43 protein-coding genes (2 of these 43 running past the window's edge) are annotated in these 57,671 nt (G+C 65.1%); 22 read left to right on the top strand and 21 right to left on the bottom strand.

Translation table 11 applies throughout. The features are described 5' to 3' along the window. From Spa11_RS01125 to Spa11_RS01115, 3 genes are all read right to left on the bottom strand, one after another. Positions 1-34: the 5' portion of a hypothetical protein gene (locus tag Spa11_RS01125; RefSeq protein WP_145105660.1), read on the bottom strand. The gene continues 335 nt to the left of window position 1, outside the view; only the first 34 of its 369 coding nucleotides appear in the window; its start codon is at positions 32-34; the stop codon falls past the left edge of the window. Positions 35-205: 171 nt separating this feature from the next. Then, positions 206-1,447 (bottom strand): DUF1501 domain-containing protein, encoded by a 1,242-nt coding sequence (locus tag Spa11_RS01120; protein WP_145116875.1) that lies wholly within the window; start codon positions 1,445-1,447, stop codon positions 206-208. Between the two features lie 134 nt (positions 1,448-1,581). Further along, positions 1,582-3,378, bottom strand: coding sequence for a DUF1549 domain-containing protein (locus Spa11_RS01115; protein WP_145105658.1), 1,797 nt, complete (start codon positions 3,376-3,378; stop codon positions 1,582-1,584). 840 nt (positions 3,379-4,218) lie between these two features. Here Spa11_RS01115 and Spa11_RS01110 point away from each other — a divergent pair. Beyond that, complete coding sequence (locus Spa11_RS01110; RefSeq protein WP_197529651.1) at positions 4,219-4,533, top strand: hypothetical protein; 315 nt, start codon at positions 4,219-4,221, stop codon at positions 4,531-4,533. Positions 4,534-4,613: 80 nt separating this feature from the next. Here Spa11_RS01110 and sdhB read toward each other — a convergent pair whose 3' ends face one another. Then, positions 4,614-5,465, bottom strand: coding sequence for a succinate dehydrogenase iron-sulfur subunit (gene sdhB / locus Spa11_RS01105; RefSeq protein ID WP_145105655.1), 852 nt, complete (start codon positions 5,463-5,465; stop codon positions 4,614-4,616). Positions 5,466-5,712: 247 nt separating this feature from the next. Between sdhB and Spa11_RS22690 the strand changes: the two genes are divergently transcribed. Together Spa11_RS22690 and Spa11_RS01095 are read left to right on the top strand one after the other, a co-directional pair. Then, positions 5,713-6,051, top strand: coding sequence for a winged helix-turn-helix domain-containing protein (locus Spa11_RS22690; RefSeq protein ID WP_197529650.1), 339 nt, complete (start codon positions 5,713-5,715; stop codon positions 6,049-6,051). A 603-nt stretch (positions 6,052-6,654) separates the two neighbouring features. Then, positions 6,655-6,891, top strand: coding sequence for a hypothetical protein (locus tag Spa11_RS01095; protein WP_145105652.1), 237 nt, complete (start codon positions 6,655-6,657; stop codon positions 6,889-6,891). 308 nt (positions 6,892-7,199) lie between these two features. Here the strand turns inward: Spa11_RS01095 and sdhA are convergent, their stop codons facing one another. The 5 genes from sdhA to Spa11_RS01070 form a co-directional block, all read right to left on the bottom strand. Beyond that, positions 7,200-9,185 carry a succinate dehydrogenase flavoprotein subunit gene (sdhA, locus tag Spa11_RS01090; protein WP_145105648.1) on the bottom strand — a complete coding sequence of 662 codons (1,986 nt, stop codon included), beginning with the start codon at positions 9,183-9,185 and terminating at the stop codon, positions 7,200-7,202. A 79-nt stretch (positions 9,186-9,264) separates the two neighbouring features. Beyond that, positions 9,265-10,110 (bottom strand): succinate dehydrogenase cytochrome b558 subunit, encoded by an 846-nt coding sequence (locus tag Spa11_RS01085; protein ID WP_145105645.1) that lies wholly within the window; start codon positions 10,108-10,110, stop codon positions 9,265-9,267. A 197-nt stretch (positions 10,111-10,307) separates the two neighbouring features. Next, complete coding sequence (locus Spa11_RS01080) at positions 10,308-11,909, bottom strand: tetratricopeptide repeat protein (protein WP_145105643.1); 1,602 nt, start codon at positions 11,907-11,909, stop codon at positions 10,308-10,310. Positions 11,910-12,153: 244 nt separating this feature from the next. Next, complete coding sequence (locus tag Spa11_RS01075; RefSeq protein ID WP_145105640.1) at positions 12,154-12,915, bottom strand: hypothetical protein; 762 nt, start codon at positions 12,913-12,915, stop codon at positions 12,154-12,156. A 621-nt stretch (positions 12,916-13,536) separates the two neighbouring features. Then, positions 13,537-15,306 carry a S41 family peptidase gene (locus Spa11_RS01070; RefSeq protein ID WP_145105637.1) on the bottom strand — a complete coding sequence of 590 codons (1,770 nt, stop codon included), beginning with the start codon at positions 15,304-15,306 and terminating at the stop codon, positions 13,537-13,539. Positions 15,307-16,112: 806 nt separating this feature from the next. Between Spa11_RS01070 and purH the strand changes: the two genes are divergently transcribed. Further along, positions 16,113-17,720 (top strand): bifunctional phosphoribosylaminoimidazolecarboxamide formyltransferase/IMP cyclohydrolase, encoded by a 1,608-nt coding sequence (gene purH, locus Spa11_RS01065; RefSeq protein WP_145105634.1) that lies wholly within the window; start codon positions 16,113-16,115, stop codon positions 17,718-17,720. A 177-nt stretch (positions 17,721-17,897) separates the two neighbouring features. Continuing rightward, entirely contained in the window at positions 17,898-18,593 is a 696-nt protein-coding gene (locus tag Spa11_RS01060) for an FHA domain-containing protein (RefSeq protein WP_145105630.1), read from the top strand. Between the two features lie 346 nt (positions 18,594-18,939). Here Spa11_RS01060 and Spa11_RS01055 read toward each other — a convergent pair whose 3' ends face one another. After that, a complete protein-coding gene (locus tag Spa11_RS01055; protein ID WP_145105627.1) occupies positions 18,940-19,968 on the bottom strand; it encodes a hypothetical protein in 1,029 nt (342 codons plus the stop codon). A gap of 131 nt (positions 19,969-20,099) precedes the next feature. On the opposite strand from Spa11_RS01055, the gene dnaE reads away from it, so the two are divergent. Together dnaE and Spa11_RS01045 are read left to right on the top strand one after the other, a co-directional pair. Next, the gene (gene dnaE / locus Spa11_RS01050; RefSeq protein ID WP_145105624.1) at positions 20,100-23,726 is read left to right on the top strand and encodes a DNA polymerase III subunit alpha; all 3,627 of its coding nucleotides are present in this window, start codon (positions 20,100-20,102) and stop codon (positions 23,724-23,726) included. An 18-nt stretch (positions 23,727-23,744) separates the two neighbouring features. Beyond that, the gene (locus Spa11_RS01045) at positions 23,745-24,080 is read left to right on the top strand and encodes a hypothetical protein (RefSeq protein ID WP_145105620.1); all 336 of its coding nucleotides are present in this window, start codon (positions 23,745-23,747) and stop codon (positions 24,078-24,080) included. Positions 24,081-24,459: 379 nt separating this feature from the next. On the opposite strand, the gene Spa11_RS01040 is transcribed toward Spa11_RS01045, so the two are convergent. Next, complete coding sequence (locus Spa11_RS01040) at positions 24,460-24,915, bottom strand: transposase (protein ID WP_145105617.1); 456 nt, start codon at positions 24,913-24,915, stop codon at positions 24,460-24,462. Between the two features lie 240 nt (positions 24,916-25,155). On the opposite strand from Spa11_RS01040, the gene lepA reads away from it, so the two are divergent. Next, positions 25,156-27,039, top strand: a complete 1,884-nt coding sequence (gene lepA, locus Spa11_RS01035) for a translation elongation factor 4 (protein WP_145105615.1) — start codon at positions 25,156-25,158, stop codon at positions 27,037-27,039. Between the two features lie 364 nt (positions 27,040-27,403). On the opposite strand, the gene Spa11_RS01030 is transcribed toward lepA, so the two are convergent. The 4 genes from Spa11_RS01030 to Spa11_RS01015 form a co-directional block, all read right to left on the bottom strand. Beyond that, entirely contained in the window at positions 27,404-27,961 is a 558-nt protein-coding gene (locus Spa11_RS01030) for a suppressor of fused domain protein (RefSeq protein ID WP_145105612.1), read from the bottom strand. 177 nt (positions 27,962-28,138) lie between these two features. Next, entirely contained in the window at positions 28,139-30,454 is a 2,316-nt protein-coding gene (locus Spa11_RS01025) for a sensor histidine kinase (protein ID WP_197529649.1), read from the bottom strand. Beyond that, positions 30,451-31,017: a hypothetical protein gene (locus Spa11_RS01020; protein ID WP_145105606.1), complete on the bottom strand. Its 567-nt coding sequence runs from the start codon at positions 31,015-31,017 to the stop codon at positions 30,451-30,453. The genes Spa11_RS01025 and Spa11_RS01020 overlap by 4 nt, the downstream gene beginning before the upstream one ends. 240 nt (positions 31,018-31,257) lie before the next feature. Beyond that, a complete protein-coding gene (locus Spa11_RS01015) occupies positions 31,258-31,728 on the bottom strand; it encodes a VanZ family protein (RefSeq protein ID WP_145105603.1) in 471 nt (156 codons plus the stop codon). Positions 31,729-31,919: 191 nt separating this feature from the next. Between Spa11_RS01015 and tadA the strand changes: the two genes are divergently transcribed. Continuing rightward, positions 31,920-32,384, top strand: coding sequence for a tRNA adenosine(34) deaminase TadA (gene tadA, locus Spa11_RS01010; protein ID WP_231933099.1), 465 nt, complete (start codon positions 31,920-31,922; stop codon positions 32,382-32,384). Between the two features lie 178 nt (positions 32,385-32,562). On the opposite strand, the gene Spa11_RS01005 is transcribed toward tadA, so the two are convergent. Then, positions 32,563-33,399 carry a sensor histidine kinase gene (locus Spa11_RS01005; protein WP_145105600.1) on the bottom strand — a complete coding sequence of 279 codons (837 nt, stop codon included), beginning with the start codon at positions 33,397-33,399 and terminating at the stop codon, positions 32,563-32,565. Positions 33,400-33,616: 217 nt separating this feature from the next. On the opposite strand from Spa11_RS01005, the gene Spa11_RS01000 reads away from it, so the two are divergent. Continuing rightward, positions 33,617-34,039, top strand: a complete 423-nt coding sequence (locus Spa11_RS01000) for a hypothetical protein (protein WP_145105597.1) — start codon at positions 33,617-33,619, stop codon at positions 34,037-34,039. 41 nt (positions 34,040-34,080) lie between these two features. Here the strand turns inward: Spa11_RS01000 and Spa11_RS00995 are convergent, their stop codons facing one another. The 4 genes from Spa11_RS00995 to Spa11_RS00980 form a co-directional block, all read right to left on the bottom strand. Then, positions 34,081-35,013, bottom strand: a complete 933-nt coding sequence (locus Spa11_RS00995; RefSeq protein ID WP_231933097.1) for a M48 family metalloprotease — start codon at positions 35,011-35,013, stop codon at positions 34,081-34,083. A 214-nt stretch (positions 35,014-35,227) separates the two neighbouring features. Further along, positions 35,228-36,340 carry a protein-arginine deiminase family protein gene (locus Spa11_RS00990; protein ID WP_145105594.1) on the bottom strand — a complete coding sequence of 371 codons (1,113 nt, stop codon included), beginning with the start codon at positions 36,338-36,340 and terminating at the stop codon, positions 35,228-35,230. A gap of 45 nt (positions 36,341-36,385) precedes the next feature. Further along, entirely contained in the window at positions 36,386-37,000 is a 615-nt protein-coding gene (locus Spa11_RS00985) for a non-canonical purine NTP pyrophosphatase (RefSeq protein ID WP_145105591.1), read from the bottom strand. Positions 37,001-37,322: 322 nt separating this feature from the next. Then, the gene (locus Spa11_RS00980) at positions 37,323-38,567 is read right to left on the bottom strand and encodes a hypothetical protein (protein ID WP_145105588.1); all 1,245 of its coding nucleotides are present in this window, start codon (positions 38,565-38,567) and stop codon (positions 37,323-37,325) included. Between the two features lie 347 nt (positions 38,568-38,914). Between Spa11_RS00980 and sppA the strand changes: the two genes are divergently transcribed. The 12 genes from sppA to Spa11_RS00915 all read left to right on the top strand — a co-directional run bounded on the left by sppA (position 38,915) and on the right by Spa11_RS00915 (position 56,898). Continuing rightward, positions 38,915-40,873: a signal peptide peptidase SppA gene (gene sppA, locus Spa11_RS00975; RefSeq protein ID WP_197529648.1), complete on the top strand. Its 1,959-nt coding sequence runs from the start codon at positions 38,915-38,917 to the stop codon at positions 40,871-40,873. Between the two features lie 614 nt (positions 40,874-41,487). Next, positions 41,488-42,804: an adenylosuccinate synthase gene (locus Spa11_RS00965; protein ID WP_197529647.1), complete on the top strand. Its 1,317-nt coding sequence runs from the start codon at positions 41,488-41,490 to the stop codon at positions 42,802-42,804. Between the two features lie 135 nt (positions 42,805-42,939). Further along, entirely contained in the window at positions 42,940-43,701 is a 762-nt protein-coding gene (locus Spa11_RS00960) for an isoprenyl transferase (RefSeq protein ID WP_145105579.1), read from the top strand. A gap of 67 nt (positions 43,702-43,768) precedes the next feature. After that, positions 43,769-44,698 (top strand): phosphatidate cytidylyltransferase, encoded by a 930-nt coding sequence (locus tag Spa11_RS00955; protein WP_145105576.1) that lies wholly within the window; start codon positions 43,769-43,771, stop codon positions 44,696-44,698. Between the two features lie 172 nt (positions 44,699-44,870). Next, a complete protein-coding gene (locus tag Spa11_RS00950) occupies positions 44,871-45,848 on the top strand; it encodes a PhoH family protein (RefSeq protein WP_231933095.1) in 978 nt (325 codons plus the stop codon). Between the two features lie 114 nt (positions 45,849-45,962). Further along, on the top strand, positions 45,963-48,182 hold the full coding sequence (locus tag Spa11_RS00945; RefSeq protein ID WP_197529646.1) for an HD family phosphohydrolase: 2,220 nt from the start codon (positions 45,963-45,965) through the stop codon (positions 48,180-48,182). 62 nt (positions 48,183-48,244) lie between these two features. Then, on the top strand, positions 48,245-48,718 hold the full coding sequence (gene ybeY / locus Spa11_RS00940; RefSeq protein ID WP_145105569.1) for an rRNA maturation RNase YbeY: 474 nt from the start codon (positions 48,245-48,247) through the stop codon (positions 48,716-48,718). Next, the gene (locus Spa11_RS00935; RefSeq protein WP_145105566.1) at positions 48,715-49,998 is read left to right on the top strand and encodes a hemolysin family protein; all 1,284 of its coding nucleotides are present in this window, start codon (positions 48,715-48,717) and stop codon (positions 49,996-49,998) included. The genes ybeY and Spa11_RS00935 overlap by 4 nt, the downstream gene beginning before the upstream one ends. A gap of 250 nt (positions 49,999-50,248) precedes the next feature. Then, positions 50,249-51,643, top strand: a complete 1,395-nt coding sequence (locus Spa11_RS00930) for a tetratricopeptide repeat protein (RefSeq protein ID WP_145105563.1) — start codon at positions 50,249-50,251, stop codon at positions 51,641-51,643. Positions 51,644-51,774: 131 nt separating this feature from the next. Further along, on the top strand, positions 51,775-52,326 hold the full coding sequence (lptE, locus tag Spa11_RS00925) for an LPS assembly lipoprotein LptE (RefSeq protein WP_197529645.1): 552 nt from the start codon (positions 51,775-51,777) through the stop codon (positions 52,324-52,326). 304 nt (positions 52,327-52,630) lie between these two features. Beyond that, positions 52,631-54,589 carry a redoxin domain-containing protein gene (locus tag Spa11_RS00920; protein WP_145105557.1) on the top strand — a complete coding sequence of 653 codons (1,959 nt, stop codon included), beginning with the start codon at positions 52,631-52,633 and terminating at the stop codon, positions 54,587-54,589. Between the two features lie 59 nt (positions 54,590-54,648). Continuing rightward, a complete protein-coding gene (locus tag Spa11_RS00915) occupies positions 54,649-56,898 on the top strand; it encodes an efflux RND transporter permease subunit (RefSeq protein ID WP_145105554.1) in 2,250 nt (749 codons plus the stop codon). Between the two features lie 260 nt (positions 56,899-57,158). Here the strand turns inward: Spa11_RS00915 and Spa11_RS00910 are convergent, their stop codons facing one another. Further along, positions 57,159-57,671, bottom strand: partial view of a prolyl oligopeptidase family serine peptidase gene (locus tag Spa11_RS00910; RefSeq protein ID WP_197529644.1) — the 3' end only. The gene runs 1,623 nt beyond the window's last position; 513 of the gene's 2,136 nt are visible here — the last part of the coding sequence; its start codon lies off the right edge, out of view; its stop codon occupies positions 57,159-57,161.

Below are 57,671 nucleotides of genomic sequence, written 5' to 3'. Positions count from 1 at the left end.
CCGTTAGCTTCACCGTCTTGTGGGGATCGCTCATACGCGGGGTCTCGAATACCAAAGCTGGAGTGGTTTAGTGATTCCTCCGGGGACTAACGTCTCCCGGCTCGCAGGCGGATCAAACGGCTAAACGATCCGGCTCCCGCTTCATCCGAGACAAGAAGTAAATCCACCGTTCTTCCTTCCCTCAGCCCCTATAGCCCCTAATCCCTCACCCAACCAACTCACTGATCGGCGCCCCACCCCCCGCGATCTTCATCGGCCGCCCGTTCGTGCTCGTGAAGTTCGTCTGCAGCGACAGCCCCAGCGCCTGGCACACCGTCGCCATCAGGTCCTCGGCCGAGTGCGGCTTCGACTCGACCATCGTGCCGTCACTGGAGGTCTCGCCGATCGCGAGGCCGCCCTTGAGGCCGCCGCCGCCCACCACGGCGCTCCAGGCCCGGGCGTAGTGGTCGCGGCCCGCGTCGCCGTTGATCCGCGGTGTGCGGCCGAACTCGCCCATCCAGAGGATCACCGTCTGGTCCAAGAGGCCACGCTCTTCGAGGTCCGACACGAGGGCGCTCATCCCCTGGTCGAGTTGCGGCAGCTTCTCGTCGAGCCGCGTGAAGCAGTCGTCGTGCAGGTCCCAGCCGCCGAAATCGACCTCGACAAACGGCACGCCTGCCTCGACAAGCCGCCGTGCTAAGAGGCAGCTGCGTCCGAAGCCCGAGTCGCCGTAACGCTCGCGCGACTTTGTCGGCTCGCTGCCGACATCGAAGGCCTTCATCTGATCGCTCCGCATCAGCGACACCGTGCGCTCGAGCACCTTGGCGTGCTCGCCGGCGGCGGGGCCGCGACGCTGCTTCGCGAAGCGGTTCTCGATCTCGGCGAGCAGCGCGAGCCGTTCGTTCATCCGCTCCTTCTCGACCAGCGGCTGCACGTCGCGCACGCGGCCGCTCGGATCGACTTGCAAAGGCGCGTAGGCCATGCCTAGGAAGCCAGGGCCCTCGCTCGGCCCGCCGATCGACACGAAGGACGGGAGCTCGAGCCCCGCCAGCTTCGGCGCCATCTCGTGCGCGACCACCGAGCCGTAGCTCGGGTGGATGACGTTGGGATTGGGTACGAAGCCGGTCCGCAGGTAGTAGGCGCCGCGCGTGTGGTCCGCTTCGCGCGTGCTCATCGAGCGCACGACGGATAGGTGCTTCATCTGCTCGGCGACCCGGGGCATCAGCGAGCTGATCTGCACGTCGCCGGTGGTGCTGATCGGCTGCGAGGGCCCGCCCGTCGCGGCGCCCGGCTTGAGGTCCCAGATGTCGATCGTCGGCGGCCCGCCGCTCATCCACAACAGGATGCACGACTTGTGCTCGCGCGCGAGCTTCGAAGCCGCCGCCTCGACGGTGCGCCCGAGCGCAAACGAAGCCGCCCCAAACGCCGCAGCGCCGGCCAGGTGATCCAGAAAATGCCGCCGGGTCATGGACATGCTTGGTTCCTCGTCTCTTGATTACCTACGCTGACTATGTGAACCACAAAGGAACGAAGGAACAAAGGACGTTTCTAAACTAACCGCTTCCTTCGTTCCTTCGTTCCTTTGTGGTTCACATAATTTATTTAGTGCTGGAGGATGAACTCGTTGCTGTTGAGCAGGGCCCACCAGATGTCCCGGAGGGCTTCGGCGGCGTCGCCCTTGCGGGCGGCGAGTAGCTGGTTGCAGACTGCGAGTTCGTTGCGGTCGGGGCGGCGTGCGAGGGCAGCGAGGTACAGCCGGTTGACGCGCTCCTCGTTCGACAGCGACGGGTCCGCCGCCACCGACGAGAGGAAACCCGCCGGCCGCTTGTCAGCGTAGTCGCCCGGAGCAGCGGACTTCTTCTTTGTTTCAATCCAACTGAGCTCGGTCGCCCGGCGCACCAACTCGCTGTTCATCATCGCCAGCGATTGCGGGATCGAGCCGTTGAACGACGTCGCCTCACCGTTCTCGTCGTTGCCGAACGCCGTCGAGAACTGCCGGGTCCAACGCCGGCGGGCCTCGTCGCGCTGCTCGACCGACAAAGATTCGTCGGCCCGCGTCGCGGCGATCAGCGACTCATAGATCTGTTCCGCGGTGAGTTGCCGCAGGTAGAACCTCGTGAACAACGGCGGCCTGCCGAGCGAGGGCTCGTCGTCCTCGTTCGAGCCGCGGGCGAGGCTGTCGAGGCCGTAGGCGTCGCTGAGCACGATCCAGCGGTCGAGCCGCTGCAGGTCGTAGCCCGAATCGCGGAACGCCGCGGCGAGCTCTTCCATCAGCTGCGGGTGCGACGGCGGGTTGTGCGCGCCCATGTCCTCGACCGGCCGAGTGAAGCCGTAACCGAAGAAGCGGCCCCACTCACGGTTCACCGCCGAGAGAGCGAAGTCGGGCGACGCGGCGATCAAGTCCGCCAGCTCCTCACGGCGTTTCACGAGCTCGACGCGTCCGCTATCGCCGTAGTCGTGCCCCCGCTGGAGGAACACGTCGTGCAGCGAAGTGCCGTCGATGAACACGGGGTAGGCGACTTGCAGCTTGCCGTTGCGAAGCTCGTAGTAAGTCTCTGCCGCCTCGGGAACACCCGGCGGGATCGCGAGCGCTTGCTCGCGGCTGCGGCCCTCGCCGTAGAAGTTGCGATCGACGATTCGCGCCTTCGCCGGGTCGTCCTCGTCATCGCGGACGCGTTCGGCGCGGGTTTGGCGGAAGAAGGCGGCGAGCTCCCAGAACTGGTTCTGCCGCCCCTCGTTGAACGGGTGGTTGTGGCACTGCGTGCATTGCACCGACACGCCGAGAAACACCTGGGCCGTCCGCGCCGTGGCCTGGACGCCGTTCTCGTCCATCTTGTCGGCGAGGTAGTTGGCGGCCGGGTTGAAGTCGTCGTCGTTGGGACGGACGCTCCCCGTGGCGGTCACGAGCTCGCGCATCAACTCATCGAGCGGCTTGTTCTCAGCGAACGCCTCGCGCAGGTACTGCACGAACGGCTCGCGCACGGCGAGCGAGTTGTTGTTCCTGCCGCCGGTGCGTCCGATGAGCAGAATGGCCCACTCGGTAGCCCGCCAGCGCGAACGCTCGTCGCGGTACTCGTCGCCTAGCAGTCGATCGACCAGCCACTCACGGCGTGATGAGGCCGGTTGCTTGGCGAACGCTTCGAGCTCGTCGATCTTGGGAATACGCCCGAGCAGATCGAGATAGACGCGGCGGGCCCAAGGGCCGTCCGGCGCAGGCTTCGAGGGGATGACCCCGGCGTCGCGCCAGCTCGCGCGGAGAGCCTCGTTGATCGACGCGACAACCTGGCCGTCATCGACCGTAGCGGCCGACGACGTGCCGGCGATCGAAAAGCCGAGTAGCACGAAACAGAGAATGAGCGTCCGCCACTGTGACCCGAAAGACTTGGACGCGTCATTCATCGACAGTGGTCCCTTGAGTGCAGAGATCTCGTTCGAACAGGGCGGCGCGAAGGCCACACCCCCAATTCTAACTGCAGCAACTCACTCATTCCTAAGCCATTGCCAACAATCGAGGACCTACTCGACCGTACAGCTGGCAATCAGCAAATAATTCTTCGCTGTCAGCCCAAGGATCGATTCCCTGCGAAGCGCCAATCGCCCCTTTGCTTGGTCCCCATACTTCAAAGTCATCCCGTTATCTCCTTTTCATGGAGCTGACTGACGGGAGGGGGGGTGTTCGAAAATGAAACAGATTTGACGAATGTAGCGAAATGATGCGTATCAAAACGCAACAGGCGGGCTGGGGTCGCCTGTTCCAACGACCCCAAGCCCGCCCGGGTTGAACAGAATCAATCGACAACAATCGCAGGGTACGGCGGCCCGCTTTCGTGTCGTAACCTCTTCTCCGTCAAGGGATTCCGTTAACCGTTGCGTTAAGCCTCTTCGTCCGCCGGCCCCCTGAGCGCCTCTTCTCATTCCGGCCCATGACTAACGGTAGGGGTCCGGTGGGTTGCCTGCTGACAACACCTTATATGCACGTCACGTGCCAAATGTTCGGAGGTGTGGAGGGAACGGAGATGTTTTTGTGACATCCCGTTGAAGTCGAAATAACAGCTTGGCGGGGCATTCTGGAGACTGCCAGCGAGACAAGAGACACCGTAAGTTTCGTGTAGGCAATCGTTTACGGCTCCCGGAGCGCTCCGGCACGAGGCCTGCTTACAGCCTTACCGACTCACGAACCGGCCGTTCCGGGGGTGAAACCACGACCCGCGCCCCGTGGCGCTTTCCAGGAGAACTTCGATGTTGCATTCCCCTTCGCGTTGGCTCAAGCGTTCTCTGCTCGCAGCCGCTGTCATGGCCGTTGGCGTTCTCACCTTGGGTGGGGCGGCCGAAGCCCAAGCTCGCCACGGCTGTGGGTATGGCGGATACGGCCCCGGGTACGGTTATGGCCACGGTCACGGCCGCCACGCCAGCTACTATCGCGGGCACGGCGGCTGGGGCGGATACGGCTACGCTCCGCGTCCCGTGGTCGTCGCCCCCGCCTATGGCTACGGAGTCGGCTACGGCGGCGGCTTCTACGGCGGCCGTGGCGTCTCGATCGGCTTCGGGTTTTGACGAAGAGCGTATGGACGATAGGGCTTTGGCGACAGCGCCAGCCCTATCGGCCTACCCGCCTACCGGCCTACCCACCTCATCTACCGATCGAACAGCTTTTTGATCGAGTAGACCGTCACCTGACGCCCGGCACGGGCGATCGAGCGGGTGAGCGGGATCTCCTTCGGGCAAACAGCGACGCAGTTCTGGGCGTTGCCGCACGCCGCCACGCCGCCGGGGCCCATCAGGGCCTCCAGACGCTCGTCGGCGATCATCTTGCCCGTGCCGTGGTCGTTGAACAGGACCGCTTGGCTGATCGCCTGGGCGCCGAGGAAGGCCGTGTCGTGGGCGGCCTGCTTGCGGGCCTCGAAGGCGTCGTCCGACTCACCCGGCTTGCGGGTCAGTTCGACCTTGGTGTACTGCGGGCACGCCTCAAGGCAGCAGCCGCACGTCATGCACTCCGACAGCGGGTAGCGGACCTCTTGGGCGTCCTGCGACTCCTTCGGGCCGGCGCCGCGGTCGAGGTAATCGTCCACTGGCACCCACGCCTCGACCCGCTCCAGGGCCCGGAACATCCGCTGGCGATCGACCACGAGGTCACGCAGCACCGGGAACTTGGCCATCGGCCGCAGCTCGATCTCGCCCGGCTGCTCTTGGAGGAGCTTGTCCACCAGCGCCGAGCAGCTCTGCCGGACGCGGCCGTTAATGACCATGGTGCAGGCGCCGCAGACCTCTTCCAGGCAGTTGCAGTCCCAGGCGACGGGGCTCGTCTTTTCGCCGGCGGCCGTCTTCGCCATCCGGGCGATCTTTTGCAAGACGCTGATGACGTTGAGGTTCGGCTCGTAGGGGATGCGGAATCGCTCCCAGCGCGTCCCCTTGCCCGGCGCGTCCTGGCGGAGCACACGGACGTCGAACGTGGACGGTTTGGCGAAGTCTTTGTTCGGGGCGATCATGCTGGGCCGGTGCGTTCGCGGTCAGTACTAGCAGAGAGCGGCGGCGATGTTGGCGACGCCGTCTTTCCTGCAATTTAGAGGCTCGCCGGGCTATCCGCCAGACGACCCCAAGAGGACTAACCGCTCTTGGGCGAATGATTTAACGCCATAGAAAACGTGGCCTTCGACGCCGTGAGAGGGTACGATCCGCCCGGCGAAGCGCTGCTTCGCCCTCCGCCCGCCGCGCCGCCCACCTGGAGCCCACCTCATGGCGAAGAAGACCGCAAAGAAGGCCACGCCCAAGCCCGCCCCCGCCAAGTCCGCCGCTTCGGAAGCCGCCAAACCCGCCAAGACCAACTCGGCCCCCAAGGTTGCTCCTAAAGCCAACCCGCCCGCCACGCCAAGCGTCACCAGTGAGGCCATCGGTTACGCCGCCGGCGACGTGTGGGGCGCGCTGCACGGCAAGGGCTGGCAAACCCTCGCCGCGGTTAAGAAGGCGTCCGGCGCGCCGAGCGACCTGACACTGATGGCGATCGGCTGGCTCGCCCGCGAAGGCAAGCTCGACTTCACCGCCATCGGTAAGACGGTGAAGGTGACGCTGAAGTAGCGGTCGCCGCTGCCAGGTTTCGACGCGGGGAAGATTCACGCCAAGCCGCCAAGGCGCGAAGGGTGAGTAAGAAGAACCACGACGGACACGAAGTTCGTGGCCACGATGGTCGCCGCGGAAGGTGCAACCTATCGATTGACTCACGACTCAAGCGATTGTCACTCGTTGCGGAGTAACACGAGGCAATTGGTAGTTGGCATGGAAAGTGAATGCCTGGTTGTTACAGGGCGAAGCGCCTTGCCACCGAGATGTGTGCGCACCGATGTCGATGTCTCTGACAAGGACTATCGAACGCAGAGATTGCCCTACATTCCGATTTGGATGCTCCCGGCGATGCTGGTCCTCAGCCGGGTGCCTTGCCCACACGCGCAGCGGATGGGCACGTGAACCAAGATCGACAGTCTACTCCAAATCGCATGCTCATCCCCTATCGGTTGTGAGCATGGCGCCCGGCTCGCCTCTAACAGGGTCCTACCACGACAACAACCTCACGACTCAGACTTAAGCGACACCAACGAGGAATCCCGGACGTTACTGGTCGGGGTCACCCGCGGATAACTTATTGCCGTCCCTTGTGAGTCAACAGAATGCATGGAGGATCAGTTGTTCTTCAAGAAGGTAGGTTTCACGCGTCGCTATTACGTACCGCTAGTGATATCCGGCGCTTTGTCGATTGTGCCGATCATCGTGCTTGAATTGATCGCGGCATGGAGTCGGCCGGATCCAATGCTTGCTTGGCAAGCTATTGGTAATCTTCCTTTGATGGCGATAGCTTGGCTGTCGTTTCTTGGGATATCTGCTTACGGTGTTGCAATTAAAGTGTCGTTTGATTCGAAGTGATGGCGATCAAGTGCCGTTGTGACACATGGAATCACACACTTTCGACAGCAACATCTGTCTCGCTAAAACCAGTTTCAGAACATCGATTTGCTAGCCGAATCGAGTTGATTGGTTAGTCGCAGGAGTCTCTGAAAGGAGACCCGCGATGACAGATCGATCCCGCGTTGACGCGAGGCGGGTGGCATGCTCACACCCGGAGGGGATGAGCATGCGAATACGGGAAGGGCATCAACCCTACTGCCGCATGCCCATCCGCTGCGCGTTTGGGCATTGCACCCAGCATGGCGCTCAACCACACCGCCGCCGGGTCACACCGCCGCCGGCTGCCGCTGCGCAGCGGCGTCTTTCGCCGCCTGGCGCTCTTTCCAGACCTCTTCGATGATCTCGGCGCCCACCAGGCCGTAGAGTCTCGGGCGGGGCGGGATCAGCGACGTGTCGACCTCTTCGTAGCTGATAGTCGGCTCGCCGTTCTCGAACGTGGCGATCGTAGTCTTCAGCCACTTGTTGTTCTTCTCTTCGAACGCGTCGCACCACTTTTCAGCCTGCTGGCGGCGTTCGGCCGGGTCGTCCGAGGTGAGGCCCGGCATTGTGAAGTCGGGCTTGAAGTGGGCGCCGCGGGACTCGTCCCGCTGTAGCGCGCCCTTCAGGATCGCCTTGGCGAGCGGGAACATGTCACGCAACGCCTTGGTGAAGACGACATTCTGGTTCGTCCAGGCGCCGGTGTCGGAGAGGCTGCAGCGCTGCGCGCGTTCGCACAACTCGTTGACCTTGGTGATCGCGGCTTCGATCTGATCGTTGCGACGCACCACCGTTGCGGCCTTGGTCATCTCCTCACCGAGTTGGTGGTGGATCTCGTAAGGATTCTCGTCGCCATCGCCCGACTGCTTGAGCAGGGCGTCGTGCTCGGCTTGCTTGGCGGCGACAGCGCCGGTGTGGAGTGAGTCGAACTTCGCGTCGCTCGCGCTCGCCTTGAGCGAGCTGAGCAACTTCTCGATGCCCGGCGCTGCGAAGAGGCCGGTGAAGATACATGAGAGCAGCGAGTTGGCCCCCAGGCGGTTGGCGCCGTGGTAGTGGTAGTCGCACTCGCCCATCGCATACAGGCCGGGGATGTCGGTCTGCTGATTGCGGGGGTTCTCGGGCTCGAGGCCGCCGTCGGAGCCGCGGACGTAGTCGGCCCACAGGCCGCCCATGATGTAGTGGACGGCCGGGAAGATCTTCATCGGGACGTCGCGCGGGTTGTCCCCCTGGAACTTCTCGTAGATGTTGAGGATGCCGCCGAGCTTGCGGTCGAGCTCTTCGCGCGGGATGTGCGTGAGGTCGAGGTAGACGCACTGCTTGTCCCCTTCGACCGACAGCCCGCCGTTGACGCAGACATCGAAGATTTCGCGCGTCGCGATGTCGCGTGGGACGAGGTTGCCGTACTCGGGATAACGCTCTTCGAGGAAGTAGTAACGCTCGCCCTCGGGGATGTCGCGCGGCGAACGCGGGTCTTGGGGCTTGCGTGGCACCCAGACGCGGCCGCCCTCGCCGCGGGCCGATTCGCTCATCAGACGCAGCTTGTCGGCGCCGGGGATCGCGGTCGGGTGGACCTGGATGAACTCGGGGTTCGCGTAACGCGCGCCGGCCTGCACACAGCGGCTGGCGGCCGAACCGTTGCACGCCATCGACATGGTGCTGCGGCCGTAGATGAGCCCGCTGCCGCCCGAGGCGACGACGACGGCGTCGGCTTTGAACGCGCGGATCTGCATCGTCACGAGGTTCTGCGCGATCGCTCCGCGGCAGCGGCCCTCGTCATCGACGATCGGGCCGAGGAAGTCCCAGCCTTCGTACATCGCGACCAGGCCGCTGGTCTTGTGGCGGCGGACCTGCTCGTCGAGGGCATACAGCAGCTGCTGACCCGTCGTGGCGCCGGCGAAGCTGGTGCGCTTGAACAGTGTGCCGCCGAAGCGCCGCTGGTCGCGAAAGCCTTCCTGCGTGCGGTTGAAGGGCACGCCGAGACGGTCCATCAGGTCGATGATCTTCGGCGCCCAGTAGGCCATCTCCTTGACGGGCGGCTGGTGCTGCAGAAAGTCGCCGCCGTAGACGGTGTCGTCGAGGTGCAGCCATTCGTTGTCGCCCTGCTGGCGGGTGAGGTCGTTGACGCTGTTGATGCCGCCTTGCGCGCAGGCGCTGTGCGAGCGTTTGACCGGCACGAGGCTCATCAGGTCGACGCCGACGCCGAGCTCGGCGAGCTTCATCGTGCAAGCCAGACCGGCGAGGCCGCCGCCGACAACCAGGACGCGTTGCTTAGCCATGACGGATTGAGCTGCTCTCTAACGGTGAAACGGGCTGCGGGGGCGGCTGCCAAATCAGCAGCACGGCGAGGACGGGGGGCTATTCGGCTTCGCCTTCGCCGGGGGGCTCCTCGTGAGCCTTCTTGTGCGAGTTGGGATCGACGAGGCCTTGTTCGACCTTCGACTCGAACATCTTGTCCTCGACCTGGCGGGCGTTCTCAAAGCCCTCGCCCGAGCCGACCGCGACCATGCCGCCGAGGGCCGAGAGGCCGACCACCAACAACGCCGCGCCAAACACGCCGCAGACGTAGAGGGCGTTCCGCTGGGCCTTGGGGCTGGTCCAGGCGCCCCAGGTGATGCCCATCGTCCAGATGCCGTTGGCGAGGTGGAACACACTAGCGGTGACGCCCAGGGCGTAGAACGCGATGATGATCGGGTTTTGCAGCGAGGCTCCCGCCGTCGACGGCGCATTGTAGGGACGGAACTGATGGCCGCCGAATTGCTCGATCAGGTCAAGCCACCACTGCATGTGGAGCCAACCGTGCTGGTGGTAAACGTGGTAGAGGATGAACACCAAGGCGATCATCCCCGTCGCCCGCTGAAGCGTGTAGCGGATGTTGGCGCCGTAGGCGTAGTGCGACGTATTCGGCTTGCCCGTTGTGATGATCCACACGCCCACCGCCGCGTGGAACAACAACGGCAGGAAGATGAAGACCCACTCGACCAGCGGCAAGATCTTGCCCAGGGCGTGGATGCTGTAGACGTTCTCTTGGAACGTCTCCGGGCCGTTGAGGACGCTGGCGTTCACCGTCAGGTGGACGACCATGAACGCGCCGACGGGGATCAGCCCCGACAACGAGTGCAGGCGTCGGATCAAGAACTCGTGCCGTTCAAAGAACGACAGGCCGGAAGCCCCGGACGAATCAACTGACGAAGCGACAGACACCGACGACCCTCGGGTTCAACTGGCATCGCGGGGAGAAACCGCCCGCTAGCTCGTCAACCGAATCGCCGGGCCGGGGCTTAACCGGCCCCGAGTATACGGCTCTCCCCCGGCGCAAAGAAACGGGGGGCGTCCAAAGGACGCCCCCCGTGTGCTCCAGGATTTAGCTCCCGGTCATTAACCGGGGGCCAATTGCGTCTTCAAAGCCCAAGCTCGGCCGCTTTCGAGCGGTACTGGTTCGCCAAGACGGTTTCGCCGCTGGCTTCGAGCTCCGTGGTCAGTTGCTCGTAGGCGGGCGCCAGCTTCTCGTTGAACTCGATGGCGTTCATGTACGACTGGATCGCTTTCTCCCGATCTCCGGCAGCCGCCTGGGCCCTGCCGCGTCGGTAGTAGTGCAGCGACTCCGTCGGCTGCAGTCGGATCGCCTCGTTCAGGTCGTCAATCGCCTTGCGGTAGTCGCCCTGCGCCAAGTGGGCTAGGCCGCGATTGACAAAAGCGGGGACGTAGCGGTCGCTGACGGCGATCGACTCGCCGTAGGCCCGGATCGCCTCGTTCATGTCGCCGAGCTTGGCCCACGACATGCCTTTCCAGAGATTCGAACGCGGGCTGTCGAAGTTGATCGACGCCGCCTGCTCGAAATCGCGGATCGCCAGACGCTCTTCGCCCAGGAAGTGGAAGCAGATTCCCCGGCGGAAGTAGGCTTCGCCTTGATTGGGATCGAGTTGCAGGAGTTTGCTGAACGACTTCACGGCCTTCGCCAGCTCGCCTTGCAGACGCTCGGCCACGCCGAGGCGATAGAGCGCGGCGACCTTAACGCCGCCAACCCGTTGGTCCTTCTCGGGCAGCAGGTCGAGAAGCTTTTCACAAGTCGCGGCGCTCAGGGCGTACTGCTGGGCGGCCGCTTCGTCGTCCCCTTCGCGGCCCAGCGCCTTGCCCTGCTCTTCGTAGGCCGACGCCAGCGTCAGGTAACCCTGCACGAACGGCAGCGTGTCTTCTTCGTCCTTCGGCACATACTTGGCGATCGCCTGCTCGAGATTGGCGGTGGCGTCCGCATAATTCTCATTGACCAGCGCGATCTGCGCGCGGGTGAAGTAGGGCTCGTAGTTGTCCGGCTCGATCTCCAGCGAAGCGGCGAGATCGGCCTCGGCCTCCTCGAACTTCCGCATCGCCCCATAAGCCTGGCCGCGGAGACGCAGGGCCTCGGCCTTCTGCGCGTCCTCACCTTCGGGGACTTCTTCCATCGAAGCCAAGATATCCAGGTACTTCGTCAGGGCTTTTTCACCCTGCTCGGCGCCGCCGAGCTTCACCATCGCCTTGCCGTAGTCGAACTGGTACTGCGGGTTCATACGGTTGGCTTGAACGGCGGCTTGCAGATCGGGCAGCGCCGCGTCGTACGCGTCAACCTTCATGTAGACCTCGCCACGAGTGCTCTGGATCTCGGGGAGGATCTGTGGCTGGGATTGCGAGTACTGGGTCGCCTTCTTGAGGTCCTCCAGCGCCGCTTCGTACTCCTCTAGCTGGGCGTAAGCCTTGGCCCGCAACACCAGCGGACCCGGAGCGAATGCCCCGGCGCGCTCGTAGGCGTTGACGATGGTCGTGAAGGAACCGACAGCCGCGTCGAAATCCCCTTCCTGAAACTGCTTCTGGCCTTGCTCAAGCACGGCCTTGACCTGCTCTTCCGGAGTGAGCTCGCCCGACGCGATCGGGTCGACCAAGTCGGCGTCATCCTGGGCGAGAGCCGGGACAGCCGAGAGACCACACGCCAGTAGGGCTGCGGCGAAAGAACGGGCGAAGGTTTTCATGTCGCGACGCGCCTTGGCAGGAGATTCGCAGGAGTCGGTGATGCTCCAAACCAGGCCCCCCGCTCGATGGGGATGCAGGCCTGGTTCGGACTCCCGAGTCTACAACCGTTGAACGCGTCTGGCGCCGGAACGGTTCCCAGGCAGCGGCGATTTCCAAGCGCGGTGGCGCGGATTGCTCCGCCAACGACGGTCGCAACAATTGCCGCGCGCCGCGGGAAACGCCTGAGCCGTGGGAGGAACCCCGTTACGCGATCTCTTTCGCCGGCTGGGTGTCCTTCTTCCCCGCCAGCGCCTTGCGGCTGTATTGCTTGGCGGTGCGGTTGTACTCCGTCGCGAACGCCTCGGCGGACTCGGGAGTAAACTCGCGGTCGATGGTCCGCTTGAAGCGGCCCAGCTCGTAGACATGAACGACGTAGTTCGCCTGCGGCTCGGGACGGCCGTACTCGTCGGTCTTCTCTTCGGGAGTCTCCTCGGCCTTCTCGGCGACGGCCGGCTCTTCGTGAGCGGGCTCGGCTTTCTTGGGCTCGGCCTTGGCGGGATTGGCCTTCTTGGGCTCGGCTTTTTTGGGCTCGGCGGCGATCTCCTCCGGCGCGGGGGCGGCCTGGGATACGTCCTCGTCCTCGGCGTCATCGAACAGCCCGGCGCCGAACCTCGCCGTTTTCGCGGGACCGGAGGGCTTAGCGGGAGACTTCTTCTTGACCGGAACGGGCTTGTCGATGACCAGCTTCGCCGGCTTCTTCTTGGCCTTCTTACGCGGGGCCGGCGCTTCGACTTCTACGTCTTCGTCGTCTTCTTCGGCGACCTCTTCTTCGACGCGGGCCCGCTTGACCTTCTTCTTTGTCGCCTTCTTCTTCGTGGTCGTCTTCTTGGGCGCAGCGGTCTTCTTCTTGGCGACCTTCTTCTTGGCCGTCTTCTTTTTGGGCTTTTCCGTCTCGGAATCGTCGTCGAAATCGACGTCCGCTTCGCGGTGGAACAGGTCGTCGTCTTCTTCGCGCGGCATCGGCATGGCTAGATAGCCCGTGAGTGGAACTGCTGAAAGCGGCTGCTGGAAGTCGGCAGGGGGGAGAGCCTTTTTTGGAATCTCCCCCGCGATCACCGCTTCGGAACCGGGCGCCGACTCTCACGGTGGGCAGCCCACCGTAAGGAATCCGAGCCTGGCGTGGATCGGGAGACAAACCGCCGGCGGGAGACGCTCGCCGGCGTGGAGCTAGCCCGGCTGCCCCCACCCGTGGGTGGCGGACCTGGGCCATGCGGACGACGCCGCACTGCAATGCCTAGTATCCCGGTCGCCCTCCCACGCTGTCAATCCTGGGGGATTTGTTTGACGCCCCACGGAGGCCGGTGGACGACCCAGCCCCCCCTTTCAGCCCCCTTCCAGGCGGTCGCAAAACCACCCCTTGGAGGGGTTTTGGGGCGGTGCTCCGAACATCAACCACCAGCCTCTGCCGTGAACATGCGATCAGATCCGCATAGAGGGCCCGTAGACGCGTCCGTGGGGTCTTCTAAGGGTTTACCAAGGCCCCCTGCGCCCGATGGCTTAAACGGGCTCCTGGGGCCTCACCGAAGAACGCCGGGGAACACCCAAATGGGGGGGTGCGACTCCCCAATCTCGATCACGGCGTTGTGGCTACTGCCGCATCGCCATTTGCTGCCGGGCGACCTCGACGGCACGCGCTAGGGCCGCGTCGTTCTCCGACGCCTTGGCTTCGGGGGCGCCGCGGAATCCTGCCACGTGCTTCGCCGCCTCGGCGCCTTGGGCGAGCGTCCGGACCGGCACGTCGGGGCTTACGCCCACGTCGCTGATCGCCTTGCCCAGCGGCGAGTAGAACTTGGCGGTCGTCAGGCGGATGCCGGCCCCCGAGTGGGCCATCGGGAAAATGCCCTGGACCGAACCCTTGCCGAACGAGCGGGCGCCGACGATCGACCCGCGACGGCTGTCGCGGATCGCGGCGGCGAAGATCTCGCTCGCCGACGCCGAGTCGCCGTCGATCAGCACCACCAGCGGAACCCGCCAGGTGCCGGCTTGATGGGCGCGGTAGTCGAAATCCTCGCCGTCGCTTCGACCACGGGTCGAGACGATGTTGCCCTGAGTGACGAACTTATCAACCAGCTCGACCGCCGAAGTGAGCAGGCCGCCGGGGTTGCCACGGAGGTCGATCACCAGCGACCGCATGTTCTGACGGTGGAGGTCCCAGAGGGCCGTCTCCACGTCGCGGCTGGTGGACTTCTGGAAGACCGGGATCCGCATGTAGGCGACGCCGTAGTCCGCGTCACAGATCCGCGCGTCCTCGATGCTCGGCACCTCGACGTGTTCACGACGAACCCGGAGCGTCCTGGCTTGCCCGCCAGCAGCCGCTTGCGGCTTAGCGGCCAGATAAGCCAGGTCGTCGGTCTCACCCGCCGTGGCGTCCTTTGTTACGACGGTGACGAACGCAAAACTCCCCTCTTCACCGGTGAGCAGCGAAGCGGCCTCGTCGGTGCTCAGCGACGCGGTCTGCTGGCCATCGACGGCGGTGATGCGGTCGCCGGCCTTCATGCCCGCGCGTTCGGCCGGGCTGCCGGGGATGACGCGGACGATCAGCAGGGCGCCGTTGTCGGCCTTGAGCTCGACGCCGAGGCCGACGAAGTTGCCTTCGATCTGTGAGTAAACGTCACGCAGCTGGCCGGGCGTCAGGAACGCCGAGTAGGTGTCCAGACCGCCGGCGGCCGCCGAGACGAACTCCATCGTCCAAGCCGATGCGGGGGCGCCGATGCGGGTCTCGCCGAGCGACGACAAGTCGGCCGCGATCCGCAGGGCCTCACGGGCGTTCCGCACCTCGCCGATCGACAGCAGGCGGTCGTTAAGCTCTTGGCGGAGCGCTTCGATCTGCGCGTCGGTGGGGCGGACGCCGTGCTGCCTTTGGAACAGCGGATCGCGGGCCGCGACCAGCATCGCATGCGCGCCGCGGCGCGAGAGCTTCGTCCACGGCGGATCGACGACGTAGTGCGACTCGATCTTCGACAGCAGCTCGGCGTGCAGGTCGAGCGACGAGCGGGCGTCGATCGTCCGCAGCGTCTCGACGAAGCTGGCGTCGGCGTAGCGACGCTCGAGGCAGCTATGCAAACGGGCGACATCGAACCGCCACTCGAGGCGGCGATCGCCCGGGTTGTCGCGGAGAGCTTGCTCGTAGTGAGCGACCGCGTCGGCCCAGCGGCCGAGCGATTCGAGCTCGAGGCCTTTCTCGACGGCGACGTCGGAAGTCGGGGGAAGAGCGGCCGCCGGGATGGCGACCGACTCGGTCGCCGACGGGGCAGGCGGCGTACCAACCGCCTGACCGAACGCCGCAAGCGGCGCCGACGACAGGGTGACTAGCAGCAGGACGCGGCGACTGAGCGACGCGGCAAACTTAAGGGACATAAGGGCTCGTTCCGTCTCGCTGGGACAGGGCGCCCTGCGGAGCGTCGATGCGAGACCTCTCGCAATCAGACCTTCGCGGGGCGGCTCGCTCGCAACCGACGCCGAGACGGGTCGCACCGCTTGAGCCGGCTCAAGAGCAGCCGGGCAGAAGAAGTGGGACGCTGTCGCGGTGGGGAGGGCAGTCGCGATCGAATCAGCCGCGTTGTCGGAGCGCGTCCCAGCTCGTGTGCCCGAGGAGCGGTCTCGCCGCCTCTTGCACACTCTTCCGACATCTCCCCGGCAGTCATGCCCGGGTTCGTGGCTTCCGGAATATAGATCGCAGTTTCGGGGCGGTCAAAAAACGGGTCGCCGAGTTTCTGAAGCTCATCCCCCTGTTTGGACGGGCGATCCGCAAAGGCGGAGCGACTGACCAGCCGCGGGCGGGGTCGCACGCAATGTGCGGGTTGTGGCGACAGAGCGTCGCAGCGACGCGTTGACCGTGAGAAACCTGCCCTCGCCAGGGGCGGCGCTTCACCAGCGCCGCGGTGGTTGAGAGGGAGTGGTCGCGTTGGCTTCGTGCCGTCAGTCGCCGGGGCGCCCTCGCCCCGGCCGTTCTGGCGTATCTACGCCGGCCGCCCGGGCGGGGTTCACGCCGGCGCCGGGATCGGGAAACTTAGGCGATGCTATCGCTGCTGAAGGGCTGTCGGCTATCGCCTGTCAGCTAGAACCGGACGCTAAGGCGTGCCGGCTGATTTTGCTGGTAGCGATTTATCAGCCGCGGGGCCTTAGCCCCCGGTTCCTTCACTACTTAACTCTTGCTGCTCTCTATGCCCACGACTCCCGTCCAACAGGCCCTCCTCAGCGTCAGCGACAAAACGGGGCTCGTCGAGTTCGCCCGGCGGCTCTCGGCGGCGGGGGTGCGGCTGCTCAGCACAGGCGGCACCCGCAAGGCGATCGAGGACGCCGGCCTCCCGGTGCGTGACGTCGCCGAGTACACGGGCTATCCCGAGATGATGGATGGCCGCGTCAAGACGCTGCACCCGCGCATCCACGGCGGTCTGCTCTGTCGGCGCGACAACTCGGGCGACACGGCCTCCGCCGCCGAACACGGGATCGAGATGATCGACCTGGTGGTGGTGAACCTCTACCCGTTCGAACAGACGATCGCCGCGGGCGACCCGCCGATCGAGAAGGCGATCGAACAGATCGACATCGGCGGCCCGTCGATGGTCCGCTCGGCCGCGAAGAACCACGCCTTCGTCGCGGTCGCCACGGACCCGTCGCAGTACGACGCCATCGCCGAGGCGATCGAGTCGCGCGGCGGCACGTCGCTCGAAGAACGCCAGAAGCTCGCCGCCGCGGCGTTCGCACACACGGCGAAGTACGACGCGGCGATTGCTGGTTACTTCTCGCGGCAGACAGGGGCGCGACAGACGGACGCTAAGCCGCCAGCGGCTGGGGGTGACGAGCACTTCCCCGAGCGGTTGGACGTCTCGCTCGTGCGTAAGGCTTCGCTGCGTTACGGCGAGAACCCGCACCAACCCGCGGCGCTCTATGCGCTAGCGGACGCGGCGCCGACGTCGCTCGTCTATGGCGAACAGCTCAACGGCAAGGAGCTGTCGTACAACAACCTGCTCGACCTCGACGCCGCTTGGGCCGCTGCGCAGACGTTGCCAAAGCCAGGCGTCGCCGTGCTGAAACACAACAACCCCTGCGGCGCGGCGACAGCGGCGACCGTCGGCGAAGCGACTCGCTTGGCGTGGGACGGCGACCCGCTCAGCGCGTTCGGTTCGATCCTCGGTTACAACGCCCCAGTCGACGCGGCTTCGGCCGAGTGCTTGGCCGAGCCCGGCAAGTTCGTCGAAGCGATCGCCGCGCCCGACTTCACGCCCGAGGCGATCGAGATCCTCACCACCAAGCCGAAGTGGCGGGCCAACGTGCGGCTGGTGAAGATCGGCGGCGCCGGCGCGTCAGGTAGGCGCCTGATGCTGCGGGCGATCGACGGCGGCTACCTCGCGCAGACCGCCGACGAAGGGCCGGACGAGTTCGACAAGTGGCAGTGCGTGACGGACGCCAAGCCCACCGACGAACAGCTCAAGGACTTGAAATTCGCCTGGGCGGCGTGCCGGCACGTGAAGAGTAACGCCATCGTCCTGGCTCGTGGCGGCATGCTGGTGGGCGTTGGCGCGGGTCAGATGAGCCGGGTCGATTCGGTCGAGATCGCGATCCGCAAGGCCGGCGACCGCGTGCGGGGAGCCGCACTCGCCTCGGACGCGTTCTTCCCGTTCGAGGACTCGATCCAGACCGCCCACGAGGCGGGCGTCGCCGCGGTGATCCAACCCGGCGGGTCCAAGCGAGACCAAGAAGTCATCCATGCCTGCAACCAGTTTGGCATGCCGATGCTCTTCACGGGGAAGCGGCACTTCCGACACTAGCGAACGCAGCGACTTTGCGGATACCTCGCCGCGGCGGCGCATTTGCTCGCTTGTTAGTAGAGAATTGCGCATGATATAAAGGGAACGTGAAGCCCGCCTTCCCGATTCGCTGGCCTGGGTGGTTCTCTCCCTAGGCCGGCGCCCGCCCTATTCCCGCCGCCCGCCCGCTGCTCCGCCATGGCCCGCGTCACGCTGCAAGTGCTCGACGGCGCCGATCGAGGGGCCGTGTTTACCGATGTCGTCACGCCGCTCACGATCGGTCGTGAAGAAGGGAACACGATCCAGCTCAACGACGAGCGGATCAGCCGCTTCCACGTGAAGATCCAAGAGGATCAGGGAAAGGTCGTGCTCACCGACCTGGAGAGCACCAACGGCACGCGCGTCAACGGGCTCGACACTCAGCTCCGCATCCTGCAAGTCGGCGACCTGATCGCGGTCGGTCGCTCGACGCTGCTCTTCGGCGCACGCGAAGAGATCGCCGACCGGGTTGAGGTGTTGCGCGCTCTGGGGGCGCGGGCGCCGAGCGACTCGATGGTCGAGAAGGCGACCGGCCCAATGGAAAGCCGCGCCCAGCGTGTCGACGAATCGGTCGGCGGCATCGATCTGCACTGGGGTTCCGACTCGATCGGCTTCCCCGGCACGCTCCACCTGCCCGGCCCGCCCGACCTGCCCGAGGGGCTCACCCCCGCGCAAGCGGCGCAGGTCGTCGAGATGCTGGAGTATTTCCACCTCCGCACCCGCGCCCTGCTACACGGCGCGATCGCCCCCGACGGCGACGGCCCGATCGCGATCGAGCGCCAGCGCTGGCACGAGCTGATCGACCTGCAAGCGCAGATCGCCCAGTACCTGCGGCGGATCGGCGAAGCGACTTAGCACTACCCTGCGGACGCCGGCTTTACTGGTGGTATGAAGCAGTTCTCTGTTAAAGACGCCGCGTTGCCCGAAGTGCTGGCGGTTGTCACGACGGGTGAACACGACGGGTGAAGAAGTTCACATGATTGAAGACGGGCAAGTAGTGGCTATCTTCTGGCCACCGGGTAAAGCCCCACCTTCTGCCTACGAGGAAAGCCTTCAATTGGATACGTTCGATTAGGCTTCCGATACCATTTTGTAGGAGGCGTCTCCGACGCCGATTACGCGCACCACGCCGTTTCGAGATGGACACCGTAATCGGCGTCGGAGACGCCTCCTACAGAAGCCCCCTGTCCTTTCTGCTCGCTCAATACGGTTCCGGCTGAATCCACTCCTCATAAAGCGCCGGCGGCGTTAGGCCGGGCCAGTCTTCGGGCGTTTGGCCGATGAGTTGGGCGTGGACGAGGCCGTTCATTTCGCCCACCAGGCGGGTATGGAGGATCTTGTTCTCGGGGTTGGCGTGGACCTCGCTGCGGAAGCGGCCGGCCCAGCCAACAGTGCGCGTCCAAGGCTCTTCGACCGCGGTGACGAGCGGCTTGGCGGCGGAGAACGCCCGGTGCATCCGCTCGGTGGCGCGGAAGGTGCCACCGTCGTCGCCGACAATTTTCTTGCCGTCGATCGTGATCTCACGGTCGTCGTAAGCGATGACAACGAGGCGATGTTCATCGCCTGGCGCGTCGAGCCACGCCCGTAGCTTCTCGTCGTGCAGCTTGGCGTCGAAGGAGTAGTTGGCGTCGAGATAGACGATGCGATCGAGCCAATCGGGCAGCGCGTCGTTCCCCTCGATCACGCCCCACAAGAAACTGCCGCCGCCGGAGTGGCAAGCGAGCGTCACCTTCGACAGCGCCGACTTCGAGGGGCGTCCGCCAAAACGCTCACGCCACGCGGCGAGCTTCTCGGCGATGATCGCATTGGCGCCCTCGTGGGTCGCCCGCCAGTTCGGCCACGTCAGGCCCTTCGCCTCCACGGCGATCAGCACGATCCGCTCTTCGGGTAACATCGACCGCAGCATCCGCGTCTGCGCGGCGATGTGCTGGATGCCATGCCGCCAGTGCCGGCCCTCGGCGGGGGCGCAGCCGAGGGTTTCTTCGAGCGTGTTGCCGTTGGGCAGGGCGAAGACGAGCAACCGCGTTGGGCGCCCGTCGGCGCCACCCTGCCCATCATTATTGGTCGGTTCGTTGACGTGGACCCGGATGTCTGGGTCTTCCGCAAGATTCGCCACCCGTTCGGCGAACCAGGGCGAAGCGGTCCACGTGACTTCAGCATCCTGCGCGGTTGCGCGGGGGGCGACTGTTAAGAGGGCGGCGGCGAGGGCGAGGCGGGTGAAGTGGCGCATCGCGGCAGTTTAGCACGGGCGGGGGAATGCCGTATCATGGGGCGGCCGGGACCGGGGACGGCCCGGCTCACAAAATCTTGCTCGCTTCGCTGCTGCCCACTGCCGACCGCCCACTGCCCACTCTGCCTGTCATGGAAGTCATCACCCGCCCGTTCGTTCACCTCCATTGCCACAGCCACTACTCGCTGCTGGACGGGGCGAGCCCGGTGAAGAAGCTCGTCGCTCGCGCGAAAGAGCTGAACATGAACGCGCTGGCGCTCACCGACCACGGCAACCTCTACGGCGCGCTGGAGTTCTACAAGGCGTGCAAGGCGGAGGGGATCAATCCGATCGTCGGCTACGAGGCCTACATCGCGCCGGGGAGCCGGTTCGAGAAAGAGGGCGCCACGCGCAGCAAGGAGGCCGCCTACCACCTCACGCTGTTGGCGAAGGACCGCGCCGGCTTCCGCAATCTCGTCAAGATGGCGAGTCGGGCGTACCTCGAAGGCTTCTATCACAAGCCGCGGATCGACAAGGAACTGCTCGCCGACCACAACGAGGGGATCATCTGCCTGTCGGGCTGCGTGTCGGGCGAGCTCTCACGCAGCCTGCTCTCCGGCGCGTCGGCCGACGAAGCGATGGCCCGCGGCGCCGAGATCTCCGGCTGGTTCAGTAAAGTGTTCGGCGACCGTTACTTCCTCGAAATCCAGGACAACGGCGTCGAGATCCAACGCGCGGCGAAGGAGCTGACGGTCGAGCTCGCCAACCGGCAGGGCCTGCCGCTCGTGGCCACGAGCGACGCGCATTACGTCAACCAGGAGGACGCCGAGGCGCAGGACGTTCTGCTCTGCATCAACACGGGGCGTTTCCGCACCGACACCAACCGCATGAAGATGGAGGGAGATCAGTTCTACCTCCGCGCGCCCGAGGACATGTACGCGGCGATGCCCGACGTGGCCGACGCCGTCGCCCGCAGCCAAGAGATCGCCGACTCGGTCGATCTCGACCTCGAACTCGGCAAGCGCTACTTCCCGACGTTCACCGCGCCGAACAACGACAAGCCCGACATCAAGGCGTCCGAGGCGTACCTGCGCGAACTGGTGCTGAGCGGGCTCAAGGAACGTTACGCCAAGACGCCCGAACGTTGGCAGAATGGCGACGCCTCTACCGGGGAGTTGTCCGACGAAGTGCTCGCCCGCGTCGATCGCGAGCTGGGCGTCATCAACAAGCTCGGCTTCCCCGATTACTTCCTGATCGTCTGGGACTTCGTCCGCTTCGCGGTCGAGAACAACATCCCCTCCACGGCGCGTGGATCGGGCGTGGGCTCGATCGTTTGCTACGCGTTGCGGATGAGCCACGTCTGCCCGCTGCAGTACGACCTGCTGTTCGAACGGTTCCTCGACGAGAGCCGGCTGGAAGCGCCCGATATCGATATCGACTTCTGCAAAGAGCGTCGCGGCGAGGTCATCCAGTACGTTAAAGACAAGTACGGCGAGGCGAACGTCGCCCAGATCGGCACGTTCGGAACCCTGGCGGCGCGTGCCGCCATCAAGGATGTCGGCCGCACGATGTCGATGCCGATCTTCCGCGTCGACCAGATCACGGCGATGGTCCCCGAGCAACTGGGCATCACGCTCGAGAAGGCTTTGGAGACCAGCGAAGAGCTGAAGAAGGCGTACGAGGGCGATCCCGAGATCCGCGAGCTGCTCGACCTCGCCAAGAAGGTCGAGGGCTTGGCTCGCAACGTCGGCACGCACGCCGCGGCGGTCGTGATCAGCGAGAAACCGGTCGACGAGTACGTGCCGCTGCAACGCGTCAAAGGCAAGACGGAAGTCATCACCCAGTGGGCGATGGGCGACGTCGAAGCGGCCGGCCTGCTGAAGATGGACTTCCTCGGCCTCCGCAACCTGACGATCCTCGCCAAGAGCGTCGAGCTGATCGAGCAATCGACCGGCGAGAAGGTCGATCCCTACGAGTTCCCGATCGACGACAAGGAGTCGTACGCGCTGCTCTGCCGCGGCGAGACGAAGGGCATCTTCCAGCTCGAGTCGGGCGGCATCCGCGACCTCTTGCAGCGGATGAAGCCCGACAACTTCCTCGACATCATCGCCACCGCCGCGCTCTATCGGCCGGGGCCGCTCGAGGGCGGCATGGTCGATCAGTACATCGAGGTCAAGCACGGCCGCCGCCCCGCCGAGTACCCCCACCCCGTGATGGAAGAGGTGCTCGCCGAGACGCACGGCGTCATGGTCTATCAAGAGCAGGTGATGCGGATCCTCAACCGCCTCGGCAAGATCCCGCTCTCCGAGGCGTACAGCTGCATCAAGGCGATCAGCAAGAAGAAGCTGCCGATGATCGCCAAGTTCTACGAGGAGTTCCTCAAGGGCGCGCAAGAGCAGGGCCTCGACAAGAAGAAGGCCGAGGACCTCTTCGAGATGATCAAGAAGTTCGCCGGTTATGGCTTCAACAAGAGCCACTCGACGGCGTACGCCCTGATCGCCTACATGACGGCCTACCTTAAGGCGCACTACCCCGTGCAGTTCATGGCGGCGCTCCTCTCGGGCGACATCCCTGGCCGCAACTTCAAGAGCAAGGACGCGCTCGTCGAGCACATCGAGGACTGCGAGCGAATGGGCATCGCCGTCGACGCGCCGACAGTGAATACGAGCAGCGTCGACTTCGCCGTCGTCCCCCACAAGGAGGAGGGCTACAAGCACGACTTCAAAATCATCTTCGGCCTCTCGGCGATCAAGGCGTGCGGCGGCGGCGCGGCCGAAGCGATCGTCGCGGCCCGCAAGAAGGGCGGCCCCTTCAAGGACCTCTACGACTTCTGCGAGCGCGTCGATCCTTCGTCGTGCAACCGCTCGACAATCGAAACGCTTATCAAGGCCGGCGCGATGGACGTCTTCGGCGCGAACCGCGCGTCGCTGATGGCGGGCATCGACAAGGCGATGCAGTCGGGCGCGTCGGTGCTGGCCGACCGCAAGAGCGGCCAGAAAGGCCTGTTCGGCGAAGAGATCGAAGCCGCCGCCGCCCCCGCGCCGCTGCCAGACGTGCCCGAGCTGGACGAGAAAGAGCGGCTCACGATGGAAAAGGAGGTCCTCGGCTACTACCTCTCCAGCCACCCGCTGGCCGAGTACGAGCAGACGCTACGCACCTTCTGCAGCCACTCCAGCACGCAGTGCGGAGGCCTCGAGCACCGCACCGAGGTCGTGATGGGCGGCATGCTCGCCGCGATCAAGATGTCGCACACCAAGAACCCCAAGCCCGGCGCGCCGAGCAAGTACGCCATGTGGGACCTGGAGGACATGGACGGCATCATGCGCTGCATCATGTGGCCCGAGCAGTTCGCCCAGTTCGGGCACTTGGTGACGGGCGACGCGATCGTCGGCATCCGCGGCGCCGTCGACCGCCGCCCCGGCGCTGAGGAGGTGAACCTGATCGTCAACGAGCTGATGCCGATCGAAGAACTCTCGGAGCGGTACACCAGCGGCGTGGTGATCAGCCTTCGCGAAGCGGACGGCGTCGAACGCCTCGAATCGCTACGAGAAATCCTCCGCGGTTACCCCGGCGCCAAGTCGCTCAAGCTCGCCCTAGCGCTCGAAGACGGCGGCCGCGTTCAACTCGACTGCCCGAAGGGCGTGGACCTAACGCAAGAGCTACGGACGAGAGTCGACGACCTGCTAGGCCCCGGCGCCTTCCGCCTCACCGGCGGCGCCCCGCCGCCGAAGGCGCCTACGCCGAAGAAATGGGGCAAGCGCGAACCCGCGCGAGCCTAGTCTCTAAAACTGCACAATATGAAGCCAATCCTTCCCGACCAACTCACACCGCAAAGCCGTAACCGCGAACCAGCAAGTTGGCTATTCACGTATGCCGTGGTGGCATTCGTGATTGCGGTAGTCGTAATTGGAATCTGTGCTATTCGGCTAATTACACACTCAAATAGCTTCTTGGCAGGCGACGAACTATTTGCCTTTGCCATCTTACTTCAAACTACCATCGGCCATTCCCTATTCAATCTATTTCTTACCGTCAGCCTGCTGATACTTAAGCGCTGGCGATCGGCGGCTGTCGTGCTTGCACTTGGACTAACCGCTGCCTCACCCTTGGCAATGCTGTTCATCAGCGAATGAATGTGCTGATCGCATAAATTAGTGCGCAGTTCAGGTTTGCCATTTCGATACGTGTCGCACGTGACTTCTTAACGGCGTCGCGGCGCCAAGTCGCTCAAGCTCACCCTAGCCCTCAGCGACGGCGGCCGAGTTCAACTCGACTGCCCGAAGGGCGTGGACCTGACGCAAGAGCTATGCACGAGAGTCGATGACCTCCTAGGTCCCGGCGCCTTCCGCCTCACTGGCGGAGCCCCGCCGCCGAAGGCGCCTGCGGCGAAGAAGTGGGGGAAGCGTGAACCGGCACGGGCGTAGAGATTTGAGCCGTACGCGCTAGCGTCGGGCGGCGTTAGGGATATGCCGCCATCCGGTGGCGCCCGACGCTAGCGCGTTCGGCTCAGGGCTACTGGCCTTCTAGGACATACATCACGGCGTCCTCTAACGCCTTTTCATGGGGCAATATCTGACAGTCGCCGCCGCGGCTCCAAGTTCTTTCCGCCTTCAGCGGATCGGCTTGTCGGCGGAGACGCCGAGTGCAATTCGCCTTCAATTGACCGCGCACCGCTTGGGGTGAGGCGCCGGCGAGCACCACGACATGGACGTGATTCGTCCGGGCGTTTACCGCGATTAGCTCCCACCCTCGGTAGTGGCAATGCTCACGACATGCCGCTTCGACGGTCTGCCGATCGCATTCGCGCAGCAGAACAGCGTCGTGGACTTGCTTGTTGCGACACCACGTTTCGAGCAGCGGCCGTGCCTGTTTGACGCCGCGGCTACGCTCTCGCCAGCCACGGGCGTCGCCGGGCAGCCAGGTTCCGTAGGTGGTCCAGGTGATCAAGAAGCCGGCGTAATCAGGCATACCGGCATCGTAGTTGCGGCTTTCGCCGTACGCGCTAGCGTCGGGCGGCGTCAGGGGCGATTTCCCACTCGGTGGCGCCCGACGCTAGCGCGTTCGGCTCAAAATCGCGACTTCGTCGCTCTTCCGTCCGAGCCCCCGCCGGGGTCAAATAGAAGGTTTCGGCCCTTTGCCGCCCCGGGGTCGGGGTGCGCGCCGGCCGTGGTACGACGCTCTCTCCCTCCGACGCCCTCCCGAGCCGCAATGGCCGACGCCCCCGCCAAGACGCCCGCCCCTCAGCAGCCCGCCCCGCGCAAGCGGAAGGCCGGCGAGCCGATCGATCCGTCGCGCATCCGCAACTTCTCGATCGTCGCCCACATCGACCACGGCAAGAGCACCCTCGCCGATCGGCTGCTCGAAGTGACCGGCACCGTCTCGAAGCGCGAGATGAAGGAGCAGCTGCTCGACGACATGGACCTCGAGCGCGAGCGCGGCATCACGATCAAGTCGCACGCCGTCTCGATGAAAGTCATTCATGGCGGCGAGGAGTACGAGCTCAACCTGATCGACACGCCCGGCCACGTCGACTTCCAGTACGAGGTGTCGCGGTCGCTGACGTGTTGCGAAGGCGCGCTGCTGCTGGTCGACGCCTTCCAAGGGGTCGAGGCGCAGACGGTCGCCAACGCTTACAAGGCGATCGAGCACGACCTAGAGATCATCCCGATCCTCAACAAGATCGACCTCACCTACGCCCGCCCCGACGAGGTGAAGGAAGAGATCGAAACCACCCTCGGCCTCGACGCCAGCGAGGCGATCGGCTGCAGCGCCAAGACGGGCCAGAACTGCGACGCCGTGATCGACGCCATCATCGATCGCATCCCCGCGCCCAAGGGGAGCAACTCGGCGCCCCTCCAGGCGATGGTCTTCGACAGCGTCTACGACGAGTACCGCGGCGCCATCATCTACCTGCGGGTGATGAACGGCGTCGTCCGTGCCGGCGACCGCATCAAGTTCCTCCAGGCCGGCACCGAGCACGACGTGCTCGAGGTCGGGCAGCTCACGCCGAAGCGCACGCAGCGCGACTACCTGTCCACGGGGCAGGTCGGCTACATGATCTGCAACATCAAGTCGCTCGGCCACGTCCACATCGGCGACACCGTCACCACCGCCCGCGGCGAGCAGGCCGAGCCCCTGCCCGGCTACGACGAGCCGAAGCGGATGGTGTTCTGCGGCCTCTACCCGAGCGACGGGCACGACTTCGAGAACCTACGCGAAGCGCTCAGCAAGCTGCAGGTCAACGACCCCAGCTTCGTGTTCGAGCCGGAGACCTCCGACGCGCTGGGCTTCGGCTTCCGCTGCGGTTTCCTTGGCCTGTTGCACATGGAGATCGTCCAGCAGCGGCTCGAGCAAGAGTCCGACATGGACCTCGTGCAGACCGCGCCGAACGTCACCTACAAGATCCAGACCAACGACGGCCAGTGGGACGAAGTCCACACGCCGACGCGCGTCCCCGACGCGGGCAATATCAAGGAGTTCCAGCAGCCGGTTGTGCGGGTGAACTTCGTGATGCCGGCCGAGTACATCGGCGGCGTGATGAAGCTTTGCGCCGACCGCCGCGGCGAGTTCATCCGCCAAGAGTACCTGTCGCCGCAGCGCTCGATGCTTGTCTACGACATCGCGTTGGCGGAAGTCGTGTACGACATGCACGACCGCCTGAAGAGCATCACCCGCGGCTACGGGACGATGGACTACGAGATGAAGGGGTACGAGGCGGGCGACCTCGTGCGGCTCGACATCCTCGTGAAGGGCGAGCGCGTCGACGCCCTCTCGATCATCTGCGACAAGCGCGACGCCGACCCCCGCGGCCGGGCCGTCATCAAGAAGCTCAAGGAAGAGATCCCGCGGCACATGTTCGAGGTCCCGCTGCAAGCGGCGATCGGCACGCGCATCGTCGCGCGCGAGACGATCAGCGCGATGAGCAAGAACGTCACCGCCAAGTGCTACGGCGGCGACATCAGCCGCAAGAAGAAGCTGTGGGCGAAGCAGAAGGAAGGCAAGAAGCGGATGAAGTCGATCGGCAACGTCGACATCCCCCAGAAGGCGTTCCTGGCGGTGCTAGAGACGGGCGACGACGACTCGAAGAAGTGACCCCTCTGCAGCGGGGAATCTTGTGGGGGCTTGAACGTCGAGGCGCCCTCCCCGCCAACCGCACCCCGTGAACGGGTGTTTAGGCGGCCATAGCGGGGTCGTACAACAAGTTTCGCACCCGCCAACGACAATCTAGTCGACCGGGGCTTGGAACGCCGCAAACGGGCCCCCTGAGGGCCCCCGGTGGGGCGTCCGCGACGGCGGCATCCGACGAGCGTTCGCCCTCGCCGACGGCTAGTTCGTAGGGTGTGATAAAGCGCCAGCGGCATGGCGCCTTCACGGCGTCGATCGGAGGGCGTTCTGCCCGCCAAGGGAAACCGGAGAGGTGCGATTTCATCGCACCCTACGCGCTTCGACGTTTTACCTAGACGACGCTCTGCCGCTGAGGGTCAAGATAGTTGAATTGGTTGTCTTCAAGTCGGTCCTCAAGGGCTCGAAGGCCTTGCTGGCTCGCATAGGTCGCTTCAGCAGCCGTGATGGGTATCAACCAAAGAAAACGCACCGGATTGATACTAAATGGCGTTGCAGACTCTTCGAGGCTGGGGCCGTCTAGGTAGGGCAACGAAAGCACCCCATGATTGCATTCCGACCCGGGAATCCAAGGACGCCCGAAATTTACGACGTGCCCCAGCTCAAGACACTTGCCGGTTCTATGGTAATGTGCGATCGCTGTAAGCAATTCAATATGATCGCTCGTTTGTATGCCAGAGAATAGATGTATCTCAACGGGAGCAACGTCGGTTGATTGAGACATACAGCATGTCGCATACGTCCACATGTCACGTGACTGATTTGGCTGAAACTCCAGAACGCAGAACTCGGAGCCAAGCTGCTCTTTCGGACCATATTCCCAAGAGCGGACGATGGCGTCGTTCAACCATTGCTGTTCGTAATGAACTCTCAAGTGATCGCAGTAGTTCATCAATCAAATCCGAAAATGCTTCAGCCGCATAAAGGAACTTACCATCAAAGCGTATAGCAGGTAGCTCGTAGGGTGCGATAAAGCGCCAGCGGCATCGCACCATCACCGCGTCAATCGGAGGGCGTTCTGCCCGCCGAGGGAAACCGGGGAGGTGCGATTTCATCGCACCCTACGAACTCATGCCTCAACCACAGAAGTAGAAGCCTCGGTAATTCCTTCCGCCGCTTCCACTCTCATCGGCAAGCACACCACGAACGTCGCGCCCTCGCCTTCGGTCGATAGCACGTCGATCGTGCCGTGGTGTTTGTTGACCACCACGTCGTAGCTGATCGCGAGGCCCTGACCGGTCCCTTTGCCGACGTCTTTGGTGGTAAAGAAGGGATCGAAGATGCGCTCGCGGATCGCTTCGGGCACACCCGGACCGTTGTCGGCGATCTCGATGCGGACCGATTCACTCTCGCAGCGGGTGCGGAGCGTGATCACGCCGAGAGGGCCGTTTTCGCCGTTCTTCTCGGCGATGGCGTCGGCGGCGTTGACGATCAGGTTGAGGAAGACTTGGTTCAGTTCCGCCGGCAGAACTGGGACATGCGGCAACGCCTCGTCGAGGTCGAACTCCACCTCCGCGACGTACTTCCAGCGGTTGCGCGCAATTGTCGCCGCGTTACGGATCCCGTCGTTGAGGTCGGAATCGACGAAGTCATGGGTCCCCGGATGGGACATGACCTTCATCGCGCGGACAATCTCGATGACGCGCCGCGAGGCCTCGGCCGCTTCGTTGATCGCCGACGGCGCCATCGCCGCCACACGGTTGTAGTAGTGTTCGTCGATTAGGCTACGAACCGACAGCTTGCGATCGTCCCAAGACCGTGCCGGCGAGTCGAGCGTCTTGACGAGTCGATCCACGAGATCGAACAAGCGCTGATGGCACTCTTGCAGAAACTCGACGTTGTTCGACACGCACTGCATGGGCGTGTTGATCTCGTGGGCGATGCCCGCGGCGAGTTGGCCGATCGACTCGAGCTTCTGCGACTGAGCGAGCCGACTCTCGAGACGCCGGACCTCGGTAAGGTCGGTGATGAACGCCACGAAGACCGGCTGGCCATTAAAGTTGGCGGCGTGGACCGAGACCTGGACCGGGTAGGCGTGGCCGTCGTGGCGGCGGTGCAACGTCTGAAAATCGACCATCGACGCGCGCCCCTCGATCAGCGGTTCGACCGCCACGAGGCACTTTTCGACAGTCGCATTGGGAACGAGGTCGGCCGGCGACATCCCGAGCAGCGTCGGGCGGTCGTAGCCCGTCGCGCGCACAGCCCCTTCACTGACAAGGAGGAACCGCAGGTCATCGCGGCGGAGGATGTAGACCTCGTTCGGGAGGTCGCTGAGGATCTGCGAGAGCGCCGCGGCGCGGTCGGCTTCCCTGCGTGAGCTGGCGGCGGCGTTGACCCGTTCGGTGACATCGACATGGGCGACGACAACCGCGGCTCCGCTGGCGCCCGCGAAGGGGCAGGCCCGCACTTGGAACCAGGCTTCGCCGCCGGCGACGTGGTGCCGGTACTCCATCACGAAACAATCGGGGTCGCCGGCGACGATGCCGCGTAGCCCCGCGGCGAGCTCCGCCGCATGGAATCCGTCCGTCGCCCCCAGCGTGTCGCAGTAGTGGATGTAGTTGTCGCCTTCACCGATCCGAATGGCCTCTGATTCGATGCCTTCGCCGAATCGGCGCCACGCCGCGTTGGTCGAGAGGATCACGCCGCGTTCGTCGAGGATACAGATCCGGGCGTCGAGCGAGTCGATGACGTTCGCCAGGTAGTCACGGGCTTCGGCGAGCTGCTCGGTTCGGCGCTCGACCCGGGCCTCGAGCGTGTCGCGTTCTTCTTCCAGCGAGGCCTGGAGCTCCGCCATCCGCCACAGGTGGTCGCGGCTTTGGGCGATGCCCCACACCAGAAACGCCGTCTCGAACAGCACCCACCCGCCGTGCTCCAAGGCTTCAAAGAGCGCCGGCTCGCTGACTCCAAAGACCGATTGGGGCCAATAGACGCCGCGGAAGAGGTGGTCGCTGAGGATGAGCACGACCGCCGGGACAAACACGCGAAAGTCGCGGTAGAACGATAGTAGCGCGAGCGAGCCAAAGATGTGGAAGTGGGCCTCGATGCGTCCCCCCATCAGGTGGATCAAGAGCGCCGAGAACATCATCTGCGCCGCGGTGATCACCAAACGGGTCAGATACTCACCGCTGCGATTCCGCGCGAGCCAGACAGGAAAGACCGTCAGCAGCCCGCCGACGAGCAAGGCCGCCACAAGGTGGATGTGGGGCGAGCTCTGCGACCCGACCCAGGCCCGAGGCGAGAGCGTCAACGCGCAGACGATCGCCGCGGCCCACTGGGCCACGAGGAGGAACGAGAACACACGATCGGTCAGCGCTTGCAGTTCGCGGAGCGATTGCGTGAAAAGTCCTTCGACTTGCTGAAGCCGCATGGCGGGGGAGGGCGTCACGATCCGTCTCCGCTGCGGAAGATCGGGCACCCGTACACGGGGTGACGGCGGCGAGCCGTGGGACGTCCGTTGATCGCGTCGATGACGGCGGTGAGGCCATCATTGGCGCCCTCGTGACCGCGCGACGGTGTGATGCCGCCGTAGAAGACCGCCGGGCCTTCGGGCGAGTAGAGAACGAGCCCGCCCGAAGTCTCGATCCCAAAACCGAGTGCCGCGGCGCCATCGACATCGTCGTGGACTTCGAGCGACGGGAGCCGCTTCACTTGCTCGACTAACGAGCTGTTCGCCCACTGCGGCGCCGTCGCCCCAGGGCGATAAACGTAGACATCGACCGAAAGCCGTTGCTCATAACGATGCAACAAGCGCTGCAAATGAGCGATCGACGCCTTGCTGCAGGGGCAGCGCGGGTGAATCGCCATCGCGATCCGCCACCGCCCTTCGGGCGGAAGTGATTGGTTCTCTGCCGATGGCGGTTGCTGCCGACCCGGCGTCTTGGCGTAGACGGCGATCGCGGCAAACGACGCCAGCACCACGAGCCCCCAGAGCAGCGCAACACGCCACAACGTCGCGGGCGTTGCGCGCCGACTGGATAGAGGATCGGGGGACCTGCCGTGAGAAGTCATGGTCGGGAAGCAAAGAATTCACCATGCGCAGCGATACTCGCCGCGCAGGGAAGTCTTGCTTCTTCGCACCGGTCAGTCGGAGTGGTCTTCCGCAACCTAGATCGCGAAAAACCCCACCAGCCCCCACAACCGGCAACGCTTGCGGATCACGCCATCGACAGCAGGCGTCCGTCGTCGGTTTCAAGGACCGCGACGGTGCCGCCACGCATCCAATAATAAAGCCAACGACACGCCGACGCTGTCGGCGATCCAGTCCCGCAGGTCGCACGAGCGGCCGAAGTAAGGCTGGCTGAGCTCGTCGATCGCGCCGTAAGTGAGCACCGCGGCGGCGATCACAAGACGACCCATGAGCCCTGGCGAGCCGCCGACACGACGCCAGGCGATACACAGCAGCGTCGTTAGCACCGCGTAGGCCGCCGTGTGGACGAGCTTGTCGTTATCCGTTGCGACGCCCGCCACGTTCTCCGTTGGCAGGTGGGTGCCGATGAAAAGCACGAGCCAATAGACCGCCAGTGCCGCTAGCCAAAAGACCGCGGTGCGGCGCCAGCAGCGTCGCGGCGGGACAACGGGGGCGTCCGTCGCGTCGGCGGTGCTGGGGGAAGACATCGCGGCGGGGTCGAAGGTGAGGGGCCGGGCGACGGAAGGGAGCATGCAGTGAACCCGGGGACTTACAAACTAGCAGATGGCAAACTAGCAGATGGCGGAGCAGCAGATGGCGGAGCAGCAGCCGGGCGGCGTGAAGGGCGCCGCCGCATCGGGTAACCTTACGCCACGCCGCCGCGGGAAGTTCCCGCCCCCGCCGAGTTTCTCCCCCGCGTCATCATTCCTCCCGCAGAAGGCCGATGTTGCTCCCCCAGCCCGAAGACCTCGACTACATGCGGCTGGCCCTCGGCGAGGCTCAGGCCGCGGCCGCGGGGGGGGAGGTCCCGGTCGGCGCCGTCGTCGTCTGCAACGACCGAGTGATCGCCGCCGCCCATAATCAGCGCGAGACGCTCCGCGACCCAACGGCCCACGCCGAGATGATCGCCATCACGCAAGCGGCCGAGTCGCTCGGCGCGTGGCGGCTCGAAGGCTGCACGCTGTACGTGACGCTCGAACCGTGCCCGATGTGCGCCGGCGCCATCGTGCAGTCGCGCGTCCCGCGCGTCGTGTACGGCGCGGTCGATCCGAAGGCGGGCGCCGTCGAGAGCCTCTACACCCTGCTCGCCGACGAAAGGCTCAATCACCGCCCCACGGTAACCAGCGGCGTCCTCGCCGAACCCTGCGGCGAGATCCTCACAAGCTTCTTCCGCGCGCGGCGGCGTTAGACTCTAAAATCTTTGAACCACAAAGGAACGAAGGAACAAAGAAGGGCGTTGGGTGGGTAGTCCGGTAGACCGTTAGGGTTGGTTGACATACCTCTTCCTATCGGACTACCGGTCTAACGGACGAATCGCTCACTTCGTTCCTTTGTTCCTTTGTGGTTCGCTTGTTGTAGTCGAGAGTTCAGATCGCTGACGCCGTCGCGCTGACGCCGAGTTGGGCGATGGGTTGGCCGGTGGGGCCGGCGAGGGCGGCGGCGCTGGCGGTGGGGAGTCGGAGCGTGAATTGCGTGCCGCGGCCGACGGCGCTCTCGACGCGGATCTTGCCCCCCTGGGCCTCGATCATTTCACGGCAAGCCGAGAGCCCTAAGCCGGCGCCCCCTTTGCCCGTCTCATCGGGGCCCGACTTGGTGCTGTAGCCGCGATCGAAGATGCGCGGCAGAAGGTCCATCGCGATGCCGGCGCCCGTGTCGCGGACCGAGAGATCGACCGTCCCCGTCTGGGCGTTGTCGGCCGTGCGGATGATGACCTGCCCGCCCGAGGGCATCGCCTGACGGGCGTTGGTGAGCAGGTTCATCAGCACCTGTTGCACCTGGTTGCCGACGACCATCGCCTTGCCGCGGGCCTCGTACTGGCGTTCGACGCCGACCCGGTATTTCTGCAACTCGCGCTCGAGCAGCACCAGCGTCTCGTCGCACAGCGCGCCGAGGTCGGTTGGCGCCGGGTCGGCCGAGCGATTGCGCGCCAGGCCCAAGACGCTCGACGTCAGCTTCTCCGCCCGCTGAGCGGCGGCGAGGATCTTCTCAAGCGATCGGGTGCGAGTCGCGTCGTCGGTGTGACGCAGGCCGAGCTTCGCGTAGTTGAGGATCGTCGTGAGGACGTTGTTGAACTCGTGCGTGGTCGTGCTGACGAGCTCGCCGAGCGCTGTCATCTGCTGCGCCGCTTGCAGGTCGCAACGCAGCTGCGCGATCTCCTTTTGGAGGTCGTGAATCTCGGCGCCGGGAGTCTCGGTTGATGTCATTGCTAGCACATGTCGTCACAAGATTGCTACACAAGAGGGAGAGAGCCAGCGCTCGAGGCAATGCTTGCGCGACGCCGAGCGATTACTTGGCCCTTCCTTAGGAACCATCGACGATAAGGACTCGCCCGCTGGAGCCGCAGCGCGTAGAATCCAGCCGCGACGCCCGCGGAAGGACTCCGGGGCACGAAACTCTAACGCTCAACCCGGCGAGGCAAGGATGCCCCAGTCCACGGTTGTGGCGACGCTGCCGTTCTCGGCCGCCGCCACGCTCCCCGCTCGTAGTACCGCTCGCGCGCTGCGCTTCGACAGCCGCGGGCCGGCGACGCTGTCGTTTGCCGAAGCCTCTGCAAAGCGGCAAGCCGCTGAGGTAATTGGCGACGCTTACACCGAGCTTCTCGAGGAAGCGACCGACGTTGCTCGTCGGCTGGGCTGCGAAGTGCGGCGTCGGCTGCTCGGCGGCGCCGTCGCCGGTGGCGCCCGTTGGGAGCGCGGCAAGCTGAGGATCGTCCTTGATGTCGAGAGCTCGCCCCGCCGCCGGCTCGAAGTCGTCGCCGACGCGCTGCGTGGCGACCACCGCTTGGCGCGGACGTCGATGTCGGACGAACTGGCCCGCTACCTAAGCCCCCGTCGCGCGGCTTAAGTTCAATCGAGCAATCGCACTCTTGTGGGAGAGGTTGCGGGCTACGGCTCCAACCCCGGACGGACCCCCTCGGGGAACACCTCTTCGATCACCTGCTGAATGTAGGCGACGCGGTTGGCGGGTTTGGGGTGGGTGCTCATCATCTCGGGCGGGCCGCCCCCGGGGGACGCCTCGTCGAGCACTTTCATCACGCCGATCATAGCGCGCGGGTCGTAGCCGGCCTTCTCGGTGAGCAGCACGCCCCACTTGTCGCTCTCGAGCTCGTCGTCGCGGCCATACTTCATCTGGATGACATTGGCGACAGCCTGGGCCATCTGCACGCTCTGCGCGTCGCCGCCGATCTGGCCGGCGCCCATCGCGATGGTGCTGAAGAGTGTGTTCTTCGCCATCCGCTCGTTACCGTGACGCTCGACGACGTGGCCGATCTCGTGTCCCAAAACGCCGGCGAGTTGCCCCACTGTTTCGAGCCGGCTGAAAAGGGCTTCGGTGATAAACACCTGCCCGCCCGGCAAGGCAAAGGCGTTGACGGTCTGGGGGTCGGCAAGCAGCGTGAACTTGAACTTGTAGGGGTTATGAAGTTCGACGCCCGTCTCCGCTTCTTTCTCCGCCATCCATCGATCGAGACCGGTGAGCAGTTCCGCGCCGACTTTGTTGACAAGCGCTTGCCCGTCCGCGCTACGCGAAGCACCGCCGTGCATCTGCACCATCTCGGGCGCCGCCTGCTGGCCGAGCGCCATCTCTTGTTCCTCGTCAGCGATGGCGACACGCTCGCGCTGACCGGTGATCTGGTTCACGTCGCCCGGGTTGCCGTAGTAGCTCACCAGCGCGAAGAGGATGAAGCCCGCGGCGATCAGGAGCCGCATCTTGAGGCCGCTGCCGCCTCTCGAAGAGTTGCCGAAGAGGGCGCGCTGCTGGCCGTACCCGCCACGCGACGACTGACGGGGCGACGGAAACGGAAGGCGGATTCGGGCCACGGCGGTGCGGGGGCGGTTGGGGGATCAGCCGAGACGAAAAGGACCGGTTAGCAGCATACCAACTCCGGCGCGTGACGCCACAATTGGCGGGCCGGCGCCGCGGCAAATGGCGAGCCCACGATGTTAATCGTGGGGGGATATTGCTCTCAGGGTTCCACCCACGATTAACATCGTGGGCTCGCCATTGTTCGGTACTTTGGAGCGGGCTCCGACGCTACTCCCGGCGCAGCGGGCGAATCGCATTCGTCGCGCAGTGCACGTTCCCCGACCACCGGTGGTAGGGCTGGTCGTCGAGGAAGGCGATGCGGGCGGCGAGCCCCGTAAGCCGCTGCTCGATGTCGGCCTTGAAGAGGTCGACGCCGTCGATCACGGGGCCGCAGGGTTCGGACATCGCGACGACGCCCGGCTCACCAGCCGTGCCCGGGAGCACGAGACAGTTGACGACGTTCGGCGTCCGCGCCTCGCCGCTCGGTTGGAAGAGCACCGGCAACCGTCGCAGTCGATCGGCCTCGACGCCGATCCCTTCGAGCAGTACGCGCGACATCGGCTCGATGCGTTCGGTCCACAACCGGTGGTTGAACGCGACGAACTCCGTGTCGTCGAGGATGGATTGAACCGTCGTCCCGTTCTCATAAGGAGCGAGCATCGTCGCGCCGCCGTGCCCCTGCGCCGCGGCGCTTTCTAGCAGTTTGATCGCCGCCGTTGGATCCGGGACGGCGACAAAGAAGCCGTCGTCCTTCGCGGGCAGGAACGACGACATCTCATCGACGTGCCGCACGGTGAGCCAACCGACATCAAGCGCAAGCGGCGCCTGCGCGCCTTGCTCAGTGAAGAAGGCGACGACCTCGGGGTGTAGTTGCCCGCCCGTCTCGGGATTCACGCCGTACAGCACGCGGCCGTTGGGCCACGCGGCGGTAGGCGGCGACGCTTCGAGGTTGCCGAACCAATCGATCCAGGCGTCACCAGGGGTGCTCGTGGTGCTCGCGCCGCTGGCGAACGCCTCCCGGTACGCGCCGATACGGAGCGTCTCGATTCCCGTGAGCCGATCCTTCGCGAAGTCATCGACGGATTGGTTGCGGACGCCAAGCAGCGCGACCGTCCCGGAACCGTCCGCGCGTTCAAGGAACTCGACGGCGTCTTGCAGCCAGACTTGGTTCTCGGGATACGGATCGCCGGCAGGGACGACGTGCATCTCGGCGCCGACTTCGCGGCAACACGCAGCGAGTTGCTCGATGAAGCGCTCGTTGCGGCCGGGGAGTTCGCGGACGAAGACGACCGACGCGGGGGCGAGGCTGGATTGGACGAGGAGCGGGGCGGGGGTTGTCATGATGGTTCGTTGATCGTGGCGCCGCCCGAGGCTAGCGCCTTCGGCTCAAGTTGGCTTCACCAACCTTACCACGTGCGGCAACATCGCTCGCATCGCGCGGCTGCGGTGGCTGATGGCTCGCTTGACGGCGGGGCCCATCTGGCCGAACGTTCGATGATACTCCCGGACCTCGAACAGCGGGTCGTAGCCGAACCCGCCGGCGCCGTGCGGCTCGGTGAGGATGCGGCCGTGGCATTCGCCGCGGGTCTCGGCGCGGACGGAGCCTTCGGGGTCGGCGAGCACGAGCATCGCCACGTAGTGCGCGCCGCGTTTCTCGGGCGGCAGGCCGGCGAGCTTCTCGAGCACCAGAGCGTTGTTCGCGGCGTCATCGCCGTGCTTGCCGGCGTAGTGGGCCGAGTAAACGCCCGGCGCCCCGCCGAGGGCGTCGATACAGACGCCGCTGTCGTCGGCGAGCACCCAGTGGCCGAGGGCCTTGGCGTACTCGGTCGCCTTCTTGCGGGCGTTGTGCTCGAAGGAATCGCCGTCCTCATCCACCTCGTGCGTGAGGTCCGGGAAGTCGGCGAGCGTCTTCACCTCGATCCCCCGCGGCGCTAGCAAGCCAACCAGCTCATCCCGCTTCTTGGCGTTGCGCGAACCGATAACGAGCGTGGGGGCCTTCATGCGGCCCGTTTTAGGGCAGCCGATGCGTCGCTTCTAGTGGACGATCTCGGAGAAGGAGATAGGGGGATGTTGGTGATAGGGGGGGTCGCAAGCGACCGGGCAGAGGGGTAACGACCTTCTGCTCTTAGCGACGTAGTGAGATTGTCATAGGGCCATTTGGAGATAACAGGCGTCCGCGGAGCGGCTGCATTTTTTATCTCCAATGGCACAAGAGAAAAGGCTGCCCAGTGTTTTGAGCCGAGATCGCGTTCGGCATTGCCGCTCGCTTGCGATCCCCCTCTCACTAACATGCCCACTACCTTCTTACCCAGAACCAATTCCCCTACGGGCGCCAAGCGAAGCCGCTACTGACGCTTTTCTTTGGGGCGTCGATCGCCTCGGGGTAGACGTCGAAAGGGATCGGACGCGGGGGCTGGCCCTTCTCGAACGCCACCTGGGCGTACTTCGGGTTCATGCCGCTGGCGATCTGGCCAACCTCGCTGCTGAAGAGCGAGTTGAATTGCTGCTTGACCTCCGCGGCGCGGGCCGACTCGGCGGGCGCATTGCGTTGCTTGTCGAGCGGCGTCGGCGACGTGTTGTGAGCGGCGCCAAACGTGCGGACGATCTCAACCGCGTCGGGGTGCGGCTGACCGTTAGCGTCGATAACGTTGTCGAACGAGCCGACGCTGACCCAGCTCTCGGTGCGGTCGTGGAATTCGTAGGCCTCCCAGCCCTTACGCCGCATCTCTTCGCAGAGCAGGTGCGCGTTCTCGGCTGCCTCCATTAGCGGATCGGTCTCGGCGTTCTTGCGACGCGACTTGCTGCTGCGCGACTGGCTCGCGCCGACGAGGGTGCCGCGGCCGCGGAACGTGGCGACGCGGATCGTCTGCTTGCCGGGGATCTTCAGCGCGGAGTGAGCGAAGTCCTTGTTCATCTTCTCAACGAACTTATCGACGCCCTTTGGCGCGAAGTACGAGTCGGGCAGCAGCGGGTTGCGCGTCATGAACGCCGCTCGCATCGGTCCGCCTTGCTCGTTCTTCTCGGTCCATGAGGCGAGCATGACGCGCGTATTGGCGAGGTTCTGGTTCGTGTGACCGCTCTCGTCGATCTCCAGCGCCTGCGGCTTGGCGGCCTTGATCGCTTGCAGATCGCGGGCGGCGATTGTGTCATCGACCGACGGGTAGTTGCCCACCAGCACGGCCCATTCCTGGCGCTTCGAGCCGGTGCGGTAACGCATCTTCACCGGGGCGCCGTAGCGATCGACGCCGCGGCCGACGGGCTGGTTGTCGGTGAGATCGAACGTCATCTCGTGGACGTAAGCGGGCAGGCGGTGGGTCCGCTGAATCTCGGCGCACAGGTCACGGGCCTGCCCCTCGGCGCCTTCACCGGAGAAGGTCGTTGCGAGGATCAGCCACGGGCCCGACTGCTGCGTCAGCTGGAACGAGCCGGCGGCGTGCGCCGGAGCGGCGGGCGCGGCCTGCTTGGCGGGCTCCTCCTTCTTCGATCCGAAGAGGTTCCAGAACTGCGCGCTGGCCGGCGAGGCGATAGCGACAGCGGCGATAGCAAGCGTGATTCGGGCGAGGGCCATGGCGGACTCCGTTCCGCGAAAGGGCAGCAGGAAATTACAGCGTCGCGGACCGTAGCAGCCGGACTTGAGCCGAACCAGAGAGAAAAAGTCGGATGCCAACCGGTGGACTCCGTGCGAGCCGGGAAGCGTCAGCTCCCGGAGTTGCCAGGTACTAGGGGTCCTCCGGGGGCTGACGCCGCCCGGGTCGCAGAAAATCGATTAGGCCCCGGCGCCGGCTGGTGGGGTAAGATAGCGGGACCGGGCGAGGGGGCGGCAAGATCGCCGCCGGCCCGGCGAAAGCTGTTTGTCAATTCAAGTTCCGCAGCCCCCGGTCGTTGACCGTGGGCTAAATGAAACGCCAAGTCGCCATGAAACATTGCCTCTTCCTGCCCGCCTGCCTCGCCGCGGCGCTCGCGCTCTCCTTTACCGGCACGCTCGTCATCGCCGACGAGCCCGCAACGGCGGAAGCAAAACCAGTAGCTTCCGAAGTGAAGTCCGAAGACAACGACGAGGCGGAAGCGGAGGAGAAGCCAGCGGAAGAAGCAGAGGAAGATGAGAAAGAACTGAGCCCTGCCCAGAAGCGCGCCCGTGAACGTGCCAAGAAGCGTCAGGAAGAGAAGACCGAAGCCGAGTCGAAGAAGGTCCGCTACGCCTGGTTCGTGCTCGACGACGAGCTGCCCGAGTCGCCCGGCGGGTCGGGGCCGTTCGGCGATCTGTCGATCGACCTGCGGAAGCAGATCGCGCGAATCGACGCGGCGGCGAAGGACGACAAGATCCAGGGACTCGTGCTCTTGTTTGATAGCCCCAGCTACGGCGCCGGACAGCGGCACGAGCTGCGCGAGGCGATCGCCCGCTTCCGCGCGAAGGGCAAGCATGCCGTCGCGGTGCTCGAAGCGGCCGAGGCCGCGAGCTACCTCGTGGCGTGCGCGTGCGACGAGGTGGTGATGCCCGAGTCGGGCTACCTCGTGCTGCCGGGCGTCCGCGCGCAGCCGATGTTCTACAAGGGCCTCTTGGCGAAAGTCGGCGTAAAGGCGGACTTCATTCACGTCGGCGACGCGAAGGGCGCCGCTGAGCCCTACACACGCCGCGAGTGGAGCAAGGCGGTCAAAGAAAACATGACGTCGCTCATCGACGACATGTACGAGCAGATGATCGACACGATCGCGATGGACCGCCCGATGAAGCGAGGCGCCGTCATCGAAGCGGTGGACCGCGGCCTGCTGACCGCGTCGCAAGCTCTCGAGGCGGGCCTCGTGGACCGACTGGCTTACGAGTCGTCGCTGCGTGACGAGCTCGAGAAGCGGCACGACTCGGACAACGTCGTCTTCGTCGAGAACTACGGCAAGAAGAAGGTCGACACCGATTTCAGCGGCCCCGGCGGCATGTTCAAGCTGCTGGGCATGATCGCGTCGGGCGGCAAGGAATCGTCCGGCCGCGGCGACAAGATCGCCATCGTCTATGCCGTCGGCCCGATCATGACGGGCGAGAGCGAGACAAGCCCCTTCGGCGCGTCCAGTTCGGTCGGCTCGACGACCATCGTCAAGGCGCTGCGTGACGCCGAAGAAGACGACCAAGTCAAAGCGATCGTGCTCCGCGTCGATAGCCCCGGCGGGTCGGCGGTCGCCAGCGATCTGATCTGGAACGAGATCCAGACGATCGAGAAGCCAGTCGTCGCCAGCATGGGGAACGTCGCGGCGAGCGGCGGCTACTACATCTCGATGGGCTGCGACCATGTCTTCGCCGAGCCGACAACCGTCACCGGTTCGATCGGCGTGGTGGGCGGCAAGATGGCGATCGGCGGCCTGCTCGAAAAGCTCGGCGTGACGACCGACCTCATCGCCCGCGGAAAGAACAGCGGGCTGTTCAGCACCACCGAAAAGTTCACCGAAGCCGAGCGCGAGGTGCTGCAGTCGCTGATGGACGACACCTACGAGCAGTTCACCGCTAAGGCGGCGACGGGCTGCGAGCTGACGCAGGACCGCATCAAGGAACTCGGCGGCGGCCGCGTCTACACGGGTCGCCAAGCCGAACGGCTCGAACTCATCGACGAACTCGGCGATCTCCGCGCGGCAGTCACCAAGGCGAAGACCCTGGCGGGCCTCGAAGCCGACGCCGACGTCACGATCGATGCGTACCCCGAAGCCGAGGACTTCTTCGAGTCCCTCTTCGGCGACAACGACGAGCAGCGCGAGGTGCGTGTGAGGCTCGACCTGGGCGGCGTGCTCCCCGAGCTCGAGCAAGCCATCCAGCGCGCGGGCTGGGTGCGGCAGCTCTTTGCGAAAGAGCCGATGGGGCTCGTGATGCCTTACGACTTGGTGATTGAGTAAGGGCTTGGAACCGCAGATGAACGCTGATAGGCATCCGCGTCCATCGGCAGTCATAGATGGAGTTGATCTCCGAACCTATTACTTTCTCCAAATGCGGAGGAGACCGAGATGACGGACTCGCTCGAACAATGTGCTGGGTTCGCACTCATGCTGCTGTTCTACGTTCCATTACTAATCGCGTATGTGTGGAGCATTGTCTGGGCTTACCGTGACGCCCGGGGGCGTGGGAAGCCGCCAGTGCTCGTCGCTCTGCTCGTGGCGCTACTCCCACCGTGGCCACTTGGAGCACTGATTTGGTATGTCTTCCGGCCGTCCCACCCTTACTACATCCGTCCGCATTCGCATTATCCAACGGATTGATGGCGAGCCCCCAACGCGAGCTGGGGGAGGAAATCGGGTACCCGCTTCACTCCCCCGACTTGCGTCGAGGGCTCGCAGCAACTCGTTGAAGGTACGACCTATTTAGGGTCCTGGCGAGCCTTGGCGCTGCTGGCGTCTTGGCGGTTCCCCATTGTTCGGGAACGCTTTTCGGCTGGTTGACGGCTCGGGGGCGGGGGCGGAAAATGCCGGGCTGGTTTTTGCCCTCCCCCGCGTCCTTTCTGTGAGATCCCCCCGTGCCTGGCGTTTGCGTTATCGGTCTGCAGTGGGGGGACGAGGCCAAGGGGAAACTGGTGGACCTGCTCACCCCGCGGCACGACTTCGTCGTACGCTACCAAGGGGGCGCCAACGCCGGCCACACCGTCGTGGTGGGCGGCGAGGTCTATAAGCTGTCGCTCCTCCCCAGTGGCGTGATCACCGAAGGCGTGACGAGCGTCATCACCGGCGGCGTCGTCATTAATCCCGCCAAGGCGATTGAAGAGCTCGACGAGCTCGCCAGCCGCGATGTGCGTGGCCTCGAAAAGAACCTCAAGATCAGCGACCGCGCGCACGTCATCATGCCGTGGCACTTCGCCGAGGACCGCGCGCTCGACTCCAACACGTCCGACGGCGAGAACATCGGCACCACGCAGCGCGGCATCGGCCCCTGCTATCGAGACAAGGTCGGCCGCTCGCACGCCGTGCGGATGGGCGACCTCTATCGCGACGACTTTCGCGCGACGGTCGAGAAGATCGTCGCCGCGAAGACGCCGGTGATCGCCGCTATGTCGGGCGGCGTCGATCCTAAGCTGGACGCCACCGCGATTGCGGACCAGTACCTCGCCTTCGCCGAGCGTCTGCGGCCACATGTTTGCGACACGACCGAGATGCTGCTCACCGCCGCCGAAGCGGGTAAGCGGATCCTCTTCGAGGGCGCGCAGGGCTCGCTGCTCGACGTGGACCACGGCACCTACCCGTTCGTCACCAGCAGCAACTCGAGCGGCGTCGGCATCCCCAACGGCTCGGGTCTTCCGGCGCGGTACATCAACCACACGCTCGGCGTCGTGAAGGCGTACTCAACGCGTGTCGGCGGCGGGCCGTTCCCCACTGAGCAAGACAACGCCGACGGCCAAAAGCTCCGCGACCAAGGCAACGAGTATGGCACGGTCACCAAGCGCCCGCGGCGCTGCGGCTGGCTCGACACGGTGGCGCTGCGATACACGGCTCGCTTGGGCGGCGTCGATGCGATCGCCGTGATGCTGCTCGATGTACTGAGCGGTTTCGACGAAATCAAAATCTGCAACGCCTACGAACTCGACGGCAAGAAGACCAACGTCTTCCCGAGCCACGTCGATGACCTCCGCCGTGTGAAGGCGGTTTACGAGTCGCTTCCCGGCTGGAGCGAGGACCTCACCGGCGTGCGGTCGATGGACGATCTGCCGGCGAACGCAATCGGCTATATCAACCGCGTCAGCGAGCTGGTCGGCCGGCCTGTTTCGATCGTCTCGGTCGGTCCCGGTCGCGAGCAGACAATCTTTACGGCGAAGCCGGAGCTGTTGGCGCTGGGCTTCTGAGAAACCAATCGCCTGGGAACCAAAAACCTGTGGGAGGCGTCTCCAGACGTCGATTACGCGCTGCAATCTCAAGCGGAATGGATACCGTAATCGGCGTCTGGAGACGCCTCTCACAATCGATCGCTTCTCCGTCCGATGGCCGCCGAATCCCCCGCCGCTTTGCCTGCGTCGCTCGCCGACCTGCCGGCGGAGCGCTGGCCGCGGCACATCGCCATCATCATGGACGGCAACGGCCGCTGGGCGCAGCGGCAGGGATTGGAACGCGTCGCCGGTCACGACCGTGGCGGCCACGTCGTGCGGGCAATCACGCGCGAGTGCGCCCGGTTGGCGCCGATCGAGCAGCTGACGCTGTACTGCCTCTCGAGCGAGAATTGGAAACGCCCCGCCGAGGAGTTGGCGTTCCTGATGCACCTCTTGGAGCAGTATCTGGTCAATGAACGACCCATCATGATGGAGGACAACGTCCGCGTCCGCATGATCGGTCGGCGCGAAGGGATCCCCGATCGGGTGCTGTACGAACTCGACAAGACGGTCAACCTCAGCGCCGCCAACGATGGCCTGCAACTCAACCTGGCGATCAACTACGGCGGCCGGGGCGAGATCGTCGATGCGGCCACGTCGCTCGCCTACCAAGTGATGGCGGGGCAGCTCAGCCCCGGCGACATCGACGAGCGGTCGATCGCCGAGCATCTTTACACCGCAGGCCGTCCCGATCCCGACCTGCTGATCCGCACGGCGGGCGAGATGCGGGTCAGCAACTTCCTGCTCTGGCAGATCAGCTACGCCGAGATCTGGGTTACTGATAAAGCGTGGCCCGAGTTCGACGAGGCGACCCTCCACGCCGCGATCCGTGATTATGCTGGTCGCGAGCGGCGGTTCGGCGGGCTGAAGCGTTAGGCCGCAAGCGGCGGCCGCTCGCGGCTTAGCGGCGTCAATCAATTACCCCCACCCAAGACCCCACCCCGTGCTGATCTGGCGACTGATCCTCGGCGTGCTCTTGGTCGCGATGGTGGCGGGTCTGGCGTGGCTCGACTATTACGCGGCCCGGCCGGGCCTCGTGATGGCCCCGCTGGCGATTGTCGGGACGTTCCTCGCCGCCGGTGAACTGGTGCGGCTCTTCGAGCACAACCACCAGACGCCTTCGCCCTCTCGCTACCTCGTCGTCCCCGGCGCGGTGGCGGTGGTGCTCGTGAGCCTGGCGCCTTCGTTCTGGCCGTTCGGCGAGATGCCCGGCGCGACGCTCATGGGTCGTGTCGGCTGGGTGGCGATCGGCTTGGCGGGATCGTGCTCGATCGTCTTCGCCGCCGAGATGCTCCGCTACCGCGAGCCCGGATCGGCGACGACGCGACTGGCGCTGGCGATCTTCGGCATCGCTTACGCCGGCGGCCTGATGGGCTTCGTCGCCCAGCTGCGTTTGCTTGCCGGGGGAAGGTGGGGGAGCGACGGACGCTGGGGGATGCTGGCGCTTTTGTCGCTGATCGTCGTCGTGAAGTCGAACGACATCGGCGCCTACTGCTTCGGGCGGCTCTTTGGGCGGACGAAGTTGGCCCCGGTGCTCAGCCCCGGAAAGACCTGGGAGGGCCTCGCCGGCGGGTTCGCCCTCTCGACCGTGGCGACAATGGCGACACTCGGCCCACTCGCCCAGGCGATGGGCTGCGACAGCCAGCGGACGCTGCCCGGCTGGATCGCGGGGTGTCTCGTTTACGCCGTGCTGGTGGGGATCGCGGGCGTGGCGGGCGACTTGGCGGTTTCGATGCTCAAACGCGACGCTTACTTGAAGAACTCCAGCACCTGGATGCCTGGGTTCGGCGGCGTGCTGGACGTGCTCGATTCGATCCTGTTCGCGGCGCCGGTGGCGTTTTTGCTTTGGATTACGCGGTGCGTGGGGCCTTGAGTGGGCCCCTGAATGGGTGATACGGGCCCCGATTCGGGCGACCGCAGGCTCGGCAGATTGGGCATAACCGGCGCCCCCGCAACGCTTTACGCCTCTCTCGCCGCCTTGCGCTGGGCAGCTAGCCGGGGGGTTGAGTATAGTTACAGCGGCTCCGCAGGCCGCTCGTCGACGCATGTCGACGAGCCCCTCCACGGCCGATTCCCAACGGATGATCGAAGCGACAATTCCCGTCAGCGGTCCGGAAGAGACCGTTCTCCTATTTGGCGTCGGCGACGAGCACCTCAAGAAGGTGCGTCAACGCGCCCCTGCCAAGATCGCCACGCGCAACGGCCGCATCCACCTGTCCGGTGACGAGCAGGCGGTGATGCAGGCGACTGCGATCTTCGAGAAGCTCAAGGCAGCCGTCAGCCGCGAGGGCGCCCTCACGGGCGATCGCGTCGACGAGATCGTCGCGCAGGTGACCGGCGAACGCCCCGCGATCAACGGCGCCGAGGTCGTCATCCAGCAGCCGGGCATCACGATCCGCCCGCGCACCGACGGCCAGAACACCTACCTCAAGGCGATCCGCGAACACGACTGCGTCTTCTGCATCGGCCCCGCGGGCACCGGCAAGACGTACCTCGCTGTTGCCGCGGCTGTCGAAGCGCTCCGCGCCAAGCAGATCCGTAAGATCGTGCTGGTGCGCCCGGCGGTCGAAGCGGGTGAGAGCCTCGGTTACTTGCCCGGCGACCTGCAAGCGAAGATCCACCCCTATCTCCGCCCGCTGCTCGACGCGCTGGGCGAGATGATGGACTACGACCAACTGAAACGCTACACGAGCGAGGACATCATCGAGGTGGCGCCGCTCGCTTACATGCGCGGCCGGACGCTCAACAACGCGTTTATCATCATGGACGAGGGGCAGAACACCACCGTCCCGCAGATGAAGATGTTCCTCACCCGCATGGGCGCGAAGTCGAAAGTCGTCGTCACCGGCGACGCCACGCAGGTCGACCTGCCGCCGCACACCCGTAGCGGACTGGCCGACGCGGTCGAGCGACTCGACGGCATCGAGGGGATCGCCTGCGTCCGCTTGCAAACCACCGACATTGTCCGGCACCGACTGGTGTCCCTGATCGTCAACGCCTACGAGAAAGGGGAGAAGCGGTAACACAACGGCAGGTCGACGAACCCGGTTCCCTGGGGGACCGTCGCAACCCGCGCCGCTTTCACCCGATAGATGCCCAACCCCAATACAAAACGAACGCGCAGCCAACGCGTTGCGATGGTCGAACTGCCCCCGGGCAAGTTCTCGACGCTGCTCGGTCAGCTGCGTCGTGGGGCGGTCGTGCTGCGCCTGGCGATCGCCGCGGTGACCGCCGCGCTCTTGGTGGTGCTGGTGCGGGGCTGGGAGCCGCCGCGGGACTTCGCGCTGGGGGAGATCCCGTCGCGCGACCTAACGGCCCGCGTCGAGTTCAAGCAGCTCGACGACCGGGCGACGCGGGACGCGCGCAACCGCGCCCGCCGCTTCGCCCAGGCGGTGTACGACAACGACCCGGCCCCGCTGGCGCAGCTGGTGGCTCAGGTCCGTAACGAGGTGCTCCAACTGGCCAGCGCGGAATCGCTGGAGAAAGTGGATCAATCGCTGTGGTCGCAGTACCTCCCGCAGCTCGCCGAGGGGACCCCCGCCCCGACCGATGAAGAGAAGCGGACCGAGTTCGAGCGTTTCCGCACGGCCCTCGCTACCGAGGAAGCGCGGGAGGGCTTTGGGCTGGCGCTCGAGAAGGCGGTGCAGCCTCTGCAAGACCGCGGCATCCTCGACCGCGCCCCGACCGACGCCAACGCCGAGCAGATCCGCGTCCAGCGTCCGGGCAAGGAGTCCTTCCCGAGCGTCGTGCCGGTGCGTGACGCCCTGGTCGACAATGTCCGCAACGACCTCGACCAATCGCTGCGCCGCTTGATGCCCAATCTCGAAGTGGCGCGGCACGTCTTCGCGCGGCTGCGTGGCAACCTGCCGGTGACGCTCAAGCTCAACGAGGCCGACACTCGCAAAGAGTCCGACGACCAGGCGGCGCAAGTCGAAGCGGTCTACCGCGTCTTCCAGCCGGGCGACCGCTTGGCCGAGGCCGGCGTGCCGCTGGAAGACGCCGCGATGACGCTGCTGGAGCTCGACTACAAGGAGTTCCTCGCCCGGCAATCCGTGGGGGACATCGTCGGCCGATCGCTCTCGACCTATTGGCTCTACGCATCGATGCTCGCCCTCTGCGGGTTGGGGCTGTATCGCTCGGACCGCGAGTCGGTGGTGGAGCTGGGTCGCTACGCGACTTTGCTGACGGCTTTCCTGCTCGCCAGCGGGGCGATGTTCGGCGTGATCTACTTCGCCGGGCCGCAGTGGCGGTTAGAGATGATCCCGCTCTTGTGGCTCGGCATGACGATCGCTGTGGCGTACCGCCATCAATCGGCGCTCCTCGTGCTGATAACGACCGGGTTCATCGCCGCGATCGGTTTTGGCTGGTCCGTTGGCGAGTCGGTCATCGCTTTGGCGCCGGGCGCCGCATCGATCATCCTGCTCGACTCGGTGCGGCACCGCAGTAAGCTGCTGCTGGTGGGCTTCTGGGCGGGCTTGGTGGCGATCGTCACGACGCTCTCCGTTGGCGCCATCGAGGGGCAGCCATTGTGGTCGACGATGCAGCTCGCGCTCGCCACGGGGCTCTGGCCGGTGATCGCCGGGTCGTTGCTAACGGTCTCGCTGCCGGCGGTCGAGCGGGTGTTCAACATCCAGACCGACCTCTCGCTGATCGAGTTGGGCGACCCCGCCAAGCCGTTGCTGCAAGAGCTCGTCCGCCGCGCGCCGGGCACCTACAACCACTCGATCACGGTCGCGTCGATCGCCGAAGCGGCCGCCGAAGCGATCGGCGCCCGCAGCCTGCTGGTGCGCGTGGGCGCCTACTACCACGACATCGGCAAGATGCTCAAGCCGGGCTACTTCATCGAGAACCAGGGGAAGGGCGTCAACTCGCACGACGCGCTGGTGCCCGCGATGAGCACGCTGGTGATCATCGCCCACGTCAAGGACGGCGCCGACCTCGCGCGGCAGAACCGGCTCCCGCAGTGCATCGTCGACTTCATCGAGCAGCACCACGGCACAACGCTCGTCGAGTACTTCTACCGCCAAGCGCAGAAGAAGAGCCTCGACCAAGCCGACGACTCGAAGGTCGATGAGAGCCGCTTCCGCTACCCGGGCCCGAAGCCCCAGACGAAAGAGGCCGCCGTGCTGATGCTCGCCGACGCCGTCGAGAGCGCGAGCCGCTCGCTGGTCGAGCCGACCCCCGCGCGGATCGAGAGCCTCGTCGAAGAGCTGACACGCAAGCGGCTCGACGACGGCCAGTTCGACGAGTGTGGCGTCACGCTCCAAGAGCTGCACACAATCGGCGAGAGCCTGATCAAGTCACTCACCGCCGTGTACCACGGGCGGGTGAAGTACCCGGACCAGGTGACGGCGTGAGGGCAGGGGTCGGGAGTCGGAAGTCCGGGTTGTTCACGCTTAGCCATCGTTCGCTCGCTGTGATGAATATCGAAATCGCCAATCAACAATCGACGCTCTCGATCGATGAGGATCGAATACGCCGGGTCGCGGCCGCAATCTTGGCGGACGCGGGGTATGGCGAGGGGGAACTGAGCGTCGCGGTGGTTGACGATCCCACGATTCATGAGCTGAACGTCCGCCACTTGCAGCACGATTACCCGACCGACGTGCTGAGCTTTGCGCTGCTGGACGAGCCGCCGCGACTCGAAGGCGAGGTGATCGTCAGCGCCGACACGGCGGTCGAGAACGCGGCGGAGTACGGCTGGCCCGCGGAGGACGAGTTGCTGCTGTACGTCATCCACGGGACCCTCCATCTGGCGGGCCACCGCGACAAGGCCGACGACGAGGTCGCCGCGATGCGGGCCGCCGAGCGCCGGTACTTGCGTCTGGCGGACGTCGAGCCGCCCGCGCTCGCTCCCTCGGAGTTGGCGGCGGAGGGGACGCAGCCACAGTGAGTCAAGCCGCGTTACTATGGATGGCGATCGCGTCGCTCGTGGCGACGCTTCTTACGGCAGTCAGCGCCCGCGCGCTGCGTGAGTTTTCACGCACCGACCTGCAAGACATCTGTCGGCGGCGGGACAACCTCGACCGCTTTGGGGAGATCCTCCGACAGCATGAGTCGACCGCCCTGGGGCTCGACCTGCTGGGCGCGTTCGCGGTCGCCTTCTTCGCCGTCTCGACGTTCGCCTGGACGGTCGGCCACTACGAGAACGAATGGGCGCTGTACGGCGTCGCCGGCGGAGTCGGCGTCACGCTGGCGCTCTTGCGGGTCGCGGCGACCTGGGCGTTTGTCCGCGTCTTCGCCGAGCCGTTTCTCTTCCACACCTGGCCGCTCTGGCGCGCGCTCGGGACGCTCGCGGCGCCGCTGCGGATGAGCGCTAGGTTGCTCGACACCATCCTGCACCGACTCGCCGGCCGCGTGCCGAGCGTCGCCGACGAGGAGACCATCGGCGAAGAGATCCGCACGATTGTCACCGAGGGCCACCGCGAAGGCCTGCTCGAAGAGGACGCCCGTGAAATGATCGAGGGCGTCATCGAGCTGAGTCACGCCGAGGTCTCTCAAGTGATGACCCCGCGGACCGAGATGCACATGCTGCAAGTGGACGAGCCGTGGGATGACCTGATCAACAGCATCATCCGGATGGGCCACACCCGGCTGCCCATGTACGAGACGACGCGCGACGACATCGTCGGCGTCCTCTATGTGAAGGACTTGATCCCCGAGCTGGCGAAGAACGACCCCGCCAAACGCCGCAGCGTCCGCGAAATGGTCCGCAAGCCGATCTTCGTCCCCGAGACGAAGGCCGTGGACGACTTGCTGGCGATGTTCCAACAGGAACGCACGCACATCGCCCTGGTGCTCGACGAATACGGCGGCGTCGCCGGCTTGGTGACGATCGAGGACGTCCTCGAAGAGATCGTCGGCGAGATTGTCGATGAATACGACGACGAGGTCGTCGATGACATCCGCGACATCAGCGAGGGCGTCTGCGAGGCGCTAGGCCGCACGCATGTCGATGAGGTCAACGAGCGACTGGGGACCGACCTCCCCGAAGACGAAGACTTCGACACGATCGCCGGCTTTGTCTTCAGCGAACTGGGACACGTCCCGTTGCAAGGCGAGGAAGTCGTCCACAACGGCGCGGTCCGCATTACGGTGCTGGAAGTGACCGACCGGCGGATCGAACGCGTCTTGGTCGAGCGGATCGAGGCGGCGGCTGCCGAGAGCGCTTGACGGGGAACCGCCAAGACGCCAGGAGCGCCATGGATCGCCAAGAATTTTCCGACAGGATCAACAGGATCGACTGGATTAGGAATCAATCCTGTTGATCCTGTGCGTCCCGTCAAACTTCTTTGTCCTGGCGATCTAGGCGCTCCTGGCGTCTTGGCGGTTCCGTCTTCTCTTGACGCGACTCGCCGCGCGTCCTACGGTCCGCGACCCGCGCCCCCGCTGCGCCCGATCGCCCCCAGGCCGACCGTACGCCATGCTTAAGAACACGCTGCTAGCACTCTTCGCCCTCTGCCTTGCGTCGCCCGCGGCGGCGTGGGAGTGGCCATCGTTCGGCGCCTCGACCAACGAGAGCCAGACCGAGAAGGTCGGCGGGCGCGAGTGGTGGAAGAAGAACAAGAAGAAGGCCGAGTTTGTCCCCGGCAAGGGCTATCAGGTGCCGGGCGTTGAGGGTTACTTCGGCGGCGATGGCTCGCCGATCGATGCGGCCGTCGATGAGCGGACGATCCAACTCGACCGCCCCGCCGATATCGACGGCGGCCTGTTGCCGGGCCTCGACCCGAAGAAGGCCTACGCCAATCTCCGCGAAGCGACCGGCTACGGCCCCGACCGCGAAGTCGCCGAAGGGCTGTTCAACGAGGGCGTCGCTCTCGTCGAGGCGAAGAACTACGAGACGGCCGCGGTGAAGTTCGAGGCGGCCGCCAACCGCTGGCCCGACACCGACCTTGCCGCCAAATCGTTGTTCAATCTCGGCGAGTGCTATTACTTCCAGGACAAGTACAAAGAGGCCTCCGACGCTTACGTCTCGTTGCTCGACAAGCACCCGAACACGCCAAAGCTCGACGCCACGATCGAGCGGCTGTGGAGCATCGCCCAGTACTGGGAGCAAAACTACTTCGGCGAGTCGTGGCACGCTCCGCTCGACTACCGCCCCCTGGCGACGACGGTGCCGAAGCTCGACACGATCGGCCACGCCGTGCGGATGTACGACGCGATCCGGCTGAACGACCCGACCGGCCCGCGGGCCGACGACGCGATCATGGCGACGGCCGGCATCCACTTCCGTCGCCTGCGTTACGCCGACGCCGACTACCACTACACGCTGCTTCGCCAAGAATACCCGCGTAGCGATCACCAGTTCGAGGCGCATCTTCTTGGTCTGAAAGCGAAGATGCTCCGCTACCGCGGCCCTCAGTACGACGGCACAGCGCTCCGTGAAGCGGAGCGGCTGGAGGAGCTGACGCGCATCAACTTCTCGGGCCGGCTCTCCGATGAAGAGCGTGAAAGACTGACTGAGATGCGCGCCCAGATCGCCCGGGCGATCGAGGAACGCGACCTGCAAATGGCGTCGTACTACGAAGGGACCGAGCACCACGGCGCCGCGAAGTACTATCTGCGGAGAGTCATCGAAGAGCGCCCCGACAGCCCCGCCGCCGAGCAAGCACGCGAGAAGCTCGCCGAGCTTGAGGGGCTCCCCGAGTCACCCGAGGTGCCGATGGAGTGGCTCGTTAATATGTTCCCCGAGAACAAGAGGTTCGAATCGATCAACTCGGTCGAGACCATCGCGCCCGAGGCGACGGCGCCACCGGGAAGCGGCCAAACGATGGTCGCCGAGGGACCGAACCCCGAAGGGAAAACGACAACGCGTTAAGCATCCAATCACCACCTCGAGAGGCCTCAGCCGTGGGCGGCAGCCCGCGGAGCGTCTCGGTGGTTCGACCGCCGGCTTCCGCCCACGGCTGAGGCCCAATGCGAGAGTTCACTTGCTCGAAAACAAATCACTTGAACCGTTGTAGCGTTATCGTCGTGCTGCTAGTGACAGCGAGCCTCACCGCGGGGTGTGCGGGCTATCGCGCCGGGTCGCGGTCGCTCTACGCCCCCGACGTGGCGACGGTATACGTGCCGATGGTCGAGTCAGACAGCTTCCGCCGTGATCTTGGTGAACGGCTCACCGAAGCGCTGGTGAAAGAGATCGAACTGAAGACGCCCTACAAGGTCGTCAACTCGCCGAACGCCGATAGCGTCCTCGAAGTCCGGCTACGCGGCGACCGCCGCAACGTGCAGGCCGAAGACCAGTTCGACAACCCGCGGGTGTTCGCGACGAGTATCTGGGCCGAGGTGTCGTGGCTCAATCGGCGCCGCCTGCCGCTGGGTCCGATGCACAGCGTGCCGCTTTCTGGCGGACTCGCCGCCAGTGCGGCGCAGCCCACGATCGGCGTCACCCAAACCAACCCGCTGATCCCCGAGTCGGGCCAAACGCTCGCCTCGCAGCAGCAGTTGGAGATCGCCCGCTTGGCGGAGCAGATCGTTGGGGTGATGGAAGAGCCTTGGTAGAGGCTCCCCCCCGGCGGGCAGTCGTACCGCCGGACTGAGTTGGCCGCCGCAAAAAAAGGGTTGGCCGCAGCGGGAAAGGCGGCGGCTTGGTAGTCCGGTGGCTTTCTCCGGAGGTCGTGCCGATCTCTCGGCGACTCTCGGTTTCGCCATCCCGGCCGGCTCTGCCTAAGCGATCCCGCGGTTTCCGACAGCCCTCCCGAGGGGTCGGAGCTTGTCTCCTGCGGAGAACCGCCCTAAAGAATTGGTGAAGAAGCCCCCGGCTCTTGCGGTTCTGGCTGAGCGGTAATCCCTCCTATGGGTCGATATGCTCCGAGTCCTCTCGCTACTTATTCTGTCATTCGCCGCCGCGACTCCGGTGCCTGTGGCGGCCCGTGTAGGCGTTGTCGTCGGCGACATCCGCTTGCCGGACTCGTATGGCCAGCAACGTTCCCTAAGGGACTATGCGGCCGCAGACGCGGTGGTCGTTGTGTTTCTCGGAGTCGAGTGCCCGCTTGCAAAGCTGTACGGCCCTCGTCTGGAGGCGATCGCTGAGGACTACTGCGATCGAAACGTGATCGTCCTCGGCGTGAACTCCAACCGCCAAGACTCGCTCACCGAGTTGGCCGCCTACGGACGTCGCCACGGCGTCACGTTCCCCCTCCTCAAGGACAACCACGCCGAGGCCGCCGAGGCGTTCGGCGCCACCCGCACGCCCGAGGCGTTCGTTCTCGATCACCAACGAGTCGTCCGCTATCAGGGGCGGATCGACGATCAATACGACGTTGGCGCCGTTCGCCAAGAGCCCACACGCCACTTCATCCGCGAGGCGCTCGAGGCGGTGCTCGCAGGCAAAGAGCCGACGACGACCGAGACCCGCGCGGTGGGATGCGTCATCGGCAGACCGCGGGACCCCGACAACGACGCCACGGTCTCCTACGCCGAACACGTCGCGCCGATTCTTGAGAGGAACTGCGTCGAGTGCCACCGCGACGGCGAAATCGCCCCGTTTGCGCTGCGGGACTACGACGAGGTCGCCGGGTGGGCCGACACGATCGCGGAAGTGGTCCGCGATCAGCGGATGCCGCCTTGGCACGCTAACCCGGCCCACGGCGAGTTCTCCAACGCGCGGCTTTTGAGCGAGAGCGAGAAGCAAACGCTCTACGACTGGGCCGAAGCGGGGGCGCCCGCGGGCGACATAGAGAAGCTCCCTCCGCAACGTGAGTTCGTCGCGGGCTGGCGACTGCCACGCGACCCTGACTTGGTCGTTGCGATGCGCGAAGAGCCCTACCGCGTCGCGGCGGAAGGGGTGATCGACTATCAGTACTTCGCCGTCGATCCGGGCTTCACCGAAGATAAATGGGTGCAAGCGGCCGACATCGTTCCGGGAGACCGCTCGGTTGTCCATCACGTGATTGTCTTCGTGAGCCCGCCGATCGATCGGCCCCGGCAGGGGCTTGGCTGGCTGGGCGCGTATGTGCCAGGACAGAGCTCGATGTCGCTCCCCGAGGGTCGCGCGCGCTTCGTGCCGGCGGGGTCGAAGCTGGTCTTCCAGATGCACTACACCCCCAACGGCGCCGAGAGCGAGGACCTCACACGGATGGAGCTCGTGTTCGCCGACCCCGCTTCGGTCAAGGAAGAGGTCGTTACGATCGAGGCGGTGAACCCCAAGTTTGAGATCCCGCCGGGCGATCCCGACTACCGCGTCACCGCGTCACGGGGCGGCTTCCCCGCCGGCGCCGAGCTGATCGGGCTCGCCCCGCACATGCACTTCCGCGGCAAGTCGTTCCGCATGACCGGGGTTGGGCCGGACGGGAAGGAGCGGGTCTTGCTTGATGTCCCTCACTACGATTTCAACTGGCAAACGAACTACCGCTTGGCGAACCCAATAACCCTTCCCGAATCTTTCCGCGTCGACTGCGAGGCGTCGTTCGACAACTCCGCCGCCAATCCTGCGAACCCCGATCCGACCGCAACCGTCCGTTGGGGGGACCAATCGTTCGAAGAGATGATGGTCGCCTTCTTCGAGGTGGCGGCCCCGGTCGGCGCCCTCCGCACGGAGGACGTTACCGAAGCGGCGCCCGACAGCGCCCGCCTCGAGGCCCGCGCGCTGGCGCAGCGGTTGTTCGAGAAGCACGACGACGGCGACGGCAAGCTGTTGCGGCGCGAGCTGCCCCACGCCTTCGCCCTGTTCGCATTTGACCGCTACGACCGCAACAACGACCAGTCGCTCACCGAAGACGAGGTCTTCGAGTCGGCCCTGGCGGACAGCGCTCGACCTTTCTAGTCGAGACTCGCCCCTGCGGCGGATCTTCCCCCCCCGAGTTCAACGCGGCATCGCCCTGCATGGAGACTATCGCCGACCTGTTCGTGAGGCATCGGAACCTCGTCGGCTGGATGCTCCTGGCGGTGACCCTGACCGCGTCGGTCGGCCATCTGCTCCCCGCCCAAACGCGGCACCCGCTGGAGCGTTACGAGGACAGGCCCGAAATCGCCCCGCTGACAACGACCGAGAAGGTCCAGTCGCGATTCAACCTCGCTTCAAGCGACGCGTTTCTGATCGTTGAATCGGAGGACCTGTTCACTCCCGAGTCGATCGCCGCGACGCGACGCCTAGTCGAAGCGGTCGAAGCGATCGACTTCGTTCAGAGCGTCTTCTGGATCGACCGCGTGCCGATCCTCAACGTGTTCGGTCTGGCCGACCCGCTGGTCCCGCCGGCAGACGCCTCCGCTCAAGCGTTTCGCCGGGCCGAAGAACGGTTGCGAGCGCACCCTCTCGCCGGCCAGCTGATCTCGGACGACGGCCGGTCGCTGCTGATGCCCGTGGTCTACGATTGGCTACGTCTTGACGACCCCGCGGTGGCGACCGAGGCCGTCCTCACGACGGCCCGCGAAGCCGCCGGGCCGGAGATTGTCTCCGTTCGGCTGACCGGGCGCGCCCCGCTGTTCGCGGACCAACAAGCGGCGTTTCAACGCAATCAAATCGTCTTCCAGGCGATCGGCTACACCCTGGCGCTCGTTCTTTCAGCGATCATGTTTCGCGGCGTGGCCGCCGTGTTCGTCGTTGCCGCGGCGCCCTGCTTGGGCGTCTTCTGGACGCTCGGTCTGGTGAAGTTGCTCGGCGTCCCCGCCAACCCGCTGGCGGAGATCGTCATGCCCGTCATGCTGGCGATGGTCGGCTTGACGGACGGCGTCCATCTATTGGTGCAAATCCGACGCCGCCGCGCAGCCGGCGACGGTCCGATCGAAGCCGCCCGTGACTCCATCGCCAAAGTCGGCATGGCTTGCTGGCTGACCTCGCTCACCACCGCAATCGGCTTCGGGTCGCTGCTGCTCGCCAAGAGCGACTACGTGCAAGACTTCGGCCGGGTCTGCATGATCGGTGTGTTCATCGCCTTCGTCGCGGTGGTGACGTTCGTCCCTTGGGTCTGCAGCACCTGGATGGGGCGCTATGTCGACCGGGGCCACGAACACGACGTCGTCGGCGTTGGCGTGGAATGGTTGCGGGCATTGATCGATCGGATGATGCGTCACCGCCGGAAAGTCAGCGCCATCTCGGTAGCGGTCACGATCGCTTTGGGAATCGTGTCGCTCCGCCTGACGCCCGACAACCGCATGAAGTCCGCGATGCCCGCGTCGAGCCAGTCTTACTCGGCGCTGGAGTATGCGGACGAGCACTTCGGCGGCGTCGAGTTCTTTCGGGTCGAGATCGACTGGCCCGAGGGGGTGGCGAGCGACGACCCGAGCCTTCTCGCCGCGGTCCGCGACGTTGAAGCCTTGGTGGCCAAAGAGCCGCTCTTGAGTCGCCCCTTGTCGATTCGGTCGATGCTCGCATCGTTCCCTGGCGATCCGCAAGACTTCGTCACTCAGGCGACCTTCCTCTCGCTGATGCCTGTCGAATTGCGATCCTTCTTTCACGACGCGAGCCAGCGCCGGGCGGTGGTCTCCGTGCGGATGCAAGACCGCGGGATCGCGGTCTACACGCCGGTGTTCGACCGGCTCGAGGCGGGCTTCGCCGAGTTGGCGTCGAGCTACCCGGGCTTTCGCTTCAAACTCGACGGCCAGCCGGTCCTCATATCGCGCGACCTCTACCAGATTGTCACGGACTTGCGATCGAGCCTCGGCGCCGCCTCCGCCATCATCCTCGTGGTGCTGTCGTTGGCCTATCGCTCGGTAAGGATTGGCTTGGTGGCGGTGGTTCCCAATCTCTTCCCGCTGGTCATGACCGCGGCCTTCCTGCTTTGGAGCGGCAGCCCGCTCGACATGTCGAGCGTTTGCGCGTTCGTCGTGTGTTTGGGAATCGCGGTCGACGACACGATCCACTTCCTATCGCGATTCAAGCAAGAGCTCGCCGTCGATGGCGATGTCGAATCAGCGATCCGGCGGTCCTTCATCGGCGTCGGCGCCGCCCTGGTGATGACGACTGTCATCCTCTGCACCGGATTTGGCACGATGCTCTGGAGCGAGCTCCCCGGCCACCGCACCTTCGCCGCGATGGCGGTCTCGACCATCGCGGCCGCCGTCATCGGCGACCTGATCGCCCTGCCGGCGCTACTGGCGTGCAGCCATCCCCAACAGCGGAAGGTTGTCGGCTAAGCAGGGTCCGATCGTGACTCGCCCCGGAAGCCCCCGTAGGGAAGTCGGTTAGCCACGAGAAGGTGATGATCTGCGCATGACTCCGTCCCGGCTACCCGGTCCTCCTCTGGACATGCGTTTAGATCCCCATAGAGGGCCCTTAGGCGCGTCCTGACGAGCCGCTAAGGGTTTAGTCGGGTCCCCCACGTCGGACGCCAGAGGGGGCCTCCTAGGGCCTTCGAGGAGGGCCCCCGAACGGGTGGGTTCTACTTACCCTGTTCTCACGAGCCCGATTTTGGTCCGACGTGCTCCCACAGGAACGCCCACAGGTCAGCGGCTTGCTCGATCAGCTTCTTGGTGGGCGTCCCTGCGCCGTGGCCCGCGCGGGACTCGATGCGGATGAGCAGCGGCTTGTCGCCGGCGCCCTTCGATTGCTGGGCGTGCTGTAATGCCGCGGCGAACTTGAAGCTGTGCATCGGGACAACGCGGTCATCGGTGTCGGCCGTCGTCACCAGGGTGGCGGGGTAGGCGACGCCCGGCTTCACGTTGTGGTAAGGAGAATAGCCCCGCAGATACTCGACCATCTCGGGGTCGTCCGCCGAGCCGTACTCGTCGCGCCAGAACTGGCCCGCGGTGAAGGTGTGGAAGCGGAGCATGTCCATCACGCCAACCGCCGGCAGGGCCGCGCCGAACAGGTCGGGCCGCTGCGTCATCACCGCGCCGACGAGCAGGCCACCGTTGCTGCCGCCTTGGATGGCCAGATGCTCGGGGCTGGTGATCTTTTCCGCGATCAA

Origin of the sequence: Botrimarina mediterranea, assembly GCF_007753265.1 — a bacterium.
GTDB classification, from domain to species: domain Bacteria; phylum Planctomycetota; class Planctomycetia; order Pirellulales; family Lacipirellulaceae; genus Botrimarina; species Botrimarina mediterranea.
Note: the sequence above shows the minus strand (reverse complement) of the source record. Positions and strands in the feature narration are given on the sequence as shown.

Bases quoted from the DNA above. Each gene is read 5' to 3' on its own strand.
- Spa11_RS01005 (WP_145105600.1), bottom strand. From the start codon at position 33,399: ATGACATCAACCGAGACTCCCGGCGCCGAGATTCACGACCTCCAAAAG.
- Spa11_RS01040 (WP_145105617.1), bottom strand. From the start codon at position 24,915: ATGCCTGATTACGCCGGCTTCTTGATCACCTGGACCACCTACGGAACC.
- Spa11_RS01045 (WP_145105620.1), top strand. From the start codon at position 23,745: ATGAAGCCAATCCTTCCCGACCAACTCACACCGCAAAGCCGTAACCGC.
- Spa11_RS01015 (WP_145105603.1), bottom strand. From the start codon at position 31,728: ATGCTCCCTTCCGTCGCCCGGCCCCTCACCTTCGACCCCGCCGCGATG.
- Spa11_RS00990 (WP_145105594.1), bottom strand. From the start codon at position 36,340: ATGACAACCCCCGCCCCGCTCCTCGTCCAATCCAGCCTCGCCCCCGCG.
- Spa11_RS00980 (WP_145105588.1), bottom strand. From the start codon at position 38,567: ATGGCCCTCGCCCGAATCACGCTTGCTATCGCCGCTGTCGCTATCGCC.
- Spa11_RS01070 (WP_145105637.1), bottom strand. From the start codon at position 15,306: ATGTCCCTTAAGTTTGCCGCGTCGCTCAGTCGCCGCGTCCTGCTGCTA.
- Spa11_RS00930 (WP_145105563.1), top strand. From the start codon at position 50,249: ATGCTTAAGAACACGCTGCTAGCACTCTTCGCCCTCTGCCTTGCGTCG.
- Spa11_RS01030 (WP_145105612.1), bottom strand. From the start codon at position 27,961: ATGAACTACTGCGATCACTTGAGAGTTCATTACGAACAGCAATGGTTG.
- Spa11_RS00945 (WP_197529646.1), top strand. From the start codon at position 45,963: ATGGTCGAACTGCCCCCGGGCAAGTTCTCGACGCTGCTCGGTCAGCTG.
- purH (WP_145105634.1), top strand. From the start codon at position 16,113: ATGCCCACGACTCCCGTCCAACAGGCCCTCCTCAGCGTCAGCGACAAA.
- Spa11_RS00985 (WP_145105591.1), bottom strand. From the start codon at position 37,000: ATGAAGGCCCCCACGCTCGTTATCGGTTCGCGCAACGCCAAGAAGCGG.
- Spa11_RS01110 (WP_197529651.1), top strand. From the start codon at position 4,219: ATGTTGCATTCCCCTTCGCGTTGGCTCAAGCGTTCTCTGCTCGCAGCC.
- Spa11_RS00915 (WP_145105554.1), top strand. From the start codon at position 54,649: ATGGAGACTATCGCCGACCTGTTCGTGAGGCATCGGAACCTCGTCGGC.
- Spa11_RS01075 (WP_145105640.1), bottom strand. From the start codon at position 12,915: ATGCCGATGCCGCGCGAAGAAGACGACGACCTGTTCCACCGCGAAGCG.
- tadA (WP_231933099.1), top strand. From the start codon at position 31,920: ATGTTGCTCCCCCAGCCCGAAGACCTCGACTACATGCGGCTGGCCCTC.
- sppA (WP_197529648.1), top strand. From the start codon at position 38,915: ATGAAACATTGCCTCTTCCTGCCCGCCTGCCTCGCCGCGGCGCTCGCG.
- Spa11_RS00950 (WP_231933095.1), top strand. From the start codon at position 44,871: ATGTCGACGAGCCCCTCCACGGCCGATTCCCAACGGATGATCGAAGCG.
- Spa11_RS22690 (WP_197529650.1), top strand. From the start codon at position 5,713: ATGGCGAAGAAGACCGCAAAGAAGGCCACGCCCAAGCCCGCCCCCGCC.
- Spa11_RS00920 (WP_145105557.1), top strand. From the start codon at position 52,631: ATGCTCCGAGTCCTCTCGCTACTTATTCTGTCATTCGCCGCCGCGACT.
- Spa11_RS01120 (WP_145116875.1), bottom strand. From the start codon at position 1,447: ATGACCCGGCGGCATTTTCTGGATCACCTGGCCGGCGCTGCGGCGTTT.
- Spa11_RS01115 (WP_145105658.1), bottom strand. From the start codon at position 3,378: ATGAATGACGCGTCCAAGTCTTTCGGGTCACAGTGGCGGACGCTCATT.
- sdhB (WP_145105655.1), bottom strand. From the start codon at position 5,465: ATGATCGCCCCGAACAAAGACTTCGCCAAACCGTCCACGTTCGACGTC.
- lepA (WP_145105615.1), top strand. From the start codon at position 25,156: ATGGCCGACGCCCCCGCCAAGACGCCCGCCCCTCAGCAGCCCGCCCCG.
- Spa11_RS01080 (WP_145105643.1), bottom strand. From the start codon at position 11,909: ATGAAAACCTTCGCCCGTTCTTTCGCCGCAGCCCTACTGGCGTGTGGT.
- Spa11_RS01055 (WP_145105627.1), bottom strand. From the start codon at position 19,968: ATGCGCCACTTCACCCGCCTCGCCCTCGCCGCCGCCCTCTTAACAGTC.
- ybeY (WP_145105569.1), top strand. From the start codon at position 48,245: ATGAATATCGAAATCGCCAATCAACAATCGACGCTCTCGATCGATGAG.
- Spa11_RS00960 (WP_145105579.1), top strand. From the start codon at position 42,940: ATGGCCGCCGAATCCCCCGCCGCTTTGCCTGCGTCGCTCGCCGACCTG.
- sdhA (WP_145105648.1), bottom strand. From the start codon at position 9,185: ATGGCTAAGCAACGCGTCCTGGTTGTCGGCGGCGGCCTCGCCGGTCTG.
- dnaE (WP_145105624.1), top strand. From the start codon at position 20,100: ATGGAAGTCATCACCCGCCCGTTCGTTCACCTCCATTGCCACAGCCAC.
- Spa11_RS01060 (WP_145105630.1), top strand. From the start codon at position 17,898: ATGGCCCGCGTCACGCTGCAAGTGCTCGACGGCGCCGATCGAGGGGCC.
- Spa11_RS01000 (WP_145105597.1), top strand. From the start codon at position 33,617: ATGCCCCAGTCCACGGTTGTGGCGACGCTGCCGTTCTCGGCCGCCGCC.